This window comes from Aeromonas sp. s1(2024) (assembly GCF_040908005.1).
Classification (GTDB): Bacteria; Pseudomonadota; Gammaproteobacteria; order Enterobacterales; family Aeromonadaceae; genus Aeromonas; species Aeromonas caviae.
The window spans coordinates 1-57,197 of the sequence record NZ_JBFOCW010000014.1; the positions used below are offsets into that span (position 1 = coordinate 1).

Below are 57,197 nucleotides of genomic sequence, written 5' to 3' on the forward strand. Positions count from 1 at the left end.
GGTGGAAAGTATGAAGATCTTTGACGTTGTATCGACCCTGTTGATCGGGGCAAACCGGCTATCCATCAGCGCGCGGAACCATATCGGGATCATGCTCGCCATGTCGGTGACCGGTATCTGGGGGTGGAAAGTATGAAGATCTTTGACGTTGTATCGACCCTGTTGATCGGGGCAAACCGGCTATCCATCAGCGCGCGGAACCATATCGGGATCATGCGCGCCATGTCGGTGACCGGTATCTGGGGGTGGAAGGTATGATGGAACTGCTCTGGCTGCTGGCCAAGGATGCCTTCTGGTCGGCCATTCCGGCGGTGGGCTTTGCCATGCTGTTCAACGTGCCGCCACGGATGCTCAAATATTGCGCCATGGGGGGCGCGCTGGCCCACAGCCTGCGTACCCTGCTCATCCACTACGGCATGCCCATCGAGTGGGCCACCCTGGCAGCGGCGACCACGGTCGGTTTTGTCTGTGTCTACTGGTCGCGCCGCCTGCTGGCACCGCGCCCGGTGTTCAGCGTCGCCTCCATCATCCCCATGATCCCGGGCAGCTATGCGTTCAAGACCATGATCGCCATCGTGGAGCTCAATATCTCCGGGGTGACCATGGAGCTGCTTCAGAGCGCGGTGGAGAACGGCCTCAAGGCGCTGTTTATCGTGGGGGCCCTGAGTTTCGGTTTGGCGATCCCCTCTCTGGTCGTGTACCGTAACCGCCCCATTATCTGACGACGGTGCGAGAGGTTGACCCCATGATGATTTCCATGATTGCCGCCATGGCCCAGGATAGGGTGATCGGCCTGGACAACCAGATGCCCTGGCACCTGCCGGCGGATCTGGCCCACTTCAAGCGGGTCACCCTGGGCAAGCCGGTGCTGATGGGGCGCAAGACCTTTGAATCCATCGGACGACCGCTGCCCGGGCGCCGCAACCTGGTGATCAGCCGCAACCCCGACTACCGGGCCGACGGCGTGGAGGTTATCGACTCGGTGGAGGCCGCACTGGCCCTGCTGGCGGATAGTGACGTCGCGGAGCTGATGGTGATCGGGGGCGGTCATCTCTACGGCCAGCTGCTGCCACGGGCCGACAGGCTCTATCTGACCCGCATCGATCTGGCGGTGGAGGGGGATACCCGTTTCCCGGCCTTCGACGAGGGCGACTGGTCGTGCATCGAGCGCGAGTTACATCAGCCTGACGAGAAGAATCCCCATCCCTACTGTTTCGAGACCTGGCAGCGGCGCTGAGCCCTCTGATGCCATGAAGAGCCCCTTGCGACAGCAGGGGGCTTTTTTGTGCCCTGTTGCTGCAAAGAGAAGGGGGCTGAACCGGCATGGTTGAAGGTGCCTGAAGCAATACCGGGATGCGTGACATCAAAATAGTTAGTTATGTAATGAATTGGCCATTCATTGCTCCGATGGGCGCAGTCATCCCCTTCCTCTCTTTTTGCCTGCTGCTAACGCCTTTTAATCATTAATGAAATGTGCTGAAAGTGCATCGATACTGTGGTAGCCCTGTCTGTTATAGGCGTTTTTATCGTGATTTAATGGATTTTTATGAATAAAAATAACTAATAAAAATCAATGGCTTAAATTTAATCTTTCCTGCTCAGCTTCAATTGGTTCTTTTGTTTGGGTGTGAAATTGCTTAGTGTTAAAAGTAATTGGCTCACGTTCGACGGTTTGCCAGGCAAGGCGTCGGCCAAGAAAAAAGGACAATATGACAGTCAAACTCGAGGTCAAATCCCTCTACAAAATCTTCGGCGATCAGCCGGATAAAGCGTTCAAATTGCTGGCGAAAGGGCATGATCGCGCCAGTATCCTGAAAAAGACCGGACAGACCCTGGGGGTCCAGGATGTCAATCTGGCCATCAACGAAGGGGAGATCTTCGTGGTGATGGGCCTCTCCGGTTCGGGCAAGTCCACCCTGGTGCGTCTCTTCAACCGGCTGATCGAGCCGACCCGCGGCCAGGTGCTGATCGATGGCGAGGACATCGCCGCCATCTCGGAGCGCGAGCTGCGCCGGGTGCGCCGCAAGAAGATCAGCATGGTATTCCAGTCCTTCGCCCTGATGCCGCACCTGAGTGTGCTGGAAAATACCGCCTTCGGGCTGGAGCTGGCCGGTGTACCGCTGGCGGAGCGCCAGCAGAGCGCCCGTCAGGCGCTCCATCAGGTGGGGCTGGGACAGTGGATAGAGGCTTATCCGGATGCCCTCTCCGGCGGCATGAAGCAGCGGGTCGGGCTGGCCCGGGCCCTTGCCAATGACCCCGACATCCTGCTGATGGACGAAGCTTTCTCCGCGCTGGATCCCCTGATCCGCACCGAGATGCAGGATGAGCTGCTCAAGCTGCAGGCCAGCCAGCAGCGCACCATCGTCTTCATCTCTCACGATCTGGACGAGGCGATGCGCATCGGCGATCGCATCGCCATCATGCAGGATGGCCAGCTGGTGCAAGTGGGCACCCCGGACGAGATCCTGAACCAGCCCGCCAACGACTATGTGCGCGCCTTCTTTCGCGGGGTGGATCTGGCCCATGTGTTCAGCGCCCGCGATGTGGCCAGCCGCAAGCAGGTGCCCCTCATCAAGAAACACACCACCGACGGGCCGGGCAACGCCCTGCGCCAGCTCAAGGAGCTTGAGCGGGAGTTCGGCTACGTGGTGGATCGCAGCCGCCGCTTCCTCGGGGTCGTCTCGGTGGAGTCGCTCGGTCAGGCGGTCAGGGCCAAAGGCAGCCTGGAGCAGGCGTTGCTGGCGGACATCCAGCCCATCCTGGCGGACACCGCCCTCAATGAACTGATCAGCCAGGTGGCGGCCGCCCCCTGTCAGGTGCCCGTGGTCGAGGAGGATGGCACTTACCTCGGCCTCATCTCCAAGGCCAATCTGCTCAACACCCTGGACAGGAGTACTCCGGCATGAAGCTGATGAATCCCCATTTGTTGCTGAGCGGGCTGCTGGCCCTGGTGCTGCTGGCGAGCCCTTCCCTGCGGGCCGATGAGGTGGCGGCAGATCCCTGGAGCGCGCCTGCGTCCACCGAGGTGTCCGATCCCTGGGGTAGTACCGACACCCAGGCCACCGACTGGCAGAACCAGATCGAAGCCGCCGACACCACAACCGCCATCGACTGGCTGGATCCTTTCCAGCAGGCGCTGGTGCCGCTGGATACCTGGGTGGAAGGGGGCATCGGCTGGCTGGTGGAGAACCTGCGGCCGCTGTTCCAGCTGATCCGCGCACCGGTGGAGCTGACCCTGAACGCCATGACCCATCTGCTGCAGACGGTGCCCTCCACCCTGATGATGGGGCTCCTGGCCATGCTTGCCTGGCAACTGGTGAACGGCCGCATGGCGCTCGGTACGCTCGCGTCTCTTGTGGGGATCGGGCTCATCGGGGCCTGGTCCGATGCCATGGTGACCCTGTCCCTGGTGCTGACCTCGCTGTTCTTCTGCGTGCTGCTGGGGTTGCCCACCGGCATCCTGCTGGCCCGCAGCGAGCGGCTCTCCACCTGGACCCGGCCGCTGCTGGATGCCATGCAGACCACCCCGGCGTTCGTCTACCTCATCCCCATCGTGATGCTGTTTGGCATCGGCAACGTGCCCGGGGTGGTGGTGACCGTCATCTTCGCCCTGCCGCCCATGATCCGGCTCACCATGCTGGGTATTCGCCAGGTGCCCACGGATCTGGTGGAGGCGGCCCACTCGTTCGGTGCCAGCCCCTCCCAGTTGCTGTTCAAGGTACAGCTGCCGCTCGCCATGCCCACCATCATGGCCGGGGTCAACCAGACCCTGATGCTGGCGCTCTCCATGGTGGTGATCGCCTCCATGATCGCGGTGGGGGGCCTCGGCCAGATGGTGCTGCGCGGCATCGGCCGGCTCGACATGGGGCTCGCCTCCATCGGCGGCCTCGGCATCGTGCTGCTGGCCATCGTGCTCGACCGCCTCACCCAGGCGATGGGGCAACCGGATCGCACCCGTACCGGCCGCTGGTATCAGCATGGGCCCGCCGCCCTGCTGCTGCGCCTGGCCGGCCGTGACAAGAAAATCGATTACAAAGGAGTAAACGCATGAGACAGACCACCAAAGGATTGACCCTGGGCACATTGCTGCTGAGTGCCCAACTGCTGAGCCCGCTCGCCATGGCCAGCGCCGAGTTGCCGGGGGAGGGGGTTCGCGTTCAGCCCTTGCAGAGCTCCTTGCCGGAAGAGGCCTTCCAGAGCCTGCTGGTGAGCAAGCTGATGGCGCGTCTGGGTTACGATGTCCAGCCCGCCCAGGAGGTGGACTACAACGTGGCTTATGCCTCGGTGGCCCAGGGAGACGGTACCTTCCTCGCGTTCAACTGGGTGCCGCTGCAGGACAACAAGTACGAGCAGGCGGGGGGCGACAAGGTGTTCTTCCGTGAGGGCACCTATGTGGCCGGTGCCGCCCAGGGGTACCTCATCGACAAGAAGACCGCGACCCAATACGGCATCACCAACCTGGGCCAGCTCAAGGATCCCGAGGTGGCGGCGCTGTTTGACGGGGATGGCGACGGCAAGGCCGACCTCATTGGTTGCAACCCCGGCTGGGGCTGTGAGGGGGCGATCAACCATCACCTCGATGCCTTTGGTCTGACCCCCACGGTGGCCCACAAGCAGGGCAACTACGCGGCGTTGATCGCCGATACCCTGGCTCGCTACCAGGCCGGCAAGCCGGTGCTCTATTACACCTGGACCCCCTACTGGCTCAGCAGCGAACTGGTGCCGGGCAAGGATGTGGTGTGGCTGGAAGTCCCCGCCGACGCCCCGGATGCGGCCAAGACCCGCTTGCCGAACGGCAAGAACTACGGCTTTGCGGTGAACACCATGCACATTGTTGCCAACAAGCGGTTTGCCGAAGCCAATCCGGCCGCCGCCAAGCTCTTCTCCATCGTCAAGCTGCCGCTGAATGACATCAACGTGCAGAACGGCCTGATGAACAAAGGGCAGAACAAGCCGGCGGACGTGGAGCGTCATGCCGACGCCTGGCTCAAGGGCCACGAGGCACTGGTGAACGACTGGCTGAATCAGGCGCGCGCCGCCGCCATGTAATGAGGGGGACGTCGCCCTTCTGCACAAAGAAAAACGCCCGGCAGTTGCCGGGCGTTTTTTTGTGGGCGCAGCACATGGCCGGGCCGCGGGGGATCAGATGCCGGAGCCGTCGCTCTCGCCACCTTCCTCATGCAGGCCGCACTCGCGCTTGAGGCCGAAGAAGCGGGTCTGCTCCTCGCTCATGCCGGGCTCCCACTTGGCGGTGGTGTGCACGTCGCCGACCGAGAGGTAACCCTGCTCCCACAAGGGGTGGTAGGGGAGGTCGAACTCCTTGAAGTAGTAGAAGACGTCCTTGTTGCTCCAGTCGATCACCGGCAGGAACTTGAAGCGGCCGCGCTGGATGGCCAGCACCGGCAGCTTGCCCCGGCTGCCGGACTGCTCACGGCGCAGGCCCGAGAACCAGGTGCGGGCACCCAGCTCGTTCAGGGCGCGGTCCATGGGCTCCACCTTGTTGAGCTGGTTGTAACGGGTGATCCCCTCCACCCCCTGCTCCCACAGGAGGCCGAAGCGGGCCTCCTGCCAGGCCGGGCTGAGTTCGGCCCGGTAGATCTTGAGGTTGAGCGCGAGACGCTCGGTCAGCTCGTCGATGAAACGGTAGGTCTCGGGGAAGAGATAACCGGTGTCGGTCAGCACCACGGGCACGTCGGCCCGCTCGCGGCTCACCAGGTGCAGCATGAGCGCCGCCTGGATACCGAAACTCGACGACAGCACATGCTCCCCCGGCAGGTTGGCCAGGGCCCAGCGCACCCGCTCGGGGGCGCTCATGGCGTCCAGCTCCCGGTTGAGGGGGGCCAGCGCCTCGACCTGTTCCTCCCGGCCCAGGGCCAGGAGGGCGTCGAGGTCGAGCCGGCCGTCGGCGGTGCGCGCCAGCCGGGCTGTATCAGTCTGTTCAGGCTGCATAGAAGTCCCTCGCGGAGTCGATAACCGGGGCGATGATGCCGGCGCGAATGACAAAATCGCCGAAGCACTCGTCCGGGTTGCGTTCGCTCGCCCAGCGGCCGATCAGGGCGTCCAGTTCGGCCAGGATCTGCGGCTCGGTGATGTTCTCCAGATGCAGGCGCGGGATGCGGGTCCCCTCGAGGTTGCCCCCCAGGTGCAGGTTGTAGCGACCCGGCGCCTTGCCCACCAGACCCACTTCCGCCAGCATGGCGCGGCCGCAGCCGTTGGGGCAGCCGGTGACCCGGAAGATGATGGCGTCATCCGCCAGGCCGTGCTTGGCCAGCAGCCCCTCGATGTCGGTGACGAAGGCAGGCAGCATGCGCTCGGCCTCGGCCATTGCCAGGGGGCAGGTGGGCAGGGCCACGCAGGCCATGGACTGCTTGCGCTGCTCGCTCACGCCGTCATCCAGCAGACCGTACTGGCGTGCCAGCGCCTCGATGCGAGCCTTCTCGCCGGCAGGCACGCCCGCGATGATGAGGTTCTGGTTGGCGGTGAGGCGGAAGTCCCCCTGATGCACCTTGGCGATCTCCAGCATGCCGGTCTTGAGGGGCTTGCCCGGGAAGTCCAGCAGGCGGCCGTTCTCGATAAACAGGGTCAGGTGGTGCTTGCCGTCGATCCCCTCCACCCAGCCGAAGCGATCGCCACGGCTGGTGAATTCATAGGGGTGAACCGGCCCGAACTGGATGCCGGCGCGGCTCTCCACCTCGGCCTTGAAGGCCTCGACCCCCACCCGTTCAAGGGTGTACTTGGTCTTGGCGTTCTTGCGGTTGACCCGGTTGCCCCAGTCGCGCTGGGTGCTGACCACGGCGGCCGCCACCTCCAGCACGTGGGAGAGCGGAATGAAGCCAAAGTCGCTCGCCTTGCGCGGGTAGGTGGTGGTGTCACCGTGGGTCATGGCCAGACCGCCCCCCACCAGCACGTTGAAGCCCACCAGCTTGCCGTGTTCGGCGATGGCCACGAAGTTGAGATCGTTGGCGTGGATGTCCACATCGTTATGGGGCGGGATCACCACGGTCGTCTTGAATTTGCGCGGCAGGTAGTTGGAGCCCAGGATCGGCTCCTCGTCACCCCCCAGCTTCTCGCCATCCAGCCAGATCTCCACGTAGGCGCGGGTCTTGGGCAGCAGGTGCTCGGAGATCTTCTTGGCCCACTCGTAGGCCTCCTGGTGCAACTCGGACTCCACCGGGTTGCTCGTGCAGAGCACGTTGCGGTTCACGTCCCCCGCGGTGGCGATGGAGTCGATACCTGTGCTGTTGAGGGTCTGGTGCATCAGCTTGATGTCGCGCTTCAGTACCCCGTGGAACTGGAAGGTCTGGCGGGTGGTCAGGCGGATGCTGCCGTACATGCTGTGTTCTTCGGCGAACTTGTCGATCACCTGCCACTGGGCCGGGGTGATGATGCCGCCGGGCAGGCGGGCGCGCAGCATGACGTTGTGCAGGGGCTCCAGCTTCTGGGCGGCGCGCTCCGGGCGGATGTCGCGGTCATCCTGCTGATACATGCCGTGGAAGCGGATCAGCTGGAAGTTGTCGCCGTTGAAGCCGCCGGTGAGCGGGTCCTGCAGATCTTCGGCGATGGTGCCGCGCAGGAAGTTGCTCTCGCGCTTGAGGCGTTCGTTGTCAGCCAGCGGCCCTTCGACCGGTCCCGGAATAAGTTGTTTGCTCATCAATAGACATCCCTTTGATAACGTTTGGCACGACGCAATTCGCTCAGATACTCTTCTGCTTCCTCACGGCTCTTGTGGCCGTGTTCCGCAATCACTTCCAGCAGGGCTTCCTGCACATCCTTCGCCATGTGGTTGGCGTCGCCACACACATAGAAGTGAGCGCCTGCTTCCAGCCACTGGTAGAGCTCAAGCCCTGCCTCGCGCAGGCGGTCCTGCACATAAATCTTGTTGGCCTGATCCCGGCTGAAGGCCAGGGAGATCTTGGACAGCAGGCCCGATTTCACATAACGCTGCCACTCCACCTGATAGAGGAAGTCCTGGGTGAAGTGGGGATTGCCGAAGAAGAGCCAGTTCTTGCCCTCTGCCCCCTGTGCTTCCCGCTCCTGCAGGAAGGCGCGGAACGGGGCAATGCCGGTGCCCGGGCCCACCATGATGACGGGGGTGTCGGGATTGGCGGGCAGGCGGAAGTTGTCGTTGTGCTCCACGAACACCCGGACCTCGGCATCTTCCGGCAGACGGTCCGCCAGATAGGAGGAGGCGCCGCCGCTTCGCACTGTGCCATCTTCTTGGCGGTAGCGCACCACGCCGACGGTCAGGTGCACCTCTTCTTCCACCTCGCTCTGGGCGGAGGCGATGGAGTAGAGGCGGGGGGTGAGGGGGCGCAGCAGTGCGATCAGTTGATCGGCACTCAAGGAAGCCGGGAAGCGTTTCAGTACGTCCACCACCTGGGCGCTGGCCACCAGGGCGTTGACCTGGGCCTTGTCACCGGCCAGATCTTTCAGCGCCGCGTTGTCCGTGATCTCGGCGAGGCCAGTGATCAGGCCCCCGTGCAACCGGGTCAGCTCGTAGTGACGGGTCAGCGCCTCGCGCAGGCTGCCATGGGGGGTAGCCTCGTCACCGGTCAGACCGGTCAGGGCCAGCACTTCCCCCACGAGATCGGCGTCGTTGTCGAACCAGATGCCGAGCGCATCCCCCGGTTGATAGGTGATGCCGGACTCTTCCAGGTTGATCTCGATGTGACGGATGTCCTTGGTGGAGTCGCGGCCGGTGATCTTCTGGTTCACCGAGAGTCTGGCGGGGAAGGGGTTCTCTTTGTTGTACTGGCTGTGGCCGACGGCGGCCTGTACCGAGCCCGCCACGCTGGCAGTCGCGGCGCCGGCAGAGAGGGTGGCGGCGACCGCCGCAACGGCCTGCTCGCCCCAGGCCTTGGCGGCATCCTGATAATCCACATCGAGGCTAGCTAGCTCATGGATGCGCTCGGCCCCTGCCTTGGCGAGGAAGCCATCGAAATCCTTGCCGGTCTGACAGAAGAACTCATAGGAGCTGTCACCCAGCCCCAGCACGGCAAACTTGAGGCCCTCGAGTTTGCCAATCTTGCCTTTTTTAAGCTGCTCGAACAGATCGACGGCGCTCTCGGGGGGCTCCCCCTCCCCGTAAGTGCTCACTACCACCAGCAGGTGGCTCTCTTTCTTGAGCTGCTTGGGTTTGTAGTCCGCCATGGAGGTGAGGGTCACCGGCAGGCCGCGGGCCTCGGCCTGGGCCTTGATGGCGCTGGCCACGCCCTTGGCATTCCCGGTCTGGGAGCCGTAGAGAATGGTCAGGCTGCCGCCGGGTGCCGCGACTTCTGCGCCTGCGCTCGCCACGGGCTGGACGCCCGCCTGGGAGAGGCCGTAGAGATAACCGCTGACCCAGGCCAGTTGCTGGGTATTGAGGGTGGTGAGAACTTGGTTGAGCTGGCGCTGCTGTTCGTCAGAGAGCGGGCTCAGGGTGGGGGCTGTCAATGGCATCACACATGTCTTCCATGGTCTGATTTTTGGTCAGGGTAAGGGGTGTAATGAATAACAACAAAGAATAAAAATATCTTCTTTATGCGATTTATGAATTTATAAAGCCAAAATCCATCTCAGCCCCGGGGGGCCCGTGATATAAAAATGGCCTTGCCGAGCCCCCTGTCCCGGTGATCTCTCATGCCCCAAGGAGCAACCATGTCCCGTCTCTATCATGTCAACGCCTTCAGCCATCACCCCTTCGGAGGCAACCCCGCCGTGGTGGTGCTGGGGGAAGCGCGGTCCGACGCCGAGCTGCAGGCCATGGCGGCGGAGTTCAACCTCTCTGAGAGCGCCTTTCTGACCCAACTGGGGGAGGGGCATTACGGGTTGCGCTGGTTCACTCCGCAAGTGGAGGTGGACTTGTGCGGCCATGGCACCCTGGCGGCGGCCCATGTGCTGTGGCAGACGGGGGAGGTGTCAGGGGAGCTCCCCATCCGCTTCGCGACCCGCAGCGGCGAGCTGGTGGCCAGGCGCGAAGAGAGCTGGATCTGGCTCGACTTCCCGCGTATCTATCTGGCTCCTCTTGAGCTGGATCCTGCCTATGGGGCGGCTCTTGGCTGCCAGCCGCTGCGCACACTGGCGGCCGGCGCCAAGTTCTTGCTGGAGCTGGCCAGCGAGGAGGCGGTCCGCGCGCTCACCCCCGATTTTCACGCCCTGCGGGCGCTGCCGGGCCGGGGGATCATGGTGACGGCGCCGTCGAGCCGGAAGGAGGACGACTTCGTCTCCCGCTATTTCGCCCCCTGGGTCGGAGTGGACGAGGATCCGGTAACCGGCTCCAACCACTGCGCCCTGGTGCCCTTCTGGGCCGAGCGGCTCGGCAAACGGCAATTGCGGGCCCGCCAGATCTCGGCCCGGGGCGGGGATCTCAGGCTGGAATTGCAGGAGGAGCGAGTGCTGATGGCGGGCCGGGCACTGACCCTGTGGCAGGGGGAGTGGCTGCTGCCGCCGGCCTGATAAGCGGCAAGTTGGTGGCGTATTGAAGGTTCGCCACCGGTTGTGTCCGTCATAAAAAACGCCCCGCAATTGCGGGGCGTTTTGATTGCCATGGACGGCAGCGTTTTGCTGCGGCCCTGTTTCTTCGGCGCTTACTTTTGTGGACGCAAGGCCGGGAACAGGATGACGTCGCGGATGGTGTGGCTGTTGGTGAACAGCATCACCAGACGGTCGATACCGATACCCTGACCGGCGGTCGGCGGCAGACCGTGTTCCAGCGCGGTGACGAAGTCGGCGTCGTAGAACATGGCTTCGTCGTCCCCTGCGGCTTTCTGGTCAACCTGGGCCTGGAAGCGCTCGGCCTGATCTTCCGCATCGTTCAGCTCGGAGAAGCCGTTGGCCAGCTCGCGGCCGCCGATGAAGAACTCGAAGCGGTCGGTGACGTCCGGGTTCTGGTCGTTGCGACGGGCCAGCGGGGAGACGGCGGCCGGGTACTCGGTGATGAAGGTCGGTTGCAGCAGCATGTGTTCCACGGTCTCTTCGAAGATCGCGGTGATCACGTGGCCCAGCTCCCAGCTCTTCATCAGCTCGATCTTCAGACCCTTGGCGACGGCGGTGGCCTTCTCAAGAGTGGCCAGATCGTCACGGGTCACACCCGGGTTGTACTTCAGGATGGAGTCGACCATGGAGAGGCGCTGGAACGGCTGACCGAAATCGATGGTCAGGCCCTCTTCGCCCTCTTTGGCGTAACGGATCTTGGTGTCGCCCAGGATGTCCTGTGCCAGGGTGCGCAGCATCTCTTCGGTGAGATCCATCAGATCGATGTAATCGGCGTAGGCCATATAGAACTCGAGCATGGTGAACTCGGGGTTATGGCGAACGGAGATGCCTTCGTTGCGGAAGTTGCGGTTGATTTCGTAGACACGCTCGAAACCACCGACCACCAGACGCTTCAGATAGAGTTCCGGAGCGATACGCAGGTACATGTCGATGTCCAGCGCATTGTGATGGGTGATGAAGGGACGTGCGGAAGCGCCACCCGGGATGACTTGCATCATGGGGGTTTCCACTTCCATGAAGCGCTTGTCGTTCAGGAACTTGCGAATGCCGGCCACCACCTTGGTGCGGGTCACGAAGGTCTTGCGGGACTCTTCGTTGGCGATCAGGTCCAGGTAACGCTGGCGGCAGCGGGCTTCCTGGTCGGTCAGACCCTTGTGCTTCTCGGGCAGCGGGCGCAGGGCCTTGGTCAGCAGGCGAATGGTGGAGACGTGTACGGAGAGCTCACCGGCGTTGGTGCGGAACAGGGTGCCCTCGACACCGACGATGTCACCCAGATCCCACTTCTTGAACTGCTCGTTGTAGAAGCCTTCCGGCAGGTCGTCACGGGTCACGTAGATCTGGATCTTGCCAGCCATGTCCTGCAGGGTCGCGAAAGATGCCTTGCCCATGATCCGGCGGGTCATGATGCGACCGGCAATCTTCACCTGTTTACCCAGGGCGACCAGCTCGTCATTGCTCTTGTCGCCGAATTCGGCATGCAGATCGCCGGAGAGGCTGTCACGACGGAAATCGTTGGGGAAGGGGTTGCCCTGGGCGCGCAAGGCGGCCAGCTTGGAGCGACGCTCAAGCATCTCGTTGTTCAGTTCGAGAGTCTGGTCGACTTCCGGGGTGGTGGTTTGTTCAGACATGGTGATTCCTGCTGCTCTGTTTACAGGCCTGATTTCAGGCTGGCTTCGATAAACTTGTCCAAGTCGCCGTCGAGTACCGATTGGGTATTGCGGGTTTCGACGCCGGTGCGCAGATCCTTGATACGGGAATCATCCAGTACGTAGGAGCGGATCTGGCTGCCCCAGCCGATGTCGGACTTGGTCTCTTCGAGGGCTTGCTTCTCAGCGTTCTGCTTTTGAATTTCCAGCTCGTAGAGCTTGGCCTTCAACTGCTTCATACACTGATCTTTGTTCTTGTGCTGGGAACGGTCGTTCTGGCACTGCACCACCACGCCGGTCGGCACGTGGGTGATACGCACCGCGGACTCGGTCCGGTTGACGTGCTGACCACCGGCACCGGAGGCGCGGTAGACGTCGATGCGAAGATCAGCCGGGTTGATCTCGATCTCGATGTCATCATCGATCTCGGGGTAGACGAACACGGAGCAGAACGAGGTGTGGCGACGGCCGCCGGAATCGAACGGCGACTTGCGTACCAGGCGGTGCACGCCGGTCTCGGTGCGCAGCCAGCCGAAGGCATACTCGCCGGTGAACTTGATGGTGGCGGACTTGATGCCGGCCACGTCGCCCTCGGAGCATTCGATGAGCTCGGGCTTGTAGCCGTGGGCATCGCCCCAGCGCAGGTACATGCGCAGCACCATGTTGGCCCAGTCCTGGGCCTCGGTGCCACCGGAACCGGACTGGATGTCGATGTAGCAGTCGGAACCGTCGTGCTGACCGGAGAACATGCGACGGAACTCGAGATCCACCAGCTTGGCCTCCAGCTCGTCCGCTTCGACCACGGCTTCGTTGAAGGTCTCTTCGTCTTCGCCTTCGACGGCCAGGCTGACCAGCATCTCGACGTCATCGACGCCCTGGGTCAGGGTATCGATGGTGCTGACGACGTTCTCCAGGGAGACGCGCTCCTTGCCCAGCGCCTGTGCGCGCTCGGGTTCGTTCCAGACATCCGGCTGTTCCAGCTCGGCATTGACCTCTTCTAGACGCTCTTTCTTGGCGTCATAGTCAAAGGTACCCCCTAAGCAGCTCGGTCCTCTCAGACAGCTCCTTAAGCTTGTTTAATACAGGATTGACTTCAAACATCGTGAAAACTCTCGGGGTCGATGTGATTTAAAAACGGGATATTCTAGCCAATTGCAGAAGGAATAAACAGGGTTGGCTGGCCCCGCTCTTTTTCCTGCTCCAATTTTCCGCAGCATTTTTAAAATTTCCGCGTAAAATATCGTCACTCACGCCATTCTCCGCTTCAGTTTTGCGCGGATTGGCCGCTAACAACACACAGTGCCACGCACTCCCGATTGATCCTGTTCCCGACCCCCACAAGAAGAAAACACGATGAAAAACCTATCACTCAAGCAGAAGATACTGTTGTCTGTGGTCATCGCCTTGTCACTGGTGATCCTGCTGCTCTCCTGGCAGAGCTACACCAGCCAGAAGTCCATGCTGCTGCAAGGCAGTCAGGAACAGGTGCAACGCCTTGGCAGCCAGCAGGCCGCCAGCGTCAGCGACTGGCTCGCGGCCCGTCGTGACGTTATCCAGGCCCTTGGCAACAAGGCCGGTGCCGAGCCCCTCAACGCCCTGCAACAGGCCCAGGTGTCCGGCCGTTTCCAGCTCACCTATTTTGGTGAGGGCAGCGGCAAGATGAACGACTCCGACCCCTCCATCAACCGCGACGGTTACGATCCCCGCTCCCGTGGCTGGTATCAGGAAGCCATGGCCAAGGGCGGCATGATCGTCACCAAACCCTACCTCGACGTGGCCTACAACATTCTGGTGGTGACCCTGGCCCAGCCGGCCCAGGGCGGCGTGGTGGGGGGTGATCTCTCCATCGCCTCCCTGGTGGATGACATCACCAAGATGAAGCTGCCGGCGGACGGCTTCGCCATCCTGATGCACAAGGATGGCACCGTCATCGCCTACAAGGATGCGGCCAAGGCGATGAAGCCGGCCAGCGAGATCGACAACGATCTGACCAATGCCCTGATCGAGCAGAGCAAGGCGAGCAACAGCCTGGTGCCTGCTTTCTTCGACAGCGAGGGGCGTGACAAGCTGCTGTGGGCGACGGACATTCCGGACACCGACTGGGAGCTGGTGCTGGTACTGGACAAGAGCACCCTGGAGGCGCCGCTCTCCTCCCTGCTGATGACCCAGCTCGGCCTGGCCCTGCTGGTGCTGGTGGGCAGCATCCTGGCCATCTCCTGGCTGGTCAGCCTGCTGCTCGGTCCCCTCACCAAGGTGTCCCAGGCCCTGGCCCGCATCGCCGACGGTAACGGCGATCTGACCCAGCGCATCAAGATCGACGCCAATGACGAAGTGGGCCAGCTCGCCGGCAGCTTCAACCGCTTCGTGGGCAGCCAGCATCAGCTCATCGCCAACATCCGTCAGCTTGCCAACGAGCTGAACGCCGATGCCGAACGCAGTCTGGTGACCAACCAGGCCGCGGTGGAAGAGCTGCAACGCCAGCAACAGGAGGTGACCATGGTCGCCACCGCCGTCACTGAGATGGCGAGTGCCACCATGGAGATCGCGGGCAACGCCGAGAACACCGCTGCCGCCGCCCAGCAATCTGCCCAGAGCAGTGAACAGGGCAAGATCCTGGTGAACCAGACTCGCCAGTCCATCAACAACCTGGCCGAGGAAGTGGGGCAGGCGACCGGCGTCATCGGTGAACTGAGCCGTCACGCTCAGGCCATCTCCGGCATCCTCTCCACCATCCAGGGCATCGCCGAGCAGACCAACCTGCTGGCGCTGAACGCGGCCATCGAAGCGGCCCGCGCCGGCGAACAGGGTCGCGGTTTCGCCGTGGTGGCGGACGAGGTGCGGGTGTTGTCGCGCCGTACCCAGGATTCCACTCAGGAGATCCAGTCCACTATCGAAACCCTGCAACAGACCACGGCCCGCGCGGTGAGCCTGATGCAGACCAGCCAGGGGCTGGCGGACAACAGCGTGAAGGATGCCGACGCTGCCGCTGCGGCCCTGGAGGAGATCACCCAGGCCGTCAGCCTCATCTCCGACATGGCGGGCCAGATCGCCACCGCCGCCGAGGAGCAGACCCAGGTGACCGGTGAAATCACCCAGAACACCACCGCCATCAAGGATGTGAGCGACGAGATCACCGCTTCCGCCATGCGCGACCTGGATCAGGCACACAACCTCAAGGGGCGTGCCACCAACCTGAACCAGCAGGTGTCGACCTTTATTTTGTAAGGAAGGTCAGGCCGCAATTTGAACCAGCTGGTGTTGGCCTTCATTCTGTAAGGAAAGGTCAGGCCGCAGTCCTACCGTGGCGTCAGTAAAAAGCCCCGCACCTTGGTGCGGGGCTTTTTGTTGCCTGCCGTCGGCCCCTTGGTGGGGCTCGGCGGCACCGTCGTGGCAGCGTAACCCGTGGTGCCCAAGCGTCCAGGGACCGGCAAGCAAAGAGCCCACCGCAAGGTGGGCTCTTTCATACGGGGCCTGCGCCCGGGATCACAGGAAGGGCAGGGCCAGGAACAGCTTGATCACCACTGCGTTGATGATGTCGATGAAGAAGGCACCGACCATGGGCACCACCAGGAAAGCCAGGTGGGAGGGGCCGAAGCGCTGGGTGATGGCCTGCATGTTGGCAATGGCAGTGGGGGTGGCGCCGAGGCCGAAGCCGCAGTGACCCGCCGCCAGCACGGCTGCATCATAGTTGCGCCCCATGACCCGGAAGGTGACGAAGATGGCGTAGAGCGCCATGGCCACCGTCTGAACGGCCAGCAGGATGAAGATGGGCAGGGCCAGGCTTGCCAGCTCCCACAACCTGAGGCTCATCAGCGCCATGGCGAGGAAGAGCGACAGACTGACGTTGCCGAGCAGGGAGACCTCGCGGTCGCTCACTTCGTGCCAGTTGAGCAGGGTGAGCAGGTTGCGCAGCAGCACGCCGACAAACAGCACGCAGACGAAGATCGGCAACTCGAAGACGCCGCCCTTGAGATAGAGGGCCAGCATTTCGCCCCCTTTCAGGCTGATGGCGATGAGTGCCAGGGTCTCGATCAGGCTGAAGGTGGTGAGCGGGCGCTCCATGTCCGGCATTTCGAAGCCCTGGGGGGCGCCGTCACGGTTGTGCTCCTCACCGGGCACCTGCACCTTCTTCACCAGATAACGGGCCACCGGGCCGCCGATGAGGCCTCCCAGCACCAGGCCGAAGGTGGCACAGGCAATCGCCAGCTCGGCGGCGGATTGCACGCCGTACTTCTCGGTGAAGATGGAGCCCCAGGCCGCCCCGGTGCCGTGGCCGCCGGAGAGGGTGATGGAGCCGGCCAGCAGCCCCATGTGGGGATCCAGCCCCAGCAGGGTGGCCAGACCCACCCCCAGGCTGTTTTGCACCAGCAGCAGGCCGGTGACCACCAGCAGGAAGGTGGCCACCGCCTTGCCGCCGCGCTTGAGGCTGCCCAGATCGGCGGAGAGGCCGATGGAGGCGAAGAAGGTCAGCATCAGGGCCGTCTGCAGGCTGGTATCAAATTGCAGTTCGATCTGCAGGGTGGAACGCAGCACCAGCAGCACCAGGGCAACCACCAGGCCACCGGCCACGGGTTTGGGGATGTTGAAAGTGCGCAGGGGTCCTATCTTGTTGACCAGCAGGCGGCCAAGCAGCAGCACCAGGGTCGCGGCGACCAGGGTGGCGTAGGCATCAAGTTGTAGCATTCAGTGCTCCCATGTTGATCGGCTGTGTCTTTGGCGAGAAAGATTCACGGATCCAGCCGGGATGAAACAGAGTGGCAAACGCGCCAGTGACAGAGGGGCCGCAGCCCCGTCCCTCTGCAAAAGAGGGGGTCGACACGAGCCCGTGTTCGTCGGGCGTCCAGATGAGATTTGTGAAAAATCCGCCGAATACTAGCAAAAAACACCAAGTACATCCACATATGTCACATTAATGATTAAAACACGGTGTTAACATGGCATTTAAAACTGCCTCGCCGAGTGTGCTCCGGATCGCAACAATGCTGCTGCGGCTGTCATTTGCAGCGGCACTCTTTATAATTCGCCCGGTTCCGCCCCCGCGGGAGGACACAGACCCTCAAGAGGTCTGCTGATGACCGATATTGAGCCCGCCCGCACCATCTGAAGGACGGGGGCTGTATTGGTTGAGCCCTGTTTGATTTGCCGGTTTCCAGTCCAGAGAGAGGAGAGGGTGTGAAGAAGTCCATCTACATTGCCTACACAGGCGGCACCATAGGGATGCAGCGTTCCGACCACGGTTATGTACCGATGGCGGGCTTCATGGAGGACTGTCTGGCACGGATGCCCGAGTTCCATCGACCGGAAATGCCCGATTACCATATCCACGAATATGCCCCCCTCATCGACTCTTCCGACATGACGCCGGCAGACTGGCAGCGCATCGCCGAGGATATCAAGAGCAACTACGACAAGTACGACGGTTTCGTCATTCTGCACGGCACCGACACCATGTCGTTCACCGCGTCTGCGCTCTCCTTCATGCTCGAAGATCTGCACAAGCCGGTCATCATCACCGGCTCCCAGATCCCCCTGGCCGAGCTGCGCTCGGACGGTCAGCAGAACCTGCTCAACGCCCTCTACATCGCGGCCAACTACCCGATCCACGAGGTGACGCTCTTCTTCAACAATCAGCTCTATCGCGGCAACCGCAGCAAGAAGGTGCATGCCGACGGCTTCCACGCCTTCGACTCGCCCAACTACCCGCCCCTGCTCAATGCCGGTATCGCCATCTCCCTGGAGGCAGGTGAGCTGGGCGTGCCGTGCGATCGCCCCCTGGTGCTGCACGACATCACCCCCCAGCCCATCGGGGTGGTGACCCTCTATCCGGGGATCTCGGCGGAGGTGATAGCGAACATCCTGCAACAGCCGGTGCGTGCGCTGATCCTGCTCTCTTTCGGGGTGGGCAATGCGCCCCAGAACCCGGCCATGCTGGCGCTGCTCTCCGAGGCATCTGCCCGGGGCGTCATCATCGTCAACCTGAGCCAGTGCCTGCACGGCAAGGTCAACATGGGGGGCTATGCCACCGGCAACGCCCTCTCCCGTGCGGGAGTCATCTCGGGCTTTGACATGACCGCCGAGGCGGCGCTCACCAAGCTGCACTTCCTGCTGAGCCAGGATCTGCCGGCGCCGCGCATCCGCGAGCTGATGCAGCAGTCCCTGCGGGGTGAACTGACCCCCTGACTTTCCCTCTCACCCTAACCCTCTCACAGCGGGAGAGGGGATAGATCGAGGTGGCGAGGTTTGCCATGAAGATCGCCGGCAGGTGGCCCGCTGACTGCTCGCAGGTGCGTGCCAGCTCCCTTCTCCCCTGGTGGGAGAAGGGCCGGGGATGAGGGGGATGAGTCATCCTGCATAGAGAGGAAAAAAAGAGGGGAGCCATTATGGCTCCCCTCTTTCGTTTCGTTACCGCGATAGGTGACGTGCGGCCTGCCTCAGTGGCTAAGGTCGACCCGCACTATCTCTTCCTCATCGCGATACTGGCGCTTGAGCTCGCTCTTGCTCTTCATCACGATCTCGCCGTCACGGCCGATGTTCATGTGCTCGGGGTTCTCAAGGTGCATCGCCTGCCAGGCCATCACGGCCTGCAGGGAGGTGGCCTTCTGCTCCTCGGTGAGGGGCTTGCCATCCGGCCATTTGCCGAGCTCGACCGCAGTCTTGAGCCGCTCGTACACCTCTTTGGGCATCTGCGCTATCGCTTGTTGAAACGTCACTTGCTGAGACGACATCCGGCCTCTCCTTGAAAATTGAGCCATGAACATGGGTTCCGGCGGGCAGATCCTGTCGGACTATACCGGTAGATCCTGGCGGACTACGCCAGCCATCTGCTCCATCACCCGCACGACCTGACAACTGTACCCGAACTCGTTGTCATACCACACGTAGAGCACGCAGTGATCCCCCTCGGCGATGGTGGCCTGGGAGTCGACGATGCCCGCAAAACGGGAGCCCACCATGTCGGAGGAGACCAGCTCGGTGCTGGCGCTGAAGTCGATCTGGCGATGCAGGGCCGAGCTCAGCGCCATCTGCTGTAGATAGGCGTTGAGGCTCTCCCGATCGGTGGTCTGTTCCAGCGACAGGTTGATGATGGCCAAGGACACGTTGGGTGTGGGCACCCGGATGGCGTTGCCGGTCAACTTGCCCTTGAGCTCCGGCAGCGCCTTGGCCACCGCCTTGGCGGCGCCGGTGCTGGTCATCACCATGTTGAGGGCTGCGCTGCGACCGCGGCGCTCGCCTTTGTGATAGTTGTCGATGAGGTTCTGATCGTTGGTGTAGGAGTGGACCGTCTCCACGTGGCCGTGGCGGATGCCGTACTTGTCCTGCATCACCTTGAGCACCGGGGTGATGGCGTTGGTGGTGCAGGAGGCGGCGGAGACTATCTTGTCATCCGGACCTATCACCTCGTGGTTGACCCCGAACACCACGTTCTTCATCTCCCCCTTGCCGGGGGCGGTCAGCAGTACCCGGGCGGCGCCGCGGGCCTTGAGGTGCTCGGACAGGCCCGCCTCGTCACGCCAGACGCCGGTGTTGTCAACGATCAGCGCATTGTCGATGCCGTAGGCGGTGTAGTCGATGTCGGCCGGGCTGTTGGCGTAGATCACCTGGATGAAGGTGCCATTGGCGATGATGGCGCTGCGTTCCACATCCACCTCGATGGAGCCGTTGAAGGGGCCGTGCACCGAATCGCGGCGCAGCAGGCTGGCACGTTTCTCCAGATCCCCGTCGCGACCGCCGCGCACCACGATGGCGCGCAGGCGCAGGGAGTTGGCGGCGCCGGTGCGCTCGATGAGCAGACGGGCCAGCAGACGGCCGATGCGGCCGAAGCCGTAGAGCACCACGTCGGTCGGGGCGGGCACGGCACTGCGGTTCAGGGCCGGTGCCAGCTTGGCGCGCAGATAGTCCTCGATGCCGGCTTCATCCTGGTGATCCTGCCAGTAGCCCACGGCCAGTTTGCCGAGATCGACTTCGGCGGCGGTGGGGTTCAGGGCGACGATGGCGCGCAGGAGAGGGAAGCTTTGCTGGATGGGCAGCGGGGTGCCCTGGTGGCGGCGAACGACCCGGTGGGCCTTGAGGATATCGATGGTGGAGGCGTTTTGCAGCGGGCGTCCGTAGAGGGTGATCTCTATCCCTTGCTGTCGGTAGAGGCGACCTATCAAGGGTTGCATGGCTTCGGCGAGCTCCTGGCTCTCCTGCCACGCCTGCAAGTAGTGCTCGTGGGTCATTAACCAGATCCTTTTATTTCACGTTGTTGAAGCAAGTTGCCTGGGCAAATTGAAATTCGTCGAAGGCAGATCAGTGTAGGGCTGATGGTTTCGTTATATTATTCTGCAATCGCGGCCTTATACGGCGCGCGCATTGTAATGGATATGTAGCCTGTTTGCTAGTTGGCGGTGGCCGGTGCGGGTTGCGATTGTTATCAACCAGATGTGAACCATGACCCTATTCTCACAGCGTCCGTTACTGCTTTCCCTCGCTTGTTGCCTGACGTTGACGGCCTGCGACGACGACAGGATCCACAACATCTGCTCCCAATATCCCGCCCTGTGCGCGGACCTGGTGGACGACGGCTGGTGTCGCTATGAGCGCAGCGACGTCATTCGCGGTCGTTACTATCTCCAGGAAGAGGGAACGGACAGGCGCAAGTACGATCTGATGCGCGGCCTGGAGCGTTATCTGCAGTGCGCCGAGCACTCCACCAACATCGAGTACAAGCGGGCCAGGGAGCAGAAGAGCCCCAGAGTGGAAGGGATGCTGGCCGCCGGCCGTCAACTGGAACAGCTGGATGCGCAAACCCGGAACTCCCAGGATCCCTACCTGCTGCTCTGGCACTGGACCAACAACACCAGTCCCGAGGCCCGCGCCAGCTTCCTCGCGCAGGAGGGGACGCCGAGCCTCGAGGAGCCCGAGCTGCAACTGGCGCTCGGCGGCATCTATGCCAAGAGCGAGCCCGAGAAGGCCATCAGGCTGATGCACCATGCGCTCTCCCTCTATCGGGAGGGGGACAAGGTCAACAGCCGGATCCTCACCGCCCTCAGCACCCTCTACATGGGGCAGAAGCGATTTGATCAGGCCTATCTGTGGGGCAAGGTGAGCGAGTCATTCCAGGAGAGCCCCGAGGTCTCCGCCACCCGGCTCGGCATTTACCATGCCATCGGCAAGGAGGAGCAGGAGACGCTGGACGACCAGGCGGCCACCATCGTCGATGCACTCAGGCAGGGGAGCTACCGCACACCATGAATCCGACCCTGACAGAGGTCCGGGAGTGGGCCCATCCCTTCGATATCCGCCTCGTCCACGGCCAGATCCGCGGCGAGGACAGGGTGCTTGAACGGGCCACGGTGAGGGCCGTGGTGATGCGTGGTGATCGACTGCTGCTGGTGCACTCCCGCGTCAACGGGGATCTCATGTTCCCCGGTGGCGGCATCGAGCACGGGGAGGCGCACGATGCGGCCTTGGCCCGGGAGCTGCGGGAAGAGTGTGGCGCCGAGCTGGTGGCCGTGGGCCCCCTGCTGGGAGAGACCCGGGAGTATCGTGCCGCGCGCGAGCCGGATTACGATGCCTACTGCATCCGATCGTCCTATTACCTCTGCCGGGTCGGGGAGGACTGGAGTGCGCCGCGTCCCCAGCCCTACGAGATCCGCCTCGGCTTCACGCCGGGCTGGTTCCCCCTGGCCGAGGCCCTGCAAACCAACAAGACCCAGCTGGCGGGTCCCTGTCCACAGTGGACGGCGCGAGAGACCCGGGTGCTGGCAGAGTTGCACCGCTGGCAAGCGTCCGGCTTGCTGACCTGACAAGGCCGCTTGCCCCATAAAAAAACCGCCTGTCGGCGGTTTTTTTATGGCTGTCCCCGGCGTCAGGGGAGACAGACCGGGCAGAAGGCGTAGGTGCCCTGGGGATCGTTGAAGCGGGTCAGCGGGTCCAGAGTGCGGTTCATCTCCAGCAGCGCCTTGCCAAGCCCGGTGGGCAGCCAGCTTTGCAGGTGCGGGGCCAGCGCCTGGGCGCTGCTGTCAAACAGCTCGCGCAGGAACTTGTCCCTGGCAGACTCTTCCGGTGCGATGGGGGTGACCTGCCAACTCTTGAGGTTGGCGAGATCGGCGGCCGCCTTGAGGGCGTCATCCAGATTGCCGAACTCGTCCACCAGCCCCAGTGCCTTGGCATCCTGCCCGGTCCAGACCCGGCCTTCGGCGGCTTTTTCCGCCTCTTCCGGGCTAAGGCCCCGGCCCTTGCCCACCAGGCCGACAAAGCGCTGATAGGTGTCTTCCACGCTCAGTTGAATGGCTTCACCCACGTGATCCGGCAGGGCACGGGTCAGCCCGACCCCCACGAAGTCGGTGGTGCCGACGCCGTCGGTGTGTACCCCGTACTGGGAGAGCGCCTTGTCGATGGTGGCGAACATGCCGAACACCCCGATGGAGCCGGTGAGGGTGGTGGGGGAGGCGAAGATCTTGTCCGCATCGGCGGAGATCCAGTAGCCACCGGAGGCGGCGTAGCTGCCCATGGAGATGACCACCGGCTTGCCTGCCTGTTTCAGGGCCAGCAATTCGGCGCGGATCTGCTCGGCGGCGAAGGCGCTGCCGCCCGGGCTGTCCACTCGCAGCACCACGGCTTTCACCTGATCGTCACGGCGGGCTTCGGCCAGCAGATCGGCAAGGCTGTCGCCACCGATGGTGCCGGCAGGCTGGACGCCATCCATGATGGCGCCGCTGGCGGTGATGAGGCCTACCTCATCCTTGCCGCTCTGGGGGTACTGCTCCGGGATGGCGGCCAGATACTCTTTCAGGCCCACGCCTTTCCAGCCGTGATCATCGGCCTCGCCCACTTCCTTGATCACCGCCTGGGTCATCTCGTCGCGGGTGGCGAGCTGATCCACCAGACCGTTGTCGAGGGCGTAGCTGGCCGCATTGCCACCGGCCTTGCGCAGCAGTTCGAGGAAGTGATCCTTGTTCGGTGCCACGGCATCCGGTTCGATCTCCCGCTGCTCCGCCACGTCGGTCACATAGGATTGCCACAGCTGATCCAGCCAGCGCTGGTTCGCCTCCTTGCTCTCGGGGGACATCTCGTCCCGGGTGTAGGGCTCGACAAAGGATTTGTAGGTGCCGACCTTGAAGACGTGCGGGGTGATGTTGAGCTTCTCCAGTGCCGACTTGAAGTAGGTCTGGTAGACACCCAGCCCCTCGATCACCACGGCACCACTCTGGTTGAGCAGCACGTGGTCGGCGTGGGCGGCGAGCAGATAGGCCCCCTGGCTGTAGTAGTCTGCCATGGCGATGACCGGCTTGCCGCTCTCCTTGAAGGCGTCGATGGCGGCCGTCACCTCCTGCAGTTTGGAGAGGCTGGCCCCTTGCAGACCCTGGGGCTTGATCACCAGCGCCTTGATGCGATCGTCATTCCCCGCGCTCTTGATGGCCCACAGCAGATCGGAGAGGACGATTTCGCTTGGCTGCTCGTCCCCCTTGTCCATCTGCCTGAGCAGTTGCACCGTGGGATCGGTCTGGGTGCGCTGTTCTACCAGCACACCGGAGAGATTGAGGGTGAGCGCCCCCTCGATGGGGGTGCTTGGGGTCTCGCTCTGGCTGACGCTGAAGACAATGACCAGCACGACGAGAAGAAACAGCAGGTTGACCAGCATCAAGCGGGTAAAGTTGAGCAGGCGCCAGAGGCTGCGAAAGAGCCATCCCAGACCTTTGAAAATAGACATAGCTGCGTTGTCGCCCTGTTAATGGGTTGAGAGCAGCCATTATTAACCAGTTGCGCAGCCAATTGCCATTTCCCCTTGAGTCGACTGCCTCCCCGCCACTTCGGAACACGGTTGTTCGCTGAAAAAATGTCCAAACATTTGTTTGAAAAAGAGTTTTCGATTCTTTACTCTAGCTTCAGTTTGATAACAAAAAATTAACTGAAAGGCCCGATGAGCCGGCCCCATCTCCACCCACCCCCTTCTTTTTACTGCCCGTCACCCGAGGCAGCCAGGAAGGCTGGAGCATGACCCCGTGCACATCGACCTCGACAAGGAGTGCATCATGAGCCGTTATCCCACGCTGCTGACCCCCCTCGATCTGGGTTTTACCCAGTTGCGCAACCGCGTACTGATGGGGTCCATGCACACCGGCCTCGAGGAGGAAAAGGGGGGCTTTGACAAGCTGGCCGCCTTCTATGGCGAGCGGGCCCGTGGCGGGGTCGGTCTCATCGTGACCGGCGGTATCGCCCCCAATTTGCGGGGGCGGCTGGTGCCCCACGGCTCCCAGCTGAGCTTTCCCTGGCAGGTAGCCAAACACCGCAAGGTGACCGAGGCAGTGCACCGGGAAGGGGGCAAGATAGCGCTGCAGATCCTTCATGCGGGCCGCTACGCCTACCATCCGTTCAGCCTGGCGCCGAGCGCCCTCAAGGCTCCCATCTCCCCGTTCAAGCCGCGGGCCATGAGCGAGCGGCAGATCCGCGGCACCATTCGCGACTTCGCCGCCACTGCGGCGTTGGCCAAGGCGGCCGGTTATGACGGGGTCGAGGTGATGGGCTCTGAAGGCTATCTCATCAACCAGTTCATCTGCGAACGCACCAACAAGCGCACCGATGGCTGGGGCGGCAGCAGCGAAAACCGCATGCGCTTCCCGGTGGAGATTGTCCGCGCCATCCGTGAGCGGGTGGGCACGGATTTCATCATCATCTTCCGCCTCTCCATGCTGGACCTGGTGGAGCAGGGCTCCTCCCTTGAGGAAGTGATCGCACTTGGCCGGGCACTGGAGCAGGTGGGGGTCACCCTCATCAACACCGGTATCGGCTGGCACGAGGCGCGCATTCCCACCATCGCCACCAGCGTGCCGCGCGGTGCCTTCAGCTGGGTGACCGCCGAGCTGAAAAAGCACCTCAAGGTGCCCCTCATCACCACCAACCGCATCAACACCCCCGAGGTGGCGGAGCGCATCCTGGCGGGGGGGGAGGCGGACATGGTCTCCATGGCGCGCCCCTTCCTGGCGGACCCCGAATTCGTCATCAAGGCGGCTGAAGACAGGGCGGACGAGATCAACACCTGCATCGCCTGCAACCAGGCCTGCCTCGACCACGTGTTCAAGCAAAAGCGTGCCTCCTGCCTGGTCAATCCCCGCGCCTGTTTCGAGACCGAGTTGACGTTTGGCCGGGTGCCCCAGCCCAAGAAGCTGGCGGTGGTGGGGGCGGGTCCTGCGGGGCTGGCGTTTGCCTGCTACGCCGCCGAGCGCGGCCATCAGGTGAGCCTGTTCGATCAGGCGAGCGAAATCGGCGGCCAGTTCAACTTTGCCAAGCAGATCCCGGGCAAGGAGGAGTTTCAAGAAACCCTGCGCTACTTCGCCAAGCGGCTGGAGAAGTGCGGCGTCGAGCTCTATCTGGGCCAGCGCCAGAGTGCCGAGAGCCTGCTGGGCGGCGGTTTTGACGAGGTGATCCTCGCCACCGGCATCCGCCCGCGCACCCCCAATATCCCGGGTATCGAGCACCCCAAGGTGTTGAGCTATCTGGATGTGCTGCGGGATCACAAGCCGGTTGGCGAGAAGGTGGCGGTCATCGGCGCCGGCGGCATCGGCTTCGATGTGGCCGAATACCTGGTGGAAAAGAGAGGATCGCCGGATGCTGAAAGCCATCGCGATCACTGGCTCAAGGAGTGGGGTATCGACAAGCAACTGGGTGAGCGCGGCGGCCTGACTACCCCCGAAATCGATGCCCCCGAGCGCCAGATCTGGTTGCTCCAGCGCAAGGAGAGCAAGGTGGGCGACGGCCTTGGCAAGACCACCGGCTGGATCCATCGCACCGTGCTCAAGAATCGCAAGGTGCAGATGCTCTCCGGCGTCCAGTACCTGCGTATCGACGATGCCGGGCTTCACATCCAGGTGGGCGACCAGCAGCAGTGCCTGCCGGTGGATCAGGTGATCATCTGTGCCGGACAGGAGCCCCTCAAGGAGTTGCAGGCCGGTCTGCAGGCTGCTGGCAAGCCGGTGCACATCATCGGCGGTGCCGACGTGGCCGCCGAGCTGGATGCCAAACGCGCCATCCGTCAAGGGGCGGAGCTGGCTGCCGTCATCTAGCCTCCCGGCCCTTTCGTATCCTGACAAACCCCTGAACCTCAGGGGTTTTCTTCATCTGGTGCTGTGCTAAGGTAGCGCCATCATCGCCTTTGACAAGGAACTGCCCCATGGATGCCCTCCATCTGTTACTCAATCGCCACTCCTGTGGTCGTCTGGCCGAGCCTGCCCCGAGTGGCGAAGTGCTCGACAATATCCTCAAGGCCGGGCTGCGGGCGCCGGATCACGGCACTCTGACCCCCTGGCAGTTCATCCTGTTCGAAGGGGAGGGGCGTGAGCGTCTGGGGACATTGCTGGCCGATGCCGCCCATGCCCGTGGCGAGGATGCGGACAGTGTCGAGAAGTGCCGCGCCGCGCCACTGCGTGCTCCCCTGGTGATCGCGGTGGCGACCCGTTATCAGGCGCACCCCAAGGTACCGAAACTGGAGCAGGAGCTCTCTGCCGGTTGCGCCCTGATGGCGATGCAGATGGCGGCCCAAGCCCAGGGCTTCAACGGCATCTGGCGTTCCGGCTGGTTCATCTTCGACGAGCAGATCCATGGTGCACTGGGGCTGGCACCGGAGGATCAACTGGTGGGCTTCCTCTACCTTGGCACCCCCATGCTGGAGGCCCGCAAGCTGCGCGAGTTGCCCATTCAGGACTTCGTGCGCAGCTTCTGAAGCGCAGAACGCCAAAAGCCCTGATTATTCAGGGCTTTTTTGTTTTCTGACAAAGCCGTCAGGCTGTACTGATAAATGCGCACTTGCCAAGAGGGTAGAAGGGGGTTGGCCGGACATTTTTTGAATTGTGAGAGATTCTTCTCACTCCTGGTTTATTACGCTATGTAAAACGTTTGCGCCACGTTATTATCCCACTGCCAGTTTAGAAGGTGACCCCTTCTAATTTTCTGCGATGAGAGTCGCAATTCCGTAGCACCTTTTTAGAGCCCAACGTCTTGATGACATTGGGCTTCATTTTTTGTAGGGCTGGCACGTCAGCGTTCTTTCTCCTCCGCCTCTTCTCTACCTCACCCGGCCTCTTTGTGGCGATCTTTTGCACAGTCATTGATGTGGCCTCGATTGGAATCAGGATCAGGGTCAAATATCCTGCATTTGCAGGTGAAATCCGGCCCGGGATCCGCCAGCATCGGCAGAGACAAGAGAGCCAGAGGCTTCCCTTCGACGTCGACTGCCCGCACCTATGCCATCCGGAGGCCATATGTGGTTCAACCGCAAGCTTGAAAAAGAGAATCAACAGCTCAGGGAGGCGATGCTTCTCAAAGAGCAGCAGCACCAGAGCGAGCTGGCCGAATTGCGTGCCACCATCGGTGAATACGAGCACATGCAGCGCACCAGCCGGGAGCGTGGCGATCTCTTCAATCAGGTGATCTCCTGCCAGAACCAGGGAGGTGAAATGCTGCAGAGCGTGCGGGAAGCACTGGCCGGCAGTGCCGAGCACCTGATGGCGGAAAAGGGGGCGCTCTGCGAGCTGGATCAGCTCTTTGCCCAGACCCGGGGCGCCATCACCCGTCTCTCCGATCGCGCCCATGCCATCACGGATGAGGCGGCTCGCAGCCTCGCAGCCGTCCATCAGCTCGATGCCAGCACATCCGCCATCAACCAGTTCGTGACCGCCATCCAGGGCATTTCGGATCAGACCAACCTGCTGGCACTCAATGCGGCCATTGAGGCGGCCAGGGCCGGTGAAGCTGGTCGAGGATTCGCCGTGGTCGCCGATGAGGTGCGTCAGCTGGCGAGCAAGGCTCATGAAGCCAGCAGCCAGATCGAGGTGCTGGTCAGACAGATAGTGGCACAGGCGCAGGAGATCAAGTCCATCATCGATGACAACCAGGCCAGTGCCGCCGAGGTGGCGACCTCCTCCTCCCAGATCGATGTGGTGGTGACCCAGGTGCTGGCACAATCAGGCCGGATGCAGCAGGTGATACACAGTGCGGCCTCCACCTCCTTCCTCAATACCACCAAGCTGGATCACGCTGTCTGGAAGAACACCATCTATCGGCTCATCGATCAGCAGCATTTTCACGAGCCGGTGAGCGACCACGCTCAGTGCAGGCTGGGCAAATGGTATTTCGAGGGGCAGGGTGCGGAGCTCTTCGCCCACAAGCCGGGCTTTCGTGAACTGGACGGGCCCCACAAACGGGTCCATGAGAGCGGCAAGGCCGCCCTGCACGCGCGCGAGCAGGGGGATATCAAAAGCATGGTCGAGCAGCTCAAGACCATGGAAAACGCCAGCATGCAGGTGGTGCACTGCATCGACCGCTTGCTGGAAAGCGCCTGAGCGAGCCTCTGGCCTTCCGCTCAACCTTTGACTGGCAGCAGCCGTGCCGGGTTGCCTGCCACCCTGGCACCGGCCGGTACATCTCTGGTCACGACCGAGCCCGCACCCACGACGGCTTCCCGCCCTATGGTGACGCCGGGAAGCAGAATGGCGCCGCCGCCTATCCAGACCCTGTCTTCGATGGTGACCGGCAGCGCCGTCTCAACCCCCTGAATGCGCTCATCGGCGTCCAGCGCATGGGCGGCGGTGTAGATCTGCACGTTCGGCCCAATCATCACCTCGGCACCGATGTGAATGGGGGCATTGTCCAGCAGGGTGGCCCCCATGTTGATGTAGCTGCCCTTGCCAAGGTGGATGTGGCGGCCATAGGTGCAGTAGAAGGGTGGGCAGATGAAGGCACCCTGTGCCAGCTCGCCGACGATCTGCAGCAGCAGTGCCAGCTGTTCATCCTCCTCGTCGCTGCGATTGAAGCGGCGGTACAGGCGGGCCGTCTCCCGGCGCAACAGATCCAGCTCTGGCGCCATGCAGTTGTAAGGCTGGCTGGCGATCATCTTATCGTATTCGGTCATGACTGGGCCTCGATGGGGTGGAGGAAGAGAGGATAAGTCATCGGGAGGCAGAGAAGCGTGAGGCTCTCCCCAGAGTGGGCAGAAGGAGAACGGCGTCCGGAAACGACAAGGGCACCCTGGGGTGCCCTTGTCGTTCAGCGACCTAAGTGTTGCCGCTGTGGCCTGTTGCTTGTCAGCCGAGTGTGCGGCCGATGGGTTGGCAACTGCCGTGGCTTGTTTTGCGGCCGATGGGTTGGTTGCCACAGTAGCTTGTTGCTTATCAGCCGAGTTTGCGGCCGGAGAGGCGGCACCACTCTTCCTTCACCGCAGTCGGGTCCATCTCGAACCACTGGCCATAGATGGTCTCCAGCTCTGGCGCCTGGCTTTCCAGCACGCCGGAGAGGGCCATCAGGCTGCCCGCCTTGCCGTGGCCGGCGATAAGCGGCGCCAGTTCCCGCAGCGGGCCGGCCAGGATGTTGGCGACCACCACGTCCGCTTCGACGTCTTGCGGCTGATCCGCCGGCAGGTAGAGTTCGATCTGGTCGGCAACGCCATTTCGCTCGGCGTTGTCACGGCTGGCCTGGATGGCCTGAGGATCGATGTCGATGCCGATGACCCGGGCAGCCCCCAGTTTCAGGGCGGCGATGCCGAGGATGCCGGAGCCGCAACCAAAGTCGACGACGGTTTTGCCGGCCAGATCCAGCCCGTCCAGCCACTGCAGGCAGAGTGCCGTGGTGGGGTGGGTACCGGTGCCGAAGGCCAGGCCCGGGTCCAGCATGACGTTGACCGCATCGGGGTTCGGCACGTCGCGCCAGCTCGGGCAGATCCAGAGCCGCTCGCCGAACTGCATGGGGTGGAAGTGATCCATCCACTCGCGCACCCAGTCCTTGTCTTCCAGCTGTTCGACCTTGTAGCCCACGTCTTCTCCGAAGATCTGCTGGAAGAAGGCGATGGTGGGAGCCGGATCGGTTTCGGCATCGAACAGTCCCATTACTTCGGTCTCGCCCCAGAGCGGGGTTTCACCGGGCATGGGCTCATAGACGGGCACATCCTTGGCATCCATAAAGGTCACCGCCTGGGCCCCACGCCCCAGCAGCATGTTGCTCACCTTGTCTGCGGTCTTGGCAGTGGCGTTGATTCGAATTTGTATCCAGGGCATGGCGTCGGCTCTTCATAAATGTGAAACCGCGGGATTCTATCATCATGGGCCCGTGCTGTCGTGGTTTGACCATGGTCTCATGGGGAAGGGAGGTAACTCTGCCAAGTTGGCACGGTTAATGTATTCCTTCATGGGTGACGGGAAGCAACTTGTTCCCGCTGAATGCTTTGCTCTATGAAGTTCCGTCATCTTTTTTCAGCCACCTTCGGGTGGCTTTTTTTATGCCGGTGCGCTGAAAAGCGGTTAATTGGGAGGGAAAAGCAGAGATTGGCACGCTATCTGCAAAGTTACAGATGTCCTGCATAAGGATATGTGTGTGATTGTTACCCCAACGTTCAGGTTTTTAGGGCCATCCCGACGGGATGGCCTCTTTTTTATGGTTTTTTCGGGGGAGATGCCCCGTCAGGGACAAAGGTTACCTGCGGGGCTGTGCACTCTTGGGGCTTGTCACTGGTGATTTCACCCCATGATGGTGCATTTATTTACCTAAAAGGGAATAGGCTGGACGGTAAGGCCCGCTTGGGCTGCGCCTCAGCGATGGAAACCGCTCATGTCGATCACCAGCTTGCCCACCATGCGACCCGCTTCCAGCTCGGCATGAGCCCGGGCCAGGGTGAGGGGCGTCAGTTCGGGCACCACCTTGCTGAGGGTGGTCTTGAGCACCCCTTCATCGATCAGGGCCGAGACCCGGCCGAGCAGGTTGTGCTGCTCGATCATGTCCGGGGTCTGGAACAGGGAGCGGGTAAACATGAACTCCTGGCTGAAGGTGACGCTCTTGGGTTTGAGCAGACCCAGATCCCAGGGTTCACTGGACTCGGCGATGGTGCAGATATGGCCAAACGGACGGATGAGGCTGGCCATGGTGTTCCAGTGCTGCTCGGTGGCGTTGGTGCAGAAGATGGCATCCACCTCGCTGATGCCGAGCGCCTTGAGCTCCGCCTGCAGATGGTGATGGCTCACCACCTGGTGTGCCCCCATGTCCAGGCACCACTCCCGGGTTTCGGGGCGCGATGCGGTGGCGATCACCTCCATGCCGGTAAGCTGGCGGGCGAGCTGGATGGCGATGGAACCGACTCCGCCGGCGCCCCCGATGATCAGCAGTCGCCCGGTGCTTTCGCGGGTAAGGCTCATGCGCTCGAACAGGGTTTCCCAGGCGGTGATGGCGGTGAGCGGCAGGGCGGCGGCTTCCAGATCGGTCAGGGTGACTGGGGCGATGGCGGCAATGCGCTCGTCCACCAGTTGCAGGGCGCTGTTGCTGCCCGGGCGGCTGATGTCGCCTGCATACCAGACCCTGTCACCGGCCTTGAACAGGGTGACGTCGCTACCGACGGCGATCACCTCGCCCACGGCGTCCCAGCCCAGCACGCGGGGGCTGCTTTCGACCTTGTCCTTGGGGGCGCGTACCTTGGTGTCGACCGGATTGATGGAGGTGGCGTTGACCCGTACCAGCAGATCCCGCGGGCCCGGTGTCGGATCGGGCAGATCGCTCTCGATGAAGCAGTGGGGGTGGTTGCTTGGCAGATAGTGAGTCAGGGCGATGGCTTTCATGGCTTTTCCTTTCAAATAGCAGTGTTCGGGATTGCCACTCACTCTAGTCTGGATGATTATCAAGATTAAGATGGGTAATTGGTAAAGACTGTTTGAATATATGAACAATGTCGAACTGGAGTTGATGGGGCTGTTCGCCACCGTGGTGGAGCAGGGGAGCTTCACCGGGGCGGCCGAGGTGCTCGGCATGCCCAAGTCCTCGGTGAGCCAGAAGATCTCGCGCCTCGAATCCCGGCTCGGGGTGAGGTTGCTGCAACGCACCACCCGCAGGCTCAGCCTGACGCCCCAGGGGGAGGTCTATGTGGCCCATTGTCAGGAGCTGCTGGCACTGGCGCGCAGCGCCAATCTGGCGATGGCGCGGTTGCGCGCGGCTCCTGGAGGGCGGGTGCGGATCACTGCTCCCGAAGCCACGGGAACCTTGCTGCTTGGCCGGATACTGGCCGAATTTCGCGCCCTCTATCCCGAGGTGGTGCTGGAGCTGACCCTTTGCGATGAACAGCTGGATCTGGTGGGGGAAGGTTACGATCTGGCGCTGCGGGCAGCGCCGCTGAAAGATTCCAGCCTCATCTGCCGGCGCATCGGCCAGGTGGCGCGCCATCTGGTGGCATCTCCCGGTTACCTGGCGGACAACGGGACGCCGCTCCAGCTCTCGGAGCTGGCCGGACACGCCTGCCTGGTACATGGCTCCTTGCCGGTGTGGCCATTGCAGGAGGGGGGCTGGCGCCCTCGCGGGGCCTGCCAGAGCAACAGCCTGCTGGCGCTGCGGGAGCTGGCACTCCATGACGGGGGGATTGCCCTGCTGCCGGCCCATGTCTGCGGCGACGATCTGGCGGCGGGGCGACTGCTCAAGGTGCTGCCGGATCTCCTGGTTCCGGTGAACCCCTTCTATCTCATCTACCCGAGCCGGGAACACCTGGCCCCCGCCCTTCGCAGCCTGATGGACTTCGTGGCCGAGCGTCTTCCCTTTGCCTGATCACTGGTGCTGGCCAAGGGGAGCCTGAGCCGGTTCGAGACCGAGCGGGACCGACTGGCGTTCCGCCAGCATGCGGATCTGCCCTTCGATGAGGCCGGCATGGGGGCCGAGCACCAGCACCAGCTGATGTTCGTTCAGCACGATCCAGGAGAGGCAACCCAGTCTGGCCAGGCAGGATTGATCCACCAGGGCCATGTCGCGAACCCGCAGGCTGAGGCGGGTCAGGCAGACGCTCATGGCCTGCAGGTTGTCCATGCCCCCCAGCATCTTGAGGTACTGGATAGCCAGCATCTGGGGATCGGTGGGGGCCACGGTCGCGAGCCGGGAGAGATCCTCGGCGATGGGTTTGCCCGGCAGACTGAGGGGGGCGTGTTCCAGCAGCCGGGAGAAGAGCAGGGCATAGACGACGAAGAAGAGGATGCCCAGGGGGATGAGCCAGAAGCTGTGCAGACCGGCGTGGTAGCTCAGGACCAGGTCCAGCAATCCGGCAGAAAAGTAGCTGCCCACCTGGATGTCGAGCCCGCTGCAGATGGCCAGCGACAGCCCGGTCAGCAGGGCATGGGCCAGAAACAGCCAGGGAGCGGTGAAGGCAAACAGGAACTCGATGGGCTCCGTGATGCCCACCAGTGCCGAGGTGAGCGCCAGGGTGAGCAGCAGCCCTCCCTGGGGCAGTTGTTGCATCCGCTGGCGATGGATCCAGATGGCAAAACAGGCACCGGGCAGGCCGAACATGATGACCGGATAGAGCCCGGCCACATAGCCTTCATGCAGCGGCTGGGCGGTCGAGAGGGCTTGCAGGTTGCTCTCCCCCAGCCCGATGAGGCTGCCCAGCACCTGGTGCAGGCCGAGGGGGATCAGCAGCCGGTTCAGCACGCCGTAGCAGAAGGCGCCAAATGGCGTGGTGAGCAGATCGGAGGCGAGCAGGGTGAGCCCCTGTTCCAGCAGCGGCCAGAGGATGGAGAGGGGAAGCACCAGCAGCAGGCAGGCCAGCGCCGAGAGCAACATGCCCGGCAGATCTTCCTGCAGCGGGCGCAACCAGCCCGGCAGCCGCAGAGCGCGGGCCCGGGAGCAGACCATGGCGGTGACGAGCCCGGCCAGCAGGCCGCAGATCATGTCCGCATGCAGCCCGGGCACCAGGGTGCTCAGCGCCGAGCTCAGCAGCAGGAAGTTGACCGCACCGGCGAGCGCCTGGGCTCCTTGCCCCTGGCGACTCAACCCGAAGGCAATGGCCACCGCATAGATGAGCGGCATCTGGCTGAAGAGGGCGCGACCGGCGAGGGAGAGCACGGCGAGATCCAGCACGTCCGGTTGGCCGAGCCGGTGGAGCAGGGCGGCCAGGGGCAGGATGGAGACGGGCAGCAATAGGGCATAGCCGAGGCGCTGCAGGGACTGGGTCAGGATCTTTCTGGCGTTCTGGACTGGCATGGGGGCACGGTATTTGTGACGTGGCGCACATTTTACCCGTGAGCCCCCATTTGGGAATAGGCGAGCCTTCCTTTATTGATCCTTTTCTTAATTTTGATCAAACAATCGACGGACACGCTGATCCGGGGCAGGAGTGAGCAGGCTGACCAGGACAAAGGCCGCCAGGCCAAGGGCCAGGCTCGGGACGATGGCGTGCAGACCGGCCAGCTTGATCCCCCACTGGCTCAAGGTGCCGTAACAGAGGATGCCGCAGACCATGCTGGCCAGGGCTCCCGGGCCGTTGGCCCTGGACCAGTAAAGGCCGAGCACCAGGGGCCAGAGGAAGACCGCCTGCAGGCCGCCGAAGGCGAGCAGATTGAGCCAGATGATCATCTCGGGGGGCTGGAGCGCCGCCAGCAGCACCAGGGTACCCAGGATCAGGGTGCAGAGCAGGGAGAGGCGCGGCACCCGGACCTCCAGCTTCTCCTGCCTGGGGTTGAGGTAATTGAGGTAGAGATCTTTCACCAGGGTGGCGGAGGCCTGGATCAGCTGGGAGTCGATGGTGGACATGATGGCCGCCATGGGGGCGGCCAGGAAGACCCCGGCCAGCCAGGGGGGGAGCACCTCCATCATCAGGGAGGGCATGATCTTGTCCGGGCTGTCCATGCCGGGCAGGATGGCGCGGCCCAGCGCCCCGGCCAGGTGCATGCCGAACATCAGCAGGGCGCAGACGATGGTGCCGATGAGGATGCCCCGGTGCAGCGCCTTGCTGTCCCGGTAGCCAAAGCAGCGCAGCGCCGAGTGGGGCAAGCCCACCACCCCGATGCAGACCAGCACCCAGAAGCTCAGCATGAAGGGCTGGGTCAGCATGTCGCCGGCCCCCTGGGGGCTCACCAGCTTGGGATCTATCTCCTTGAGCTGGTGGACAAGATTCGGCAGCCCGTCACCGGCGATGAGGATGCCCGCCAGCAGGGCGCCAGTGCCGATGAGCATGACGATGCCCTGCAGGGCATCCGTCATCACCACGGCGCGAAAGCCGCCGATCACCGTGTAGAGCAGCACGCAACTGGCAAACAGGAAGAGCCCCTGCTGATAGCTGAGGCCAGTCGCCGTTTCCAGCAGGCGGGCGCCGCCGATGAACTGCACCACCATGGTGGCGATGAAGGCGAGGATGATGGTGACCGAGCCCAGCACGACCACTGCCCTGCTCTGGTAGCGGGCCCACAGCATGTCGTTGATGGTCACCGCGTTGACCCGGCGGGCGATGATGGCGAACTTCTTGCCAAGCACCCCCAGGGTGAGCCAGACGGTGGGCAGCTGGATCATCGCCAGCAACACCCAGCCGAGGCCGACCTTGTAGGCGGCACCCGGCCCGCCGATGAAGGACGATGCAGAGGTATAAGTGGCCACCAGGGTCATGGCGAGCACCAGCCCCCCCATGCTGCGGTTGCCGATGAAGTACTCCTGCATGAAGTTGCCGCCGGTCCGGTGGCGACTAGCCCAGAAACCGACCCCCAGTACCAGCACCAGGTAGATGCAGAGCGGTAGCATCAGCTCAAGATTCATAGGGTGGTACCTCGCTATCCAGGGGAATATCGACGAACAGGCGATCCACCATGAGGGCGCAGAGGCCGATGAACAGCAGGGGCATCAGGATGCAACTGAGCAGGAACCAGAGGGGCAGGTCCCACAGCTCGAGATCCTCGGGGATGAAATAAGCCGAGCCATACCAGGCGACAAAGTAGAGCAGGGTCAGCAGCAGGCAGAAGGCTGCTTCCCGACGGGCGAGTGCGAAACGGTTCACTGTGGCCTCCGACGAGTGAGCGGGGCGCAAGAATAACAAAAAAGGGCCATGTCGCCATGGCCCTTTTTTACGTTGGTGATCCGGGTGGATCGCGCAATATCCCGATGAAAGGGGTCTTTGCAGACCCGACTTCTTGTGCTGGGAGTGGCTGCTCATGCGGCCACCATTGCTCAATGGGTCGGGCCTCAAGCCATTACAGACCCGACTTCTTGTGCAGGTGGAGGCTGTTCTGTGCTGCCACCGTGCTCAATGGGTCGGGCCTCAAGCCATTACAGACCCAACTTCTTGTGCAGGTAGTGGATGTTAGTGCCACCGTGCTGGAAGTTTTCGTCCTTCATGATCTCTTTTTGCAGGGCGATGTTGGTCTTGATCCCTTCCACCACCAGCTCGTCGAGGGAGTGACGCATGCGGGCGATGGCCACGTCGCGGTTCTCCCCGTAGCAGATCAGCTTGCCGATCATGGAGTCGTAGTAGGGGGGGACCTTGTAACCCGCATAGATGTGGGATTCCCAGCGCACGCCCAGGCCGCCCGGTGCGTGGAAGCGCTGGATGAGACCGGGAGAGGGCAGGAAGGTGGCCGGATCTTCGGCATTGATCCGGCACTCGATGGCGTGGCCACGAATGCGGATGTCTTGCTGGGTGATCGACAGGGGCTGACCGGCGGCAATGCGCAGCTGCTCCTTGATGAGGTCGACGCCGGTGACCATCTCGGTGACCGGATGCTCCACCTGGATACGGGTGTTCATCTCGATGAAATAGAACTCGCCGTTCTCGTACAGGAACTCGAAGGTACCTGCACCGCGGTAGCCGATCTCGAGACAGGCGCGCACACAGCGCTCACCGATGAACTTGCGCATCTCGTCGGTGATGCCGGGGGCCGGCGCCTCTTCCACGACCTTCTGGTGACGGCGCTGCATGGAGCAGTCCCGCTCACCCAGATAGAGGGCGGTACCCTGACCGTCAGCCAGCACCTGGATCTCGATGTGGCGCGGGTTCTCCAGGTACTTCTCCATGTAGACCATGTCGTTCTTGAAGAACTGGCCCGCTTCGGATTTGGTCAGCGCGATGGCGGAGGCCAGTTCGGCCTCGTTGCGCACCACGCGCATGCCGCGACCACCACCGCCACCGGCGGCCTTGATGATCACCGGATACCCGATCCGCTTGGCGATGGCGGCGTTGCGCTTGGCATCGTTGTCCACCGGGCCGTCGGAACCGGGTACGCAGGGCACGCCCGCCTTCTTCATCGCCTCGATGGCGGAGACCTTGTCACCCATCAGGCGAATGGTCTCGGCGCGCGGGCCGATGAAGATGAAGCCGGATTTCTCGACCACTTCGGCGAAGTCGGCATTCTCGGAGAGGAAGCCGTAGCCCGGGTGGATGGCGACGGCACCGGTCACCTCGGCGGCGGCTATGATGGCCGGCACATTGAGGTAGGACTCACCGCTGGCAGGTTTGCCGATGCAGATGGTTTCGTCCGCCAGGAGCACATGCTTGAGCTCCCGATCGGCAGTGGAGTGAACGGCCACTGTCTTGATCCCGAGCTCTTTACAGGCGCGCAGGATCCGCAGGGCAATTTCACCGCGGTTGGCGATGACTACTTTGTCCAACATGGGTGGCATTTTCCCTTATTCGATGATGAACAGCGGCTCGTCAAACTCGACGGCCTGACCATTTTCAACCAGGATCGCTTTGATCACGCCGGCCTTGTCAGACTCGATTTGGTTCATCATTTTCATGGCTTCGACGATGCACAGGGTGTCGCCGACATTGACGTGCTGACCGACTTCCACGAACGGCTTGGCTTCCGGGCTGGAGGAGCGGTAGAAGGAGCCCACCATGGGGGAGCGCATCAGATGACCGCTCGGGGCGGCATCGGCAGCAGGCGCAGCGGCTGCTGCCGGAGCAGCGGCAACCGGTGCGGCAACCTGAGCTGCGGCCTGGGGCATGATCATCTGCGGGGCAACGCTAACCTGGCCGGAGAAATTACGGCTGATGCGAACGGACTCTTCCCCTTCGGAGATTTCCAGCTCGGCGATGCCGGACTCTTCAACCAGTTCAATCAGCTTCTTGATTTTGCGGATATCCATTAGCATTCTCTTTCTTCTTTATCTGATCAGTGATTATCAAGCCGCGCGCAACTGATGCACGGCCGCGGTTAAAGCGAATTGGTAACCATCGGCACCCAACCCGCAGATCACCCCCTTGGCGACATCAGACAGATAGGAGTGATGACGGAAGGGCTCCCTGGCATGAACGTTTGACAGGTGAACCTCGATAAAGGGGATGGCCACACCCAGCAGGGCATCGCGCAGGGCAACGCTGGTATGGGTGAAGGCGGCGGGATTGATGATGATGAAATCCACCTGGCCCATGGCCTGATGGATGCGGCCGATCAGCTCGTGCTCGGCATTGGATTGCAGATGTTCCAGGGTGACACCGAGTTCGCTGGCGCTGCGCGTCAGATCGGCGACGATCTCATCGAGCGTCTTGCTGCCGTAGATTCCCGGCTCCCGCTTGCCCAGCAGATTCAGATTGGGGCCGTTAAGCAGGAGGATTCGGTGATGTTGCGACATATTGAGTACATCCTCGATGATTATGCTGCTATCTATCAGCTATCTTTGGACTACCAAAAATCTAGCCAATTTTTGCACAAATCGGTGTGCCCTGACACACAGATTTCGCAATTATATTGATTTCGTGAAAATTAGCAGCATTTTACTGGTCTAATCTCTACATCTGGCTATTTATTGGCCTGATTTGCCCGTAAGCCCTGCCTGCCACCGAACTCTGCCCTGTCCGGATCCCGAAGACAACAAAGCCGGCACGTGGCCGGCTCTGTTGACGTGGGGAAGAGACTCACGCCGCTTCCGACTTCTCGCGGATCAGCTTGTCCACGACCCCCGGATCCGCCAGGGTGGAGATATCCCCCAGGCTGTCGGTTTCGCCGGTGGCGATCTTGCGCAATATGCGCCGCATGATCTTGCCGGAACGGGTCTTGGGCAGCCCTTCTGCCCAGTGGATCACGTCCGGGGTCGCGATGGCGCCAATCTCCTTGCGCACCCACTCCTTCACTTCCTTGTGCAGCTCGCGGCTCGGCTCTTCCCCGGCGATCAGGGTGACATAGGCGTAGATGCCCTGTCCCTTGATCTCGTGGGGAACGCCCACCACCGCCGCTTCGGCGATCTTCGGATGGGCCACCAGAGCGGACTCGATTTCGGCGGTGCCCATGCGGTGGCCGGAGACGTTGAGTACATCATCCACCCGGCCGGTGATCCAGTAGTAGCCGTCCTCGTCGCGACGGGCACCGTCGCCGGTGAAGTAGCGACCCGGGAAGGTGGAGAAGTAGGTCTGCTCGAAGCGCTCGTGATCGCCGAACACGGTACGCATCTGGCCGGGCCAGGAGTCGGTGATCACCAGGTTGCCCTCGGTGGCGCCCTCCAGCGGCTCACCCAGGTTGTCCACCAGAGCAGGCTGTACTCCGAAGAAGGGACGGGTGGCCGAGCCGGGCTTGAGCGCGGTGACGCCGGGCAGCGGAGTGATGAGGATGCCGCCGGTCTCGGTCTGCCACCAGGTGTCGACGATGGGGCAGCGCTCGTCGCCGATGGTGCGGTAGTACCACTCCCAGGCTTCCGGGTTGATGGGTTCACCCACCGACCCCATGATGCGCAGGCTGGTGCGGGAAGTGCCTTCGACAGCCTCCTTGCCCTTGGCCATCAGTGCACGAATGGCGGTGGGGGCGGTATAGAGGATGGTGACCTGATGCTTGTCCACCACCTGGCTCATGCGGTTGGTAGCCGGGTAGTTGGGCACCCCTTCGAACATGACGGTGGTGGCGCCGTTGGCCAGCGGCCCGTAGACCAGATAGGAGTGACCGGTGACCCAACCCACGTCGGCGGTACACCAGTAGATGTCCTCTTCGTGGTAGTCGAACACGTATTTGAAGGTGAGGGCGGCATAGACCAGATAGCCGCCCGTGGTGTGCAGCACACCCTTGGGTTTGCCGGTGGAGCCGGAGGTGTAGAGCACGAACAGGGGATCTTCGGCGCCCATGGCTTCGGGCGGACAATCCGGGCTGGCGGCGTTGACCGCATCATGCCACCAGATGTCTCTGTGCTCGTGCCAGGCCACGTTGCCACCGGTGCGCTTGAGGACGATCACCTTGCTGACCTTGGTATCCGGGTGGGTAAGGGCCTCATCCACGTTCTTCTTGAGGGGGATGGGGCGACCGCCTCGCAATCCCTCATCGGCGGTGATGACGACGGAGGCGCCGGAGTCGATGATGCGGCCCGAGAGCGCCTCCGGCGAGAAGCCGCCGAAGACGATGCTGTGCACGGCCCCGATGCGGGTACAGGCCAGCATGGCGATGGCCGCCTCCGGCACCATGGGCATATAAAGGCAGACCATGTGGCCACGCTTGACCCCCTGGGCTTTGAGCACGTTGGCAAACTTGCACACTTCGGCGTGCAGTTCGCGATAGGTGATCTTGCGATCTTCAGCCGGGTTGTCCCCTTCCCAGATGATGGCGACCTTGTCGCCGCGCTCGCTCAGATGGCGATCCAGGCAGTTGGCCGAGACGTTGAGCAGGCCATCCTCATACCACTTGATGGAGACGTGGCCCGGATCGTAGGAGGTGTTCTTGACGCGGGTGTAGGGGGTCATCCAGTCAAGGATCTTGCCCTGCTCCCCCCAGAAGGCGTCCGGATCCTGCACCGACGCCTGATACATGGCTTCATAACCTTCCTTGTCCAGCAGGGCGCCGTTGCCGATGTGGGCCTTGACCGGGTAGACCTTGCTCTCGCTCATCTCTCACTCCTGTGAATACATTTTCTTAATGATTGAGTAACAACTTATACCTTTGGTTCCCGAGGGCAATTAGACTTTTGGATAGCGACGAAGATAGCGGCCCGGAAGGCCATGATGAGGAAGGAGAAGGGAGTCATGGGCTCCCTTCTTTGCTTGCGTGGTGGCGCGGCCAAGGCTCAATGGCGGAGGGGGAGCAGGGGAGGCAGGCTGGGTTCTGGCAGGGGATGGCTGAACAGGTAGCCCTGTCCCTCCTCGCAACGCAGGGATTGCAGGAACTGGCGCTGGGGCTGGGTTTCGATCCCCTCCGCCGTGACGGCCATGCCGAGGGAACTGGCCAGCTGGACTATGGTCCGGCACAGCTCGCGGCTGTGCTTGTCGTCGGGCAACGCCTGGACGAAGGCCCTGTCTATCTTGATGCGATCGATGGGCAGGCTCCTGAGCAGGCTCAGGGAGGAGAAACCGGTGCCGAAGTCGTCGATGGCGATCTGCACCCCCAGCGCCTTGAGACGGGTGAAGAGCCGCAGACTGTGATCCACGCTCTGGATGATGCTCTCGGTCACCTCGATCTCCAGCCGCTCGGCAGGAAAACCGGTCTCGGCCAGAATGGCTGTCACCCGCTCCACGTAGTCGTGGGAGCGCATCTCCCTGACCGACACATTGACCGAGAGCCTGGGCACGGCGAGCCCTTCGGCCAGCCACTGCTGCCCTTGCCGGCAGGCGGTGCGCATCACCCATTCGCCCAGCGGTTCGATGAGACCGCACTCCTCTGCCACCGGAATGAAACGGTCCGGGGATATCATGCCAAGGCTGGGATGCTGCCAGCGGATCAGGGCCTCCAGGCCGCTGCGATGACCATCCGCCAGATCCGTCATGGGTTGGTAGAGCAGGCGGAACTCTTGCTGCTCAATGGCCTTGAGCAGTCCCTGCTCCAGCAGCATCCGCTCCCTGGTCTGTGCCGTCATGTCGGGGGAGTGGAACAGATAGCCGTTGCGGCCACGGCGCTTGGCTTCATGCATGGCGTTGTCCGCCGCGCTGATGAGGCTGTCCGGGGTCTGGCCATGCTCCGGATAGAGGGAGATGCCGATGCTGGCGGAGAGCCTCACCCGCTCCTGGGCGATGTCGGCGGGATCGTGCAGCCTGTGTTGCAGCCGTTCGATCAGCCCCACCAGTTCCTGCGGCTCCCCGATGCCTGGGAGCAGCACCAGAAACTCGTCCGCCCCCAGCCGGATGGCGACATCCCCGGTGTGCAGGCAGTGGCGGATGCGATCCGCCGACAGCTTGAGCAGCTGATCGCCGGCGTTGTGCCCCAGGTTGTCGTTGATGAGCTTGAAGCTGTCGAGATCGATGAAGAGCAGCGCCAGGGCATGCCGGTTCAGGCGGGCCGTCGCGATCTCCATGGCGAGTCGCTCCTGCAGCAGGTGGCGATTGCCGAGGTCGGTGAGGGGATCGTGATAGGAGAGGTGCTGCAGTCTGGCCTGCATCTGGTAGAGCCGCTGTACATGGTGATGGGTGATTTCCTGGATCCCGAGGGGACCGGGCACTCCGGGGGGGAGGCGGGGCACGGGGACGAGCTCGCGCATGATGAGAAAGAGGCCGTTGAAGATGCCGTCGTCATCCAGCACCGGGCTGCAGCTCAGGCGCCACCGTCTCGGCGGCGCGGAATGGGTGGCCTCCATGTCGTCCAGCTCCACGTCGGCCTGCGCAGCGCCATGGCGCAGTTGCTGAAGCAAAGGGGCCAGCAGGGGGGCCTGGGCCGGACTGATTTCAAACAGCGTCTTGCCGACGTGGTCCGCCTGGGGGAGGCCGCTTCGCTCGGCAAAGCTGGCGTTGACGCCACGGCATCTGAACTCTCGATCGAACACGCCAATGCCAAACGGGGCCTGCTCGAACAACCGTTGCAACTCGTGAAGGGAGAGCGGGCCTGACAGATGCGGTGTCGGAACCGATTCGGGTAGCACTTTTTCCATGGAGGCTCCTGAATTGATTTCTTTGTCATTTGGACGGCTGTGTCAGTATGGCATGAAGTTTCAGGAGAGAAAGAAAGTGTGGGGAGGAGTTAAATCAACGGGATGTCAGCCTTTCTGGCGACCAAAGGCCTGGATGCCCCGCACGAACACGAGCCAGCCTACCAGATGAAACGGCAGCGCCATGGCGTAGAGCAGCAGCCAGTGACTCTCCGTGCCGCTGCTGTTGATGAAGCCGATCCAGGCGGCCAGCAGGGCCAGCATGCCCGCGATCTGGAAGCGGCGGCGCAGTACCACTTCCACCCCGAGATTGGCGAGGTAGAGGGTCAGCAGTATGCCGGCAAAACCGGTGAGCTGGGCGGTGCCGTAGAGTGTCCGATCCGGATTGAACAGCAGGACGACGAGGGGGGTAATGCCCTGATCCAGCGGGATCAGGGCCAGCAGCCAGCAGGCGATCAGCAGCAGGGCTGTCTTCATGACGGGCTCAGTCGGCGGATTTCGCCGGTTTGACCAGGGAGAGGTAGTTGGCATCCATCTTCAGAAATACCCCCAGCAGCCGGGCGCTGGCACCGTAGAAGCCAAACGGGTCGGCGGCGCGGCAGGCCTGCTCGAAGGGCTCGAACCAAGCCAGCAGATGGCCGTGCAGCAGCCCTTCCTGTTCGCCGAGCCACTCCTCGCGAAGGGCGGCGGTGGTCGCCTCGGCGGCGCGGATGATGAGGTTGCCCATCAGATCCAGTTCGATGGCCAGGTGGTCGACAGGCTGCTGGTATTTCTCGCTGACATCGATAGCGAGCCGGTTCAGGCGCTGTTCCATGCGGCTAAGCGCCGTGTTGTCACCATGAGCGGATTCGTATGGTTGCACCGCTTTGGGGGAGAGAAATAGCGCGTTGAAGTCGGCAGCCAGTGTAGTGGCGCGCTCCTCGCGAACCAGCAGACGGGCGATGGCTTCGTTGAGTTCTGCCACCGCCTCGCGCATGGGATCCAGGGTGGAGAGACTCTTCAAGAAGCTGCGTACGTCATAGGTGTCGTATTCAGCGATCTGTGCATCACTGAGTTCGGCAGCGAACAGGGTGGAAAACCACCAGTAAAGCTCGGCCCGGCGTTCGCTGGTAGCCATGAATTCCTGCATTTTTCCTCCGTGGATGACAATCGGGAGTCATAGAGGCTCCCGATTCTAACGACTTTAAAAATAAAGGAAACTCACGGGGCGCTTTGGTCGGATCGCCTTGGCGAGCGGAGTGATGACGCAGGAGCAGGCGACGGTTCTCGCTCGCGACAGCGGACGCTGCGCGGTCCTACTCCTCGACGCGATAGAGCGCCTGCTTGCAGCGGGGACAGATATGCTGGCGCCGGTAATCCAGCTGGTGCACCAGGCCCACAGCCTGCTGCTGGTGGTGGCCGCAATGAATGCAGAAGATGATATCCCCATCGGCGGCGCCGGGGTGGGCCGCCAGGTACTGCTCCCGAGTGGGCAGTGCTTCCCAGCGGATGGTGCAGGCGCCCTTGCGGCTGCCGGTGTAGTAGACCCAGTAGAAGAGAGCGAAGACCGCGACAATCAAGAACAGCATCAGATGATCCATCATGGTGTTTCCCCTTGTGGTCCGGGATGAAAACGCATGGCGTGGCCTCTGCGGGGCCGGCAGAGGCCGCGCGGTCTAAAGATGTTATCTGTTAGTAAACGCTATATCCATGATCTAGCTCTGGTTTTTGGCTGCCAGTCGGCAGAGGCTGGCGGGGGGGTGGGGGCCGGCGACTCGCTGGCTGGGGTGAGCGGACGCTGACCGGGAGGAGGGGCGGGTTTCGAGAATTGCGACGTATTTTACATTTTATAAACAATTTTTTGGGTGGTTGGACTGTCTCTTTGATCCAGCTCACGTTACAATGCGCGGGCCCACTTCACCTATCGCGCAAACGATTTTCAGGAGATAAACGGATGTTGAAACGTGACATGACCATCGCCGGCTATGATCCAGAGCTGTGGCAGGCCATCACAGACGAGACCCGTCGTCAGGAAGAGCACATCGAGCTGATTGCGTCCGAGAACTACACCAGCCCCCGCGTCATGGAAGCCCAGGGCTCCCAGTTGACCAACAAGTACGCCGAAGGCTACCCGGCCAAGCGTTACTACGGCGGTTGCGAGTATGTGGATGTGGTTGAAACCCTGGCCATCGAGCGCGCCAAAGAGCTGTTCGGTGCCACCTACGCCAACGTGCAGCCGCACTCCGGCTCCCAGGCCAACAGCGCCGTCTACATGGCCCTGCTGCAACCGGGCGACACCGTGCTCGGCATGAACCTGGCCCACGGCGGTCACCTGACCCACGGCTCCCCCGTCAACTTCTCCGGCAAGCTGTACAACATCATCCCCTACGGCATCGACGAGTCCGGCAAGATCGACTACGACGAGATGGAGCGCCTGGCCGTTGAGCACAAGCCGAAGATGATGATCGGCGGCTTCTCCGCCTACTCCGGCATCGTCGACTGGGCCCGCATGCGCGAGATCGCCGACAAGATCGGTGCTTACCTGTTCGTGGACATGGCCCACGTAGCCGGTCTGATTGCCGCTGGCGTCTACCCGAACCCGGTGCCCCACGCTCACGTGGTCACCTCCACCACCCACAAGACCCTGGCCGGTCCGCGCGGTGGTCTGATCCTCTCCGCCGCCGACGACGAAGATCTGTACAAGAAGCTGAACTCCGCCGTCTTCCCGGGTGGTCAGGGCGGCCCGCTGATGCACGTCATCGCCGGCAAGGCCGTGGCCTTCAAGGAAGCGCTGGAGCCCGAGTTCAAGACCTACCAGGCCCAGGTCGTGAAGAACGCCAAGGCCATGGCGGCGACCTTTATCGAGCGCGGCTACAAGATCGTCTCCGGCGGTACCGACAACCATCTGATGCTGGTGGATCTGATCGGTCGCGAGCTGACCGGCAAAGATGCCGACGCAGCCCTCGGCAAGGCCAACATCACCGTCAACAAGAACTCCGTACCGAACGACCCGCGTTCCCCGTTCGTGACCTCCGGCGTGCGTATCGGCACCCCGGCCATCACCCGCCGTGGCTTCAAGGAGGCCGAGTCCATCCAGTTGGCCAACTGGATCTGCGACGTGCTGGACAACCACGACAACGACGCCGTGCTGGCGACCGTGCGCGAGAAGGTGCTGGACATCTGCCGCCGCTTCCCGGTCTACGCATAATCAGCCTGACCTTCAGGTTGAAGACCAATGCCACCCTCGGGTGGCATTGTTTTTTGCAGCGTCTGGCAAGATGAGACAGAGGTGATCATGTGCGATGACATGGAAGAGGACGTGCTGGAGGCGTCACTGCGGCAGACGGTTCGCGCCCAGTACCACCTTCGCGCCAGCGAACAGGGGCTGCTGGCTTGGGATGTGCGCCGCTTGATCCGGCTGAGCCGCAACCTGCCGGTGCAGGCGGTGGCTCTCGGCGAGATTGCCGAGCTTGACCGCGACCACTGGTACGGCCATGGCGACGCCACGCCCACGGTGCGCAGCGTGGTGGCGCATTGCCAGCTCATGATGGCGGCGGATCTCGCCTATCCCATCCTGCTGGACAGCGCCGGTCGGGTGATGGATGGCATGCACCGGGTGGGCAAGGCGCTGATGCTGGGCCACAGCCATGTGGCTGCTCGCCGGTTCGCGGCGGATCCTGCCCCCGATTACCAGGATTGCGACCCCGAGGCGTTGCCCTATGACGACTGAGTCCTGCCCGAAGGTCTGGCTGGTTGTCCCTTGTTTTCATGGGCTTTTACCGGCTCTGGATGGCCGTGTTACACTGGCTGGCCTAGCGCCAGCCCTCGGGGCCCGCGCCCATTTTCATCCACGCCGGAGGTCAGATGCATTGCCCTTTCTGTAGTGCCGTTGATACCAAGGTGATCGATTCCCGTCTGGTGGCCGAGGGCCATCAGGTGCGCCGCCGTCGCGAATGCCTGCTCTGTCACGAGCGTTTTACCACCTTCGAAATGGCCGAACTGGTCATGCCCCGCGTCATCAAGTCCAACGGCTCCCGCGAGCCCTTCAACGAAGACAAGCTGCGTGCCGGCATTCTGCGGGCGCTGGAGAAGCGGCCGGTGAGCATGGAGGCCATCGAGAAGGCGGTCAACCACATCAAGTCCCGCCTGCGGGCCACCGGCGAGCGGGAGGTGGCCTCCCAGCTGGTGGGCAATCTGGTGATGGATGAGCTCAAGAGTCTGGACAAGGTGGCCTACATCCGCTTTGCCTCCGTCTACCGCAGCTTTGAAGACATTCGCGAATTCGGGGAAGAGATCGCCAAGCTGGAGAAGTAACGCCGGCCTGCGGCTCCCTATGTGAATAAGAGAGGGGCTGCCGTTGCGGCAGCGCCAGTTGTTACACCAGTGAGACATCCTGATAGTGCATCGTTGCACTGGTGAAAAAATATGAAGGCGTGCGGCCGCATCCTGCGATGTGTGTGCCCGTCGCCATGGCGTCAGATGCCATGGCCGATCTGCCCGAGAAGGCGTGCGGCAAGCGCGTACACCCTATTTTCTTGTCCCATCGGATGGCCGTGCCACGGGGGGCAGGTTGCTGGACACAGGAGCCCGGATGTTTAGTCAAGACGATTACCAATGGATGAGCCGGGCCCTCGAACTGGCCCGGTGCGGCCGTTACACCACGGCCCCCAACCCCTGCGTCGGCGCCGTGCTGGTGAAGGCCGGCGTGGTGGTGGGGGAGGGCTGGCACAAGCGGGCCGGTGAGCCCCATGCCGAGGTCTATGCTCTGCACGCGGCAGGGGAAGAGGCCCGCGGTGCCACCGCCTATGTGACCCTGGAGCCCTGCTCCCATCATGGTCGCACGCCGCCCTGCGCCGAGGCGCTCATCAAGGCCGGGGTGACCCGGGTGGTGGCTGCCATGGTGGATCCCAATCCCCAGGTGGGCGGGCGCGGCCTGCGGATGCTCTCCGAGGCGGGGATCAAGACCGATTTCGGCCTGCTGGCCGCGGAAGCCGAGGCCCTCAATCCCGGTTTCTTCAAGCGGATGCGCACCGCGTTTCCGCTGGTGACGGTCAAGCTGGGGGCGAGCCTGGATGGTCGCACCGCCATGGCGAGTGGCGAGAGCCAGTGGATCACCTCTGCGGAGGCGCGCCGGGACGTGCAGCGGCTGCGGGCCCGTCACGATGCGGTGCTCTCCAGCGCCGAGACCGTGCTGGCGGATGGCGCCTCCCTCACCGTGCGCTGGGACGAGCTGCCCCCCTCGGTCAAGGCGGTCTATCCCAAAGAGACCCTGCGCCAGCCACTGCGGGTCATCGTGGATTCGCAAAACCGGCTCACCCCGGATCTGCCGTTGTTCCAGAGCGAGAGCCCGGTACTGCTGGCCCGCCACAAGGCATCCGGTGAGTGGCCCGCCTGGGTGCAGCAGCTGGAGGTGCCGCTGCTGGATGGCAAGCTGGATCTGGTCAGTCTGTTCATGCTGCTGGCCAAACAGAACGTCAACTCGGTGTTGGTGGAGGCGGGGCCGCGGCTGTGCGGCGCCCTGCTGGAGAAGGGGCTGGTGGACGAGCTGGTGCTCTATCAGGCGCCCAAACTGATGGGGGATGAGGGGCGCGGTCTGTTCCATCTGCCGGGGCTGACCCGGCTGTTCCAGGCTCCCAAACTCAACCTCAAGGATGTGCGCATGCTTGGCCAGGATATTCGCATCACTGCGAAAATAGCCTGATTTTTCAATGTTCACGGGGGCATCCATCGCCCCCGTCATCAGCAAGGTGATCTGCATGTTTACCGGAATTATCGAAGCGGTGGGAACCCTGGTCGAGCTGCGTCGCCAGGGGGAGGACATGGCCCTCACCGTGCACGCGCCGACCCTGGACTTCAGTGACGTCAAGCTGGGCGACTCCATCGCCACCAACGGCGTCTGTCTCACCGTGGTGGCGCTTGGGGATCACAGCTACACCGCCGACGTCTCCCTGGAAACCCTCTCCCGCACCGGTTTTTCTGCCGCCAAGGTGGGGGATCCGGTCAACCTCGAGAAGGCGTTGATGCCCACTTCCCGCCTCGGCGGCCACCTGGTCTCTGGCCACGTGGACGGCATCGGCGAGGTGAAGAGCAAATCGTCCAGCGGCCGCGCCATCGAATACTGGATCAAGGCGCCGGGGGAGCTCTCGCGCTACATCGCCGAGAAGGGCTCCATTGCGGTGGATGGCATCAGCCTCACCGTCAATGCGGTTCAGGGGGATCTGTTCCGGCTGACCATTGTGCCCCACACCGCCCAGGAGACCACCATCGCCCGCTGGAAACCCGGCTACCGGGTCAATCTCGAGGTGGACCAGATAGCCCGCTATCTGGAGCGGCTGATGACGGGCAAGCGCGAGGAGAGCAGTGCCTCTACCCTGACCCTGGAAAAGCTGGCCCAGTCCGGATTCTTGTGAGCCGTTTTGACGGGAAAACGCGGTTCTGTGATCCCGCGCGGATTGAAACGGGGCCGCGTGCCCCCATCTAGAGCACAATACGCAGTATCAAGTCGAGCCGACTGGCTCAATCCCCAAGCATGTTGATGGAGTAGCCCATGGCGCTGAGCACGACCCAGGAAATCATTGCCGATATCAAGGCTGGCAAGATGGTGATCCTGATGGATGACGAAGACAGGGAGAACGAAGGGGACCTGATCATGGCCGCCTCCTGTGTCCGCCCGGAAGACATCAACTTCATGGCGCGCTACGGTCGTGGCCTCATCTGCCTGACCCTGACCCGGGATCGCTGCAAGCAGCTGGCGCTGCCGCTGATGGTCGATCGCAACAATGCCCAGTTCTCCACCGCCTTCACCGTCTCCATCGAGGCGGCGGAAGGGGTGACCACCGGCATCTCCGCCGCCGACCGCGCCGTCACCGTGCAGGCCGCGGTGGCGCCCCATGCCAAGGCCGCCGATCTGGTGCAGCCCGGCCACATCTTCCCGCTGATGGCGCAGGATGGCGGTGTGCTGACCCGCGCCGGCCACACCGAAGCGGGCTGCGATCTGGCCCGGCTGGCCGGCTTCGAGCCTGCCTCCGTCATCGTCGAGATCCTCAACGAAGACGGCACCATGGCCCGGCGCCCGGATCTCGAGATCTTCGCCGAGCAGCACGGCATCAAGCTCGGCACCATTGCCGACCTTATCGAATACCGCAACCAGCACGAGACCACGGTAGAGAAAGTGGCCGAATGCAAGTTGCCCACCGAATACGGCGAGTTCGACCTCGTCACCTTCCGCGACACCATCGACAACCAGGTGCACTTCGCCCTGAAGAAAGGGGACGTGAAGGCCGACCAGCCGACCCTGGTACGGGTGCACCTGCACGACGTGCTGAGCGATCTGCTGCTCACCGACCGCCACAGCGCCCGCAGCTGGCCGCTGCCCAAATCCATGGCCCGCATCGCCGACGAGGGCGGGGTGCTGGTGATCCTGGGGGCGGAAGCCCATGGCGCCGAGCTGCTGGCCAGGGTCAAGGGTTTTGAAGCCGCCGACAAGGGGCTGGCACCGGAAGGGGCCAAGTGGCAGGGTACCTCGCGCCGGGTCGGCGTCGGCTCCCAGATCCTCAAGGCGCTGGGGGTCGGCAAGATGCGCCTGTTGAGCTCTCCCAAGAAGTACCATGCCCTCGGTGGCTTTGGTCTGGAAGTGGTGGAGTACGTCGGCGAGTAAGCGCTGCGTACGGTTGAATTCATCACCATGGCCGCCCGTTGCGGCCATGGTTTTTTGTCGCGGCTCTGTTGTGCTAGAATGCGTGCACTTTTGAGCCCGGCCCCTAATTGATTGCACAGAGACAGGATTTCCAATGAAGATTATCGAAGGAAATATCGCCGCTCCCGAGGCGCGTGTTGCTATTGTCGTTGCCCGTTTCAACAGCTTCATCAATGACAGCCTGGTGAACGGCGCGCTGGACGTGCTGAAGCGTCAAGGTCAGGTCCAGGAGAGCAATCTGACCCTGGTGCGTGTACCGGGGGCCGTCGAAATTCCCCTGGCGGCCAAGAAGCTGGCCAAGAGCGGTCAATACGACGCCATCGTCGCACTCGGCACCGTCATCCGCGGCGGTACCTACCACTTCGAACTGGTAGCGAGCGAGAACGGCAAGGGTCTGGCCCAGGTAATGATGGAATACGACATTCCCGTTGCCTTCGGCGTGCTGACCACCGAAAACATTGAACAAGCCATCGAACGCGCCGGTACCAAGGCGGGTAACAAGGGTGCAGAGGCTGCACTGAGCGCGCTCGAAATGATCAACGTCCTGAAACAACTGGACGTGTAACGAGGAGAAATGCATTGAAACCGTCCGAGCGCCGTAAGGCCCGCCATTGCGCCACCCAGGCCATCTACCAGTGGCAGATGACCCAGGCCAACGTGGGCGACATCGAAGAGCAGTTCAAGATCGATCAGGACACCAAGGGTGTGGACCTGAACTATTTCCGCGATCTGCTGTTCGGGGTAGCGGTCCACTGCAACGAGCTGGACAAGGTGTTCGCGCCTTTCCTCTCCCGTCCGCTGGAAGAAGTGGACATGGTGGACAAGGCGATCCTGCGTCTGGCGACCTACGAGCTGACCCGTCGTGAAGATGTGCCGCCGCGCGTGGTGATCAACGAAGCGATCGAGCTGGCCAAAGCTTTCGCCGCCGATGACAGCCACAAGTTTGTCAACGGCGTCCTGGACAAGGTGATCAAGACGCTGCCCAAGCGCTGATCCTGCTGTCCGTCAGCAATTAAGAGAGGAGCCAGCTTATTGCTGGCTTTTTACTGTATGGGTGAATTTGAGCTGATTGAGAAGTACTTCAAGGTCCCCCACGCCCGCAAGGACGTGGTGATGGGCCCTGGAGATGACTGTGCCCTGCTGACCCTGCCCCCCGACGCCCAGTTGGCGGTGAGCACGGACACCCTGGTGAGCGGCGTGCACTTCTTCCCCGACATGGATCCGGTGGATCTCGGCTACAAGGCGCTGGCGGTCAATCTCTCCGATCTGGCCGCCATGGGTGCCGAGCCGCGCTGGGTCTCCCTGGCCCTGACCCTGCCCGCCATCAACGAGCGCTGGGTCGCCGGTTTCGCCGAAGGGTTCCTCGAGCTCGCCGAGTACTACAACGTGGCGCTGGTGGGGGGGGACATGACCCGCGGGCCCCTCTCCATCACCGTCTCGGTGAAAGGATCGGTCCCGGCAGGTCGCGCCCTGCTGCGCAGCGGCGCCAAGGCCGGTGACGGGGTCTACGTGACCGGTACCCTGGGAGATGCCGCCCTGGCGCTCTCCCACCTGCTGGGCAAGCGCACCCTCAACGAGAACCAGCTGGCGGCCGTGCTGCCGCGCCTCGACCATCCCCATCCCCGCATCCTGGCCGGTCAGGCCCTGCGCGGGCTGGCCAGCAGCGCCCTGGATCTCTCCGACGGCCTGGCGTCCGATCTCGGCCACATCCTCAAGGCGTCCGGCGTGCGGGCCCAGATCGATCTCAACCTGCTGCCCCTCTCCCCCGTGTTGCAGGATGCAGTGCCGGCCATGGATGCCTGGCAGCTGGCCCTGGCCGGGGGCGACGACTACGAGCTCTGCTTCACCGTGCCCCAGGAGCATCACGGCGCCCTGGACACGGCGCTGGCCAATTGCGGCGTGAAGTTCACCCGCATCGGTCGCATCCTGGCCGGGGAGCCTGGTATCGACTACCTGCAGGACGAACAACCCGTCGAACTGCACCTCAAGGGCTGGGATCACTTCGCATGATGTCTTTCAAGATAAAGCCCGAACTGACGCGGCTGAACCTTAAAAACCCGCTCCACTTCCTTGCGGTTGGGTTTGGCTCCGGCCTCTCCCCCAAGGCGCCGGGCACCATGGGGACCCTGGCAGCCATCCCGCTCTATCTGTTGGTGAGCGGGCTGCCGACCTCCTGGTTCATCGTCCTGCTGGTGGTGGGTTTCGTGGCGGGCATCCGCATCTGCCAGAGCGCCACCGACGCCATCGGGATGCCGGATCACGGGGCCATCGTCTGGGACGAGGTGATCGGATTCGGGGTCACCATGATTGCGGCCCCGGCCGGCTGGGAGTGGGTGCTGGCGGGCTTCGTGCTGTTTCGCCTGTTCGACGTGCTCAAGCCCTGGCCCATCTCCTGGTTCGATCGCCGCATTCACGGCGGGCTTGGCATCATGCTGGACGATCTCATCGCCGGCCTGTTCGCCCTGGCCTGCATGCAACTGCTTGCCCACTGGTGAGGGGAGGCTGCTCCCGAACGCCCGTCTCGCTGTTTTTTCACTGCTCTCCTCTTGCAAAGAGGCCGGATATACCGCACACGCAGGCCCTGAGGGGCCTGCGTTTTTTTGTATGCAATCCCTCCCGGCTTGCCGTGCCGGCGGGCCTGTGGCCCAGGTTGATCCTTCTGCATTGTCCCTATTTAGCTCTGCCTATTTTTCCTTACTCCAGATATGCTGCCGTCAAAAAATCATTTCACATAAATATTCACTACTCATTCGAAGCTGGTCAGCATAATGCTGATAGTGAATAAGATGGTTTGTTGCTATTTTGTTGAAACATAATTGGTTGATGGTCTCGCAATGCCAGCGTAATCTCTGGTAATGTGACTTTTATCGACATTTTAACCCCAGGGTGTCGGCATTCTCTGGGCAAAGTATTGCGAAATTGTATAACTGGATCATTTACACCCGCGGGCAAACCGACTAACTTACTCGCGGGTTATTCCAAAAAAATGCAAAAAACCCGCCCGGATCGCTGGTTTGGCTGCCTCATGGATTGAGCGTTAATTACACAACAACGGCTCTTGAGCAGTACCAAGGCACAACCAGCATCTGCGGCTGATTTACGGACGAATTATTTGGGACGGATGTCCCCCGCAGAGGTAACCATGTCCTTGCTTGAAGTCAAAAACTTGCGGATCGAGTACCCCTCCCGCTACGGGGTGCTTGCCGCGGTCAAGGATCTCTCTTTTTCTGTTGAAAAGGGCGAGATCGTCGGCGTCGTCGGTGAGTCCGGCGCTGGCAAATCCACCATCGGCAACGCCGTCATCGATCTGCTGAGCCCGCCCGGTCGCATCGCCCGTGGTGACATCTACCTCAACGGCGAGCTCATCTCCGGGAAGAGCCAGAACGAGATGCGGGCCATTCGCGGCTCGCGCATCGGTTTCATCTTCCAGGATCCCATGACCTCCCTCAACCCGCTGTTCACCGTGGAGCAGCAGCTGGTGGAGACCATCCTCGCCAACACCGACCTGTCCCGCGAGGCGGCCTTTGCCAAGGCCCTCGAGCTGATGGGGGCGGTGGGGATCCCGAACCCGGACGTGCGCATCAAGCAGTATCCTCACCAGTTCTCCGGTGGCATGCGCCAGCGGGTGGTGATCGCCATCGCCCTCTCCGGGGATCCCGAGCTCATCATCGCCGATGAGCCGACCACGGCGCTGGACGTCTCCATCCAGGATCAGATCCTCCAGCTCATCCGCAACCTGTGCAAAGAGCGCCAGGTCGGCTGCATGCTGGTGACCCATGACATGGGGGTGGTCTCCAACGTCACCGACAAGGTGGCGGTGATGTACCGCGGCGATCTGGTGGAGTTCGGCACCACGGAACAGGTGCTGGGCCGCCCCAATCACCCCTATACCCGCAGCCTCATCTCGGCGGTTCCCCGCTCGGATGTCAAGCTGGTGCGCTTCCCCCTGGTCTCCTATATCGAGGATGCCGGTGCGGCGGATACCAGCATCGATCTCAAGACCCACTGGCTCGGCCAGAGTCAGGACGAGCGCACCTATGAAGGCGCGCTGTTGCGGGTGGAGAACGTGGATCTGAAGTTCGTCACCAAGGATTCCATCTTCCCGAGCCGCCGCCAGTACGTGCGCGCCTGCAACAACATCAGCTTCGAGATCTTCGAGGGTGAGACTTTCGGTCTGGTGGGGGAGTCGGGCTCCGGCAAGTCCACCATCGCCCGTGCCATCACCGGGCTCTATCCGCCCGACACCGGCAAGATTGTCTTCGAGGGGATCGATCTCACCGCCCTGAAAGGGGAGCACGAGCGTCGCCCCCTGCGCCGCCAGATGCAGATGGTGTTCCAGAATCCCTACTCTTCGATGAACCCGCGCATGAAGGTGCGTGACATCATCGCCGAGCCGATCCGCTTCCACCGCCTCGCCGAGAGCGAGCGGCAGATAGAGCAGATCGTCGGAGACCTGCTGGATCACGTGGGCTTGGGCCGCGGCGCCGGGGTCAAGTATCCCCACGAATTCTCCGGTGGTCAGCGCCAGCGCATCTCCATTGCCCGCGCCCTGGCGACCCGCCCGCGCTTCCTCATCTGCGACGAGCCCACCTCGGCGCTGGATGTCTCGGTGCAGGCCCAGATCCTCAACCTGCTCAAAGACTTGCAACAGGAGCTTGGGCTCACCATGCTGTTCATCAGTCACGATCTGCCGGTCATCCGCCAGATGTGCGACCGTATCGGTGTGATGCAGCACGGTCATCTGGTGGAAGTGGCCGAGACCGAGAAACTGTTCACCAATGCCGAGCATGAGTACAGCCGCAAGCTGATCTCCCTCATGCCGGAATTCAAGGGAATGTCCCGCGAGGGGCTGGAAATCGCAAGCTAGGAAAGCACCGGTTCGCCGGTTTGTCTGTCAATAAAAAGCCAAAAGCATGGAGAAAGACATGAAGAAAGGATTATCCAAGATCGCCATGGCGCTGTTCGCCGCTGGTCTCGCGTTCAACGTTTCTGCTGCCGACATCAAGGTCGCCGTCGCGTCCGACGCCACCTCTCTGGACCCGCAGGAGCAGCTCTCCGGTCAGACCCTGGAGATGTCTCACCTGGTGTTCGACCCCCTGATGCGTTACACCCAGGATCTGCAGTTCGAGCCGCGTCTGGCCGAGAAGTATGAGCGCATCGACGACAAGACCGTCCGTTTCCACCTGCGCAAGGGTGTGAAGTTCCACTCCGGCAACGACTTCACCGCCGATGACGTGGTATGGACCGTCAACCGTCTGAAGGCCTCCCCGGACTTCAAGGCGATCTTCGACCCCATCGCCGAAGCCAAGAAGGTGGATGATTTCACCGTGGATCTCGTCACCGCCAAGCCGTTCCCGCTGGTGCTGCAGACCGTCACCTACATCTTCCCGATGGACTCCAAGTTCTATAGCGGCAAGACCGAGGCGGGCAAGGACAAGGCCGAGATCGTGAAGAACGGTGACTCCTTCGCCTCCACCAATGTCTCCGGTACCGGTCCGTTCAGCGTCAAGTTCCGCGAGCAGGGCGTGAAGCTGGAATACGTGCGCAACGCCAACTACTGGGACAAGGCCTCCAAGGGCAACGTCGAAAACCTGACCGTGGTACCGATCAAGGAAGACGCCACCCGTGTTGCAGCCCTGCTGGGCGGCGACGTGGACATGATCTACCCGGTTGCCCCGAACGATCTGGAGCGCGTGAAGAACGGCAAGGATTCCCAGCTGGTCACCCTGTCCGGTACCCGTGCCATCATCATCGAGCTGAACCAGAACACCAACCCGGCGCTGAAAGACAAGCGCGTGCGTCAGGCGATCAACTACGCCATCAACCAGGTGGGCATCGTCGACAAGATCAACAAGGGCTTCGGTACCCCGGCCGGCCAGCTGAGCCCGAAAGGCTACGCAGGCTACAACGAGGCGCTCAAGCCCCAGTATGATCTGGCCAAGGCCAAGGAGCTGATGAAGGAAGCCGGTTACGAGAAGGGCTTCAAGATGAGCTTCATCTCCCCGGCTGCCCGCTACGTCAACGACGTCAAGATTGCCCAGGCCGTCTCCGCCATGCTGTCCAAGATCAACATCAAGGTGGATCTGAAGACCATGCCGGTGGCCCAGTACTGGCCGGAGTTTGACAAGTGCGCCGCTGACATGCAGCTGATCGGCTGGCACTCCGACACCGAAGACAGTGCGAACTTCTTCGAGTTCCTGACCTTCACCAAGGATGCCAAGACCGGCATGGGTCAGTACAACTGCGGCGGTTATGCCAACGCAGAAGCTGACAAGATGGTGATGGAAGCCAACACCGAGACCGATCCTGCCAAGCGTGCCGCCATCCTGCAGAAGGTGGAAGCCATGTTGATCGACGACGCTGCCTATGTGCCGCTGCACTGGGAAGACCTGGCCTACGGTGCCAAGAATAACGTCGACATCAAGCCGGTGGTCAACGTGATGAACTTCCCTTATCTGGGTGACCTGGTGGTCAACAAGTAAGCGAAGCGTTTAAGGAAGGACCCGGCGGGGCACCCATGGTTGCCCCGCCATTAACAGAAGCCTGTGCCAAGACACAGGCCACGTAGAAGGACAAGCATGTTTACATTCCTGCTGAAACGGTTCTATCAGGCCGTGATAGTGATGTTCGTCATCAGCCTGGTCGCCTTCTCCATCCAGGACAACCTGGGGGATCCGCTGCGCGAGCTGGTGGGACAATCCGTCTCCGAGTCCGTGCGCCAGGAGCTGCGCGACAAGATGGGACTCAATGATCCCTTCCTCGTGAAATACAGCCGCTTCTTGAAGAACGCGGTACACGGGGATCTGGGCACTTCCTATTTCTTCAAGCGACCAGCCCTCGAGGTTATCCTCGACAAGCTGGTGGCTACCCTTGAGCTGGTG

General features: G+C 62.4%; 50 protein-coding genes (1 of these 50 running past the window's edge). 27 read left to right on the forward strand and 23 right to left on the reverse strand.

What is annotated here, in order from left to right; translation table 11 throughout:
- The first annotated feature begins 254 nt into the window (after nt 1-254).
- The 5 genes from AB5Y70_RS03145 (at nt 255) to proX (ending at nt 5,049) form a co-directional block, all read left to right on the forward strand.
- Nucleotides 255-722: a threonine/serine exporter family protein gene (locus AB5Y70_RS03145; RefSeq protein ID WP_010675437.1), complete on the forward strand. Its 468-nt coding sequence runs from the start codon at nt 255-257 to the stop codon at nt 720-722.
- A gap of 23 nt (nt 723-745) precedes the next feature.
- On the forward strand, nt 746-1,237 hold the full coding sequence (gene folA, locus AB5Y70_RS03150) for a type 3 dihydrofolate reductase (RefSeq protein WP_039040330.1): 492 nt from the start codon (nt 746-748) through the stop codon (nt 1,235-1,237).
- Between the two features lie 472 nt (nt 1,238-1,709).
- Complete coding sequence (gene proV / locus AB5Y70_RS03155) at nt 1,710-2,906, forward strand: glycine betaine/L-proline ABC transporter ATP-binding protein ProV (protein ID WP_010675435.1); 1,197 nt, start codon at nt 1,710-1,712, stop codon at nt 2,904-2,906.
- On the forward strand, nt 2,903-4,051 hold the full coding sequence (proW, locus tag AB5Y70_RS03160; RefSeq protein WP_111896460.1) for a glycine betaine/L-proline ABC transporter permease ProW: 1,149 nt from the start codon (nt 2,903-2,905) through the stop codon (nt 4,049-4,051). The genes proV and proW overlap by 4 nt, the downstream gene beginning before the upstream one ends.
- On the forward strand, nt 4,048-5,049 hold the full coding sequence (gene proX / locus AB5Y70_RS03165) for a glycine betaine/L-proline ABC transporter substrate-binding protein ProX (RefSeq protein WP_041212478.1): 1,002 nt from the start codon (nt 4,048-4,050) through the stop codon (nt 5,047-5,049). The genes proW and proX overlap by 4 nt, the downstream gene beginning before the upstream one ends.
- Before the next feature lie 93 nt (nt 5,050-5,142).
- Here proX and AB5Y70_RS03170 read toward each other — a convergent pair whose 3' ends face one another.
- The 3 genes from AB5Y70_RS03170 to AB5Y70_RS03180 are packed head-to-tail and all read right to left on the reverse strand — an operon-like array spanning nt 5,143 to nt 9,438.
- A complete protein-coding gene (locus tag AB5Y70_RS03170; protein WP_010675432.1) occupies nt 5,143-5,949 on the reverse strand; it encodes a phosphoadenylyl-sulfate reductase in 807 nt (268 codons plus the stop codon).
- Nucleotides 5,939-7,651, reverse strand: a complete 1,713-nt coding sequence (gene cysI / locus AB5Y70_RS03175) for an assimilatory sulfite reductase (NADPH) hemoprotein subunit (RefSeq protein WP_043154273.1) — start codon at nt 7,649-7,651, stop codon at nt 5,939-5,941. The genes AB5Y70_RS03170 and cysI overlap by 11 nt, the downstream gene beginning before the upstream one ends.
- The gene (locus AB5Y70_RS03180; protein ID WP_043154270.1) at nt 7,651-9,438 is read right to left on the reverse strand and encodes an assimilatory sulfite reductase (NADPH) flavoprotein subunit; all 1,788 of its coding nucleotides are present in this window, start codon (nt 9,436-9,438) and stop codon (nt 7,651-7,653) included. Before AB5Y70_RS03180 ends, cysI begins: the two co-directional genes overlap by 1 nt.
- A gap of 198 nt (nt 9,439-9,636) precedes the next feature.
- On the opposite strand from AB5Y70_RS03180, the gene AB5Y70_RS03185 reads away from it, so the two are divergent.
- A complete protein-coding gene (locus tag AB5Y70_RS03185; protein ID WP_043154268.1) occupies nt 9,637-10,434 on the forward strand; it encodes a PhzF family phenazine biosynthesis protein in 798 nt (265 codons plus the stop codon).
- 131 nt (nt 10,435-10,565) lie between these two features.
- On the opposite strand, the gene lysS is transcribed toward AB5Y70_RS03185, so the two are convergent.
- Together lysS and prfB are read right to left on the reverse strand one after the other, a co-directional pair.
- Nucleotides 10,566-12,044 carry a lysine--tRNA ligase gene (gene lysS / locus AB5Y70_RS03190; protein WP_223937765.1) on the reverse strand — a complete coding sequence of 493 codons (1,479 nt, stop codon included), beginning with the start codon at nt 12,042-12,044 and terminating at the stop codon, nt 10,566-10,568.
- Nucleotides 12,045-12,121: 77 nt separating this feature from the next.
- Nucleotides 12,122-13,220, reverse strand: a protein-coding gene (gene prfB, locus AB5Y70_RS03195) for a peptide chain release factor 2 (RefSeq protein ID WP_102948437.1) whose coding sequence is annotated in 2 segments (ribosomal slippage) — nt 12,122-13,144 and nt 13,146-13,220 — 1,098 coding nt in all. Because the reading frame shifts where the segments join, the coding sequence is not laid out codon by codon here.
- Between the two features lie 252 nt (nt 13,221-13,472).
- Between prfB and AB5Y70_RS03200 the strand changes: the two genes are divergently transcribed.
- A complete protein-coding gene (locus AB5Y70_RS03200; RefSeq protein WP_049636568.1) occupies nt 13,473-15,344 on the forward strand; it encodes a methyl-accepting chemotaxis protein in 1,872 nt (623 codons plus the stop codon).
- A 258-nt stretch (nt 15,345-15,602) separates the two neighbouring features.
- Here AB5Y70_RS03200 and gltS read toward each other — a convergent pair whose 3' ends face one another.
- Nucleotides 15,603-16,802: a sodium/glutamate symporter gene (gene gltS, locus AB5Y70_RS03205; protein WP_041212483.1), complete on the reverse strand. Its 1,200-nt coding sequence runs from the start codon at nt 16,800-16,802 to the stop codon at nt 15,603-15,605.
- A gap of 489 nt (nt 16,803-17,291) precedes the next feature.
- Between gltS and ansA the strand changes: the two genes are divergently transcribed.
- Nucleotides 17,292-18,299: an asparaginase gene (gene ansA, locus AB5Y70_RS03210; RefSeq protein ID WP_043154264.1), complete on the forward strand. Its 1,008-nt coding sequence runs from the start codon at nt 17,292-17,294 to the stop codon at nt 18,297-18,299.
- 251 nt (nt 18,300-18,550) lie between these two features.
- Here ansA and AB5Y70_RS03215 read toward each other — a convergent pair whose 3' ends face one another.
- Complete coding sequence (locus tag AB5Y70_RS03215) at nt 18,551-18,844, reverse strand: YeaC family protein (RefSeq protein WP_010675423.1); 294 nt, start codon at nt 18,842-18,844, stop codon at nt 18,551-18,553.
- A gap of 60 nt (nt 18,845-18,904) precedes the next feature.
- On the reverse strand, nt 18,905-20,338 hold the full coding sequence (locus tag AB5Y70_RS03220; protein ID WP_043154263.1) for a glyceraldehyde-3-phosphate dehydrogenase: 1,434 nt from the start codon (nt 20,336-20,338) through the stop codon (nt 18,905-18,907).
- 211 nt (nt 20,339-20,549) lie between these two features.
- Here AB5Y70_RS03220 and AB5Y70_RS03225 point away from each other — a divergent pair, with 211 nt between their 5' ends.
- Complete coding sequence (locus AB5Y70_RS03225; protein WP_043154262.1) at nt 20,550-21,353, forward strand: DUF2989 domain-containing protein; 804 nt, start codon at nt 20,550-20,552, stop codon at nt 21,351-21,353.
- Nucleotides 21,350-21,907 (forward strand): NUDIX domain-containing protein, encoded by a 558-nt coding sequence (locus AB5Y70_RS03230; protein ID WP_010675420.1) that lies wholly within the window; start codon nt 21,350-21,352, stop codon nt 21,905-21,907. The genes AB5Y70_RS03225 and AB5Y70_RS03230 overlap by 4 nt, the downstream gene beginning before the upstream one ends.
- Nucleotides 21,908-21,969: 62 nt before the next feature.
- Here the strand turns inward: AB5Y70_RS03230 and sppA are convergent, their stop codons facing one another.
- A complete protein-coding gene (sppA, locus tag AB5Y70_RS03235; protein WP_043153272.1) occupies nt 21,970-23,814 on the reverse strand; it encodes a signal peptide peptidase SppA in 1,845 nt (614 codons plus the stop codon).
- Nucleotides 23,815-24,136: 322 nt separating this feature from the next.
- Between sppA and AB5Y70_RS03240 the strand changes: the two genes are divergently transcribed.
- From AB5Y70_RS03240 to AB5Y70_RS03250, 3 genes are all read left to right on the forward strand, one after another.
- The gene (locus tag AB5Y70_RS03240) at nt 24,137-26,164 is read left to right on the forward strand and encodes an NADPH-dependent 2,4-dienoyl-CoA reductase (RefSeq protein ID WP_043153284.1); all 2,028 of its coding nucleotides are present in this window, start codon (nt 24,137-24,139) and stop codon (nt 26,162-26,164) included.
- 107 nt (nt 26,165-26,271) lie between these two features.
- Nucleotides 26,272-26,820, forward strand: a complete 549-nt coding sequence (locus AB5Y70_RS03245) for an NAD(P)H nitroreductase (RefSeq protein WP_010675416.1) — start codon at nt 26,272-26,274, stop codon at nt 26,818-26,820.
- 538 nt (nt 26,821-27,358) lie between these two features.
- Entirely contained in the window at nt 27,359-28,438 is a 1,080-nt protein-coding gene (locus tag AB5Y70_RS03250; RefSeq protein WP_010675414.1) for a methyl-accepting chemotaxis protein, read from the forward strand.
- A gap of 20 nt (nt 28,439-28,458) precedes the next feature.
- Here the strand turns inward: AB5Y70_RS03250 and AB5Y70_RS03255 are convergent, their stop codons facing one another.
- From AB5Y70_RS03255 to AB5Y70_RS03265, 3 genes are all read right to left on the reverse strand, one after another.
- A complete protein-coding gene (locus tag AB5Y70_RS03255; protein WP_043153267.1) occupies nt 28,459-29,007 on the reverse strand; it encodes a sugar O-acetyltransferase in 549 nt (182 codons plus the stop codon).
- Between the two features lie 259 nt (nt 29,008-29,266).
- Complete coding sequence (gene prmA / locus AB5Y70_RS03260) at nt 29,267-30,145, reverse strand: 50S ribosomal protein L11 methyltransferase (protein WP_010675412.1); 879 nt, start codon at nt 30,143-30,145, stop codon at nt 29,267-29,269.
- Between the two features lie 531 nt (nt 30,146-30,676).
- Nucleotides 30,677-31,693 (reverse strand): zinc-binding alcohol dehydrogenase family protein, encoded by a 1,017-nt coding sequence (locus tag AB5Y70_RS03265; protein WP_043153265.1) that lies wholly within the window; start codon nt 31,691-31,693, stop codon nt 30,677-30,679.
- A 100-nt stretch (nt 31,694-31,793) separates the two neighbouring features.
- On the opposite strand from AB5Y70_RS03265, the gene AB5Y70_RS03270 reads away from it, so the two are divergent.
- A complete protein-coding gene (locus AB5Y70_RS03270; RefSeq protein WP_043153263.1) occupies nt 31,794-32,666 on the forward strand; it encodes a LysR family transcriptional regulator in 873 nt (290 codons plus the stop codon).
- Here AB5Y70_RS03270 and AB5Y70_RS03275 read toward each other — a convergent pair whose 3' ends face one another.
- From AB5Y70_RS03275 to AB5Y70_RS03325, 11 genes are all read right to left on the reverse strand, one after another.
- Nucleotides 32,667-34,091 carry a PTS transporter subunit EIIC gene (locus AB5Y70_RS03275; protein ID WP_043153260.1) on the reverse strand — a complete coding sequence of 475 codons (1,425 nt, stop codon included), beginning with the start codon at nt 34,089-34,091 and terminating at the stop codon, nt 32,667-32,669.
- Between the two features lie 87 nt (nt 34,092-34,178).
- Nucleotides 34,179-35,636 carry a sodium/pantothenate symporter gene (gene panF / locus AB5Y70_RS03280; RefSeq protein ID WP_043153258.1) on the reverse strand — a complete coding sequence of 486 codons (1,458 nt, stop codon included), beginning with the start codon at nt 35,634-35,636 and terminating at the stop codon, nt 34,179-34,181.
- The gene (locus AB5Y70_RS03285) at nt 35,626-35,874 is read right to left on the reverse strand and encodes a YhdT family protein (protein WP_043153256.1); all 249 of its coding nucleotides are present in this window, start codon (nt 35,872-35,874) and stop codon (nt 35,626-35,628) included. Before AB5Y70_RS03285 ends, panF begins: the two co-directional genes overlap by 11 nt.
- A gap of 269 nt (nt 35,875-36,143) precedes the next feature.
- On the reverse strand, nt 36,144-37,484 hold the full coding sequence (gene accC, locus AB5Y70_RS03290) for an acetyl-CoA carboxylase biotin carboxylase subunit (RefSeq protein ID WP_010675406.1): 1,341 nt from the start codon (nt 37,482-37,484) through the stop codon (nt 36,144-36,146).
- Between the two features lie 15 nt (nt 37,485-37,499).
- A complete protein-coding gene (accB, locus tag AB5Y70_RS03295; RefSeq protein ID WP_010675405.1) occupies nt 37,500-37,961 on the reverse strand; it encodes an acetyl-CoA carboxylase biotin carboxyl carrier protein in 462 nt (153 codons plus the stop codon).
- A gap of 36 nt (nt 37,962-37,997) precedes the next feature.
- Nucleotides 37,998-38,447 carry a type II 3-dehydroquinate dehydratase gene (gene aroQ / locus AB5Y70_RS03300; protein ID WP_039040307.1) on the reverse strand — a complete coding sequence of 150 codons (450 nt, stop codon included), beginning with the start codon at nt 38,445-38,447 and terminating at the stop codon, nt 37,998-38,000.
- Nucleotides 38,448-38,730: 283 nt separating this feature from the next.
- Nucleotides 38,731-40,677: an acetate--CoA ligase gene (gene acs, locus AB5Y70_RS03305; RefSeq protein WP_039040306.1), complete on the reverse strand. Its 1,947-nt coding sequence runs from the start codon at nt 40,675-40,677 to the stop codon at nt 38,731-38,733.
- A 176-nt stretch (nt 40,678-40,853) separates the two neighbouring features.
- Entirely contained in the window at nt 40,854-42,644 is a 1,791-nt protein-coding gene (locus AB5Y70_RS03310) for a GGDEF and EAL domain-containing protein (protein WP_043153254.1), read from the reverse strand.
- Nucleotides 42,645-42,749: 105 nt separating this feature from the next.
- The gene (locus AB5Y70_RS03315) at nt 42,750-43,118 is read right to left on the reverse strand and encodes a hypothetical protein (RefSeq protein ID WP_043153253.1); all 369 of its coding nucleotides are present in this window, start codon (nt 43,116-43,118) and stop codon (nt 42,750-42,752) included.
- 7 nt (nt 43,119-43,125) lie between these two features.
- A complete protein-coding gene (torD, locus tag AB5Y70_RS03320; protein ID WP_043153252.1) occupies nt 43,126-43,770 on the reverse strand; it encodes a molecular chaperone TorD in 645 nt (214 codons plus the stop codon).
- Nucleotides 43,771-43,936: 166 nt separating this feature from the next.
- On the reverse strand, nt 43,937-44,224 hold the full coding sequence (locus tag AB5Y70_RS03325) for a hypothetical protein (RefSeq protein WP_043153251.1): 288 nt from the start codon (nt 44,222-44,224) through the stop codon (nt 43,937-43,939).
- A 350-nt stretch (nt 44,225-44,574) separates the two neighbouring features.
- Between AB5Y70_RS03325 and glyA the strand changes: the two genes are divergently transcribed.
- From glyA to AB5Y70_RS03390, 13 genes are all read left to right on the forward strand, one after another.
- Nucleotides 44,575-45,828 (forward strand): serine hydroxymethyltransferase, encoded by a 1,254-nt coding sequence (glyA, locus tag AB5Y70_RS03330; protein WP_043153250.1) that lies wholly within the window; start codon nt 44,575-44,577, stop codon nt 45,826-45,828.
- Nucleotides 45,829-45,915: 87 nt separating this feature from the next.
- Nucleotides 45,916-46,350 (forward strand): hypothetical protein, encoded by a 435-nt coding sequence (locus tag AB5Y70_RS03335; RefSeq protein ID WP_049636594.1) that lies wholly within the window; start codon nt 45,916-45,918, stop codon nt 46,348-46,350.
- A gap of 134 nt (nt 46,351-46,484) precedes the next feature.
- Nucleotides 46,485-46,934 carry a transcriptional regulator NrdR gene (gene nrdR, locus AB5Y70_RS03340; protein ID WP_010675395.1) on the forward strand — a complete coding sequence of 150 codons (450 nt, stop codon included), beginning with the start codon at nt 46,485-46,487 and terminating at the stop codon, nt 46,932-46,934.
- A gap of 277 nt (nt 46,935-47,211) precedes the next feature.
- Complete coding sequence (gene ribD / locus AB5Y70_RS03345) at nt 47,212-48,321, forward strand: bifunctional diaminohydroxyphosphoribosylaminopyrimidine deaminase/5-amino-6-(5-phosphoribosylamino)uracil reductase RibD (protein WP_043153248.1); 1,110 nt, start codon at nt 47,212-47,214, stop codon at nt 48,319-48,321.
- A gap of 55 nt (nt 48,322-48,376) precedes the next feature.
- Nucleotides 48,377-49,030 carry a riboflavin synthase gene (locus AB5Y70_RS03350; RefSeq protein ID WP_043153281.1) on the forward strand — a complete coding sequence of 218 codons (654 nt, stop codon included), beginning with the start codon at nt 48,377-48,379 and terminating at the stop codon, nt 49,028-49,030.
- 137 nt (nt 49,031-49,167) lie between these two features.
- Nucleotides 49,168-50,277: a bifunctional 3,4-dihydroxy-2-butanone-4-phosphate synthase/GTP cyclohydrolase II gene (gene ribBA, locus AB5Y70_RS03355; protein ID WP_039040299.1), complete on the forward strand. Its 1,110-nt coding sequence runs from the start codon at nt 49,168-49,170 to the stop codon at nt 50,275-50,277.
- A gap of 133 nt (nt 50,278-50,410) precedes the next feature.
- A complete protein-coding gene (gene ribE / locus AB5Y70_RS03360) occupies nt 50,411-50,881 on the forward strand; it encodes a 6,7-dimethyl-8-ribityllumazine synthase (protein ID WP_010675391.1) in 471 nt (156 codons plus the stop codon).
- Nucleotides 50,882-50,895: 14 nt separating this feature from the next.
- Nucleotides 50,896-51,309 carry a transcription antitermination factor NusB gene (nusB, locus tag AB5Y70_RS03365; protein WP_010675390.1) on the forward strand — a complete coding sequence of 138 codons (414 nt, stop codon included), beginning with the start codon at nt 50,896-50,898 and terminating at the stop codon, nt 51,307-51,309.
- A gap of 57 nt (nt 51,310-51,366) precedes the next feature.
- Nucleotides 51,367-52,326: a thiamine-phosphate kinase gene (gene thiL / locus AB5Y70_RS03370; RefSeq protein ID WP_043153245.1), complete on the forward strand. Its 960-nt coding sequence runs from the start codon at nt 51,367-51,369 to the stop codon at nt 52,324-52,326.
- The gene (locus tag AB5Y70_RS03375; protein ID WP_043153244.1) at nt 52,323-52,811 is read left to right on the forward strand and encodes a phosphatidylglycerophosphatase A; all 489 of its coding nucleotides are present in this window, start codon (nt 52,323-52,325) and stop codon (nt 52,809-52,811) included. Before thiL ends, AB5Y70_RS03375 begins: the two co-directional genes overlap by 4 nt.
- Before the next feature lie 647 nt (nt 52,812-53,458).
- The gene (locus AB5Y70_RS03380; RefSeq protein ID WP_010675387.1) at nt 53,459-55,183 is read left to right on the forward strand and encodes an ABC transporter ATP-binding protein; all 1,725 of its coding nucleotides are present in this window, start codon (nt 53,459-53,461) and stop codon (nt 55,181-55,183) included.
- A gap of 58 nt (nt 55,184-55,241) precedes the next feature.
- Nucleotides 55,242-56,798 (forward strand): ABC transporter substrate-binding protein, encoded by a 1,557-nt coding sequence (locus tag AB5Y70_RS03385; protein WP_043153242.1) that lies wholly within the window; start codon nt 55,242-55,244, stop codon nt 56,796-56,798.
- 96 nt (nt 56,799-56,894) lie between these two features.
- A protein-coding gene (locus AB5Y70_RS03390; protein WP_039040297.1) for an ABC transporter permease crosses the window boundary here: on the forward strand, nt 56,895-57,197 show its 5' end (the start). 672 nt of this gene lie beyond the right edge of the window; 303 of the gene's 975 nt are visible here — the first part of the coding sequence; it begins with the start codon at nt 56,895-56,897; the stop codon falls past the right edge of the window.

Bases quoted from the DNA above. Each gene is read 5' to 3' on its own strand.
- AB5Y70_RS03245 (WP_010675416.1), top strand. From the start codon at position 26,272: ATGGATGCCCTCCATCTGTTACTCAATCGCCACTCCTGTGGTCGTCTG.
- AB5Y70_RS03180 (WP_043154270.1), bottom strand. From the start codon at position 9,438: ATGCCATTGACAGCCCCCACCCTGAGCCCGCTCTCTGACGAACAGCAG.
- AB5Y70_RS03220 (WP_043154263.1), bottom strand. From the start codon at position 20,338: ATGACCCACGAGCACTACTTGCAGGCGTGGCAGGAGAGCCAGGAGCTC.
- accC (WP_010675406.1), bottom strand. From the start codon at position 37,484: ATGTTGGACAAAGTAGTCATCGCCAACCGCGGTGAAATTGCCCTGCGG.
- proV (WP_010675435.1), top strand. From the start codon at position 1,710: ATGACAGTCAAACTCGAGGTCAAATCCCTCTACAAAATCTTCGGCGAT.
- AB5Y70_RS03230 (WP_010675420.1), top strand. From the start codon at position 21,350: ATGAATCCGACCCTGACAGAGGTCCGGGAGTGGGCCCATCCCTTCGAT.
- AB5Y70_RS03385 (WP_043153242.1), top strand. From the start codon at position 55,242: ATGAAGAAAGGATTATCCAAGATCGCCATGGCGCTGTTCGCCGCTGGT.
- acs (WP_039040306.1), bottom strand. From the start codon at position 40,677: ATGAGCGAGAGCAAGGTCTACCCGGTCAAGGCCCACATCGGCAACGGC.
- AB5Y70_RS03380 (WP_010675387.1), top strand. From the start codon at position 53,459: ATGTCCTTGCTTGAAGTCAAAAACTTGCGGATCGAGTACCCCTCCCGC.
- aroQ (WP_039040307.1), bottom strand. From the start codon at position 38,447: ATGTCGCAACATCACCGAATCCTCCTGCTTAACGGCCCCAATCTGAAT.
- ribBA (WP_039040299.1), top strand. From the start codon at position 49,168: ATGGCGCTGAGCACGACCCAGGAAATCATTGCCGATATCAAGGCTGGC.
- AB5Y70_RS03270 (WP_043153263.1), top strand. From the start codon at position 31,794: ATGAACAATGTCGAACTGGAGTTGATGGGGCTGTTCGCCACCGTGGTG.
- prmA (WP_010675412.1), bottom strand. From the start codon at position 30,145: ATGCCCTGGATACAAATTCGAATCAACGCCACTGCCAAGACCGCAGAC.
- gltS (WP_041212483.1), bottom strand. From the start codon at position 16,802: ATGCTACAACTTGATGCCTACGCCACCCTGGTCGCCGCGACCCTGGTG.
- AB5Y70_RS03275 (WP_043153260.1), bottom strand. From the start codon at position 34,091: ATGCCAGTCCAGAACGCCAGAAAGATCCTGACCCAGTCCCTGCAGCGC.
- glyA (WP_043153250.1), top strand. From the start codon at position 44,575: ATGTTGAAACGTGACATGACCATCGCCGGCTATGATCCAGAGCTGTGG.
- AB5Y70_RS03215 (WP_010675423.1), bottom strand. From the start codon at position 18,844: ATGTCGTCTCAGCAAGTGACGTTTCAACAAGCGATAGCGCAGATGCCC.
- AB5Y70_RS03170 (WP_010675432.1), bottom strand. From the start codon at position 5,949: ATGCAGCCTGAACAGACTGATACAGCCCGGCTGGCGCGCACCGCCGAC.
- AB5Y70_RS03315 (WP_043153253.1), bottom strand. From the start codon at position 43,118: ATGAAGACAGCCCTGCTGCTGATCGCCTGCTGGCTGCTGGCCCTGATC.
- AB5Y70_RS03310 (WP_043153254.1), bottom strand. From the start codon at position 42,644: ATGGAAAAAGTGCTACCCGAATCGGTTCCGACACCGCATCTGTCAGGC.
- AB5Y70_RS03255 (WP_043153267.1), bottom strand. From the start codon at position 29,007: ATGACCGAATACGATAAGATGATCGCCAGCCAGCCTTACAACTGCATG.
- nrdR (WP_010675395.1), top strand. From the start codon at position 46,485: ATGCATTGCCCTTTCTGTAGTGCCGTTGATACCAAGGTGATCGATTCC.
- accB (WP_010675405.1), bottom strand. From the start codon at position 37,961: ATGGATATCCGCAAAATCAAGAAGCTGATTGAACTGGTTGAAGAGTCC.
- thiL (WP_043153245.1), top strand. From the start codon at position 51,367: ATGGGTGAATTTGAGCTGATTGAGAAGTACTTCAAGGTCCCCCACGCC.
- panF (WP_043153258.1), bottom strand. From the start codon at position 35,636: ATGAATCTTGAGCTGATGCTACCGCTCTGCATCTACCTGGTGCTGGTA.
- proX (WP_041212478.1), top strand. From the start codon at position 4,048: ATGAGACAGACCACCAAAGGATTGACCCTGGGCACATTGCTGCTGAGT.
- cysI (WP_043154273.1), bottom strand. From the start codon at position 7,651: ATGAGCAAACAACTTATTCCGGGACCGGTCGAAGGGCCGCTGGCTGAC.
- proW (WP_111896460.1), top strand. From the start codon at position 2,903: ATGAAGCTGATGAATCCCCATTTGTTGCTGAGCGGGCTGCTGGCCCTG.
- torD (WP_043153252.1), bottom strand. From the start codon at position 43,770: ATGCAGGAATTCATGGCTACCAGCGAACGCCGGGCCGAGCTTTACTGG.
- AB5Y70_RS03350 (WP_043153281.1), top strand. From the start codon at position 48,377: ATGTTTACCGGAATTATCGAAGCGGTGGGAACCCTGGTCGAGCTGCGT.
- AB5Y70_RS03200 (WP_049636568.1), top strand. From the start codon at position 13,473: ATGAAAAACCTATCACTCAAGCAGAAGATACTGTTGTCTGTGGTCATC.
- AB5Y70_RS03225 (WP_043154262.1), top strand. From the start codon at position 20,550: ATGACCCTATTCTCACAGCGTCCGTTACTGCTTTCCCTCGCTTGTTGC.
- ribE (WP_010675391.1), top strand. From the start codon at position 50,411: ATGAAGATTATCGAAGGAAATATCGCCGCTCCCGAGGCGCGTGTTGCT.
- folA (WP_039040330.1), top strand. From the start codon at position 746: ATGATGATTTCCATGATTGCCGCCATGGCCCAGGATAGGGTGATCGGC.
- AB5Y70_RS03335 (WP_049636594.1), top strand. From the start codon at position 45,916: ATGTGCGATGACATGGAAGAGGACGTGCTGGAGGCGTCACTGCGGCAG.
- AB5Y70_RS03185 (WP_043154268.1), top strand. From the start codon at position 9,637: ATGTCCCGTCTCTATCATGTCAACGCCTTCAGCCATCACCCCTTCGGA.
- AB5Y70_RS03375 (WP_043153244.1), top strand. From the start codon at position 52,323: ATGATGTCTTTCAAGATAAAGCCCGAACTGACGCGGCTGAACCTTAAA.
- AB5Y70_RS03250 (WP_010675414.1), top strand. From the start codon at position 27,359: ATGTGGTTCAACCGCAAGCTTGAAAAAGAGAATCAACAGCTCAGGGAG.
- lysS (WP_223937765.1), bottom strand. From the start codon at position 12,044: ATGCTTGAGCGTCGCTCCAAGCTGGCCGCCTTGCGCGCCCAGGGCAAC.
- AB5Y70_RS03240 (WP_043153284.1), top strand. From the start codon at position 24,137: ATGAGCCGTTATCCCACGCTGCTGACCCCCCTCGATCTGGGTTTTACC.
- ribD (WP_043153248.1), top strand. From the start codon at position 47,212: ATGTTTAGTCAAGACGATTACCAATGGATGAGCCGGGCCCTCGAACTG.
- sppA (WP_043153272.1), bottom strand. From the start codon at position 23,814: ATGTCTATTTTCAAAGGTCTGGGATGGCTCTTTCGCAGCCTCTGGCGC.
- AB5Y70_RS03145 (WP_010675437.1), top strand. From the start codon at position 255: ATGATGGAACTGCTCTGGCTGCTGGCCAAGGATGCCTTCTGGTCGGCC.
- AB5Y70_RS03325 (WP_043153251.1), bottom strand. From the start codon at position 44,224: ATGATGGATCATCTGATGCTGTTCTTGATTGTCGCGGTCTTCGCTCTC.
- AB5Y70_RS03265 (WP_043153265.1), bottom strand. From the start codon at position 31,693: ATGAAAGCCATCGCCCTGACTCACTATCTGCCAAGCAACCACCCCCAC.